A 57,517-nucleotide genomic window follows, 5' to 3' on the forward strand; every position below is an offset into this window, starting at 1 on the left:
TGATCGGACATCTGAAAGCACAACGGGGCCAGAGGCCCCGTTGCTGCGTCGGTTGAACGCGGGTGTCGATGCCGCCGGCGGCGTCAGACGTGCCGGACCTTGACCCGGGCGTGTTCGTTGATGCCCATCGCGCCGAAGAACAGCGCCACCAGACGGTGCGCATCGCTGAACTGCACCGCGCGGTTCTCGCTGCGTCGCGCCAACACCCAGTTGAGCAGGTCGCCAGCGGCCATGAAGTCCAGGCGGATCAGCTTCGGGCAGGCGATCGTCACCAGCGAGGCGCCGCCCAACTGCTCGGTCATCAAGGCCAGCGTCTCGCTGATGTCGCCGCTGAGCTGGCCGGACAGTTCCATCAGCGCCGCGGTGTTGACCGCGTCGGTCATCGTCGACTCGAGGAAGGCGATGCCGGTGTCCATCGCCGCCGGCTGGATGGACGACGGCGAGCTCGTCGACAGCGCGTTGCCGCTGATGCGGACGTGGCACAAGGCCTTTTCCCAGCTCGGCGGGGAGACCTCGTAGGTCACGCAGTAGTCGATGGCGACCTCGTCGAACTGGTCCGGACGGTTGGCCAGGCGCAGCGCTTCGAGGCGCAGCATCCAGAGGATGGGGTCCGCGTCGCGGCTGCCCACCGGCGCCTGCTCGCGCAGCACCTGGAAGAAATGGTCGCCCGACAGCCAGCGCAGGTCCAGCGCCTGTTGCGCCCAGGCGCGGAACAGGTCGCGCAGCTTGGCGCAGGCCTCCATGTCGATCTGGCGCAGCGGCGCCCAGTCGATCACCCACGGCATCGGCAGGTTCTCGCAGCGCGTGCGCATCTGCGTCACGGCCTCGACGTCCAGGTACTCCGGTGTGGTCCAGGAGACGCTGCTCGCGCGGCCGCGCGGGGCGCGCTCCGCCTGCACGGCCTCGGCCACCAGCTTGGGCAGCGAGAACCATTGCGGCGACGACAGTCCGAACTGCTGCGCGTAGTCGTTGGCCAGGTGCTCGAACTTGCCCTGCTGGCCGGTCGCCCGGTACAGGTCGAACAGCACCAGCCAGGTCTCGGCGTGCTCATGGCGCGCGCCGCCCTGGCGGGTGAGGTCGATCAGGCTGCGTTCGCAGTGTTCGTAGTCGGCGTTGGCGAAGGCGATGACCGCCTCGTCCAGCTCGGCGTCGTGGACGACCTCGCTGACCTCGACCTGCGGATCCGCGACGCGGAAGCTCAGCGTCGGGATTTCCTTCTTCAATTCGGGAATCGGTGCCGGGGCGCCCGCCGGCGACGGCGGCGCGATGCCGGCGCCCATCGAGGCCGCGGCCGGCGCGGGCGACAGGTCCAGGCGTTCGATCTGGGCCGGCGGCGCGTAGTCGGAGACACGCGCGCCGATCTGGTCTGCAGGCTGCGTCGCCGCGAAGTTGACCGGACGCGTGCTGGTCTCGAAGAAGCCCGGCGGATGCTGCCCCTGGACCTGCGTCGGCACGAAGCCCTCGCCGACCATCTGCTGTTCGATCTGGTCGATCTTGGCCTTCACGGTGCCGTCGTCGCGCCGCACGCCCTGGATCTCGCTGATGCGGCCCAGTTCGTCGATGCCCGAGGTGGCATGGCCGCCCAGGGCGGCCAGCTGCTCGGGGGTCAGGCCTTCACGGCGGATCTTGCGCAGCATGTCGAGCTCGCGCTTGCGCACGAAGTCGTTGCGGCGCTTGCGCTCCACCATCGCCCGCAGCTCGGCCTTCGCGGCGTCGGCCTCGGGGTCGTCCTGGCGCGAATTGATCTCCGCCCAGTCGGTCGTCGGATTGGCGACGAATCGCGCCACCTTGCGGAAGAAGCTCTCGCCTTCTTTGGTGCCGTCTTTGGGGTCGGACATGCTCTAGCGGACCTTGCTCTTCGCAGTAGTGGCGGTACTTCCTGATTCTCGGCGGACGCGGGGCGACTCAGTCCCCGAACATCTTCTGCTTCAGCTCGCGGCGCTGCTGCGCCTCGAGCGACAGCGTCGCGGTCGGGCGGGCGATCAGCCGGCCCAGGCCGATCGGCTCGCCGGTCTCGTCGCAGTAGCCGTACTCGCCGCTGTCCAGGCGCGTCAGCGACTGCATGATCTTCTTCAGCAGCTTGCGCTCGCGGTCGCGGGTGCGCAGCTCCAGCGCGTGCTCTTCCTCGATCGTGGCGCGGTCGGCCGGATCGGGGACGATGGACGTGTCCTCGCGCAGGTGCTCGGTCGTCTCGCCGGCGTTGGACAGGATGTCTTCCTTGAGCTGCGTCAGCTTCGCGCGGAAGAACTCGACCTGCTTGTCGTTCATGTATTCGGTGTCGGGCATCGCGAGCACTTCGGCATCGGACAGTTCGGCACCGGCCTTGGTTTTCCAGGCAGAGGAGAGTTTGGGGTCGGCTTTCACGGCAGGTCGGCTGTTCTGGTTCGTTGATGTCGGGGTCGAGGGCCGGACGGGGCTGTCCAGCAGTGAGACCGTGCTGTCGGGCGCGTCCGCGTCGGCGGACTTGCCTTCCGCGGCGGCCTTGGTTCCCTTGGCGGGCGCCGCGGGGGTCTTGGTCGCTGCGGTCTTGGAGGCCGGGGTCTTGCTCACGTTCACTCTCCTAGCGGCTCTTTATACCTGCTCGACATGAGAAGCCGGGGCTTCCCGCCGTTGGCGCAGGGGCCTGGTTCGGGCGCGGCGGATTGTAGCCACCTCCGCCGCCGCGCCAGCGATGGCTGTGAACCATCATTCAGTGTGGCACTAAGCCAGACACCCTTCCAGCCCCTGCATGAGGATGTCCTTCGGCAAATCGATACCGATGAACACCATCTTGCTGACCTTCTTTTCATCCGGCATCCACTTCGGACCGAGATCCGAACCCATCAGCTGGTGCACGCCCTGGAAGATGACCTTCTTGTCGGTGCCGTTCATGTTGAGCACGCCCTTGTAGCGCAGCATCTTCGGGCCATACACCTGCACGATCGCGCCAAGGAAGTCCTCCAGCTTGGCCGGATTGAACGGCCGCTCCGAGCGGAAGACGAAGGACTTGACGTCGTCGTCATGGTGATGATGGTGGGGATGGTCGCAGGCCTCGCCGGGGGCGTGGTCGTGGCCCTCATGGCCGTGGTCGTGCGCGTGACCATGGTCATGCCCGTGATCGTGCGCAGGGTCGTGCCCGTGGTCGTGGCCGTGATCGTCCACGGCCAGGAACTCCGGATCGATCTCCAGCTTGGCGTTCAGGTTGAAGCCGCGCAGGTCGAAGACGTCCTTGATCGGCACCTCGCCGAAGTGGACCTTCGACTGCGGCGCGCGCGGGTTCATGTGCTTGAGGCGGTGCGACAGCGCGTCGACGGCGGCGGCGTCGACCAGGTCGGTCTTGCTCAGGAAGATCTGGTCGGCGAAGCCCACCTGGCGGCGCGCCTCCTGGCGCGTGTCGAGCTGGTCGTTGGCGTGCTTGACGTCGACCAGGGTCAGGATCGAGTCGAGCAGGAAGGTCTCCGCGATCTCGTCGTCCATGAAGAAGGTCTGCGCCACCGGGCCGGGGTCGGCCAGGCCGGTGGTCTCGATGACGACGCGCTCGAAGTCCAGCTCGCCCTTGCGCCGTTTCGCGGCCAGGTCGGCCAGCGTGGTGCGCAGGTCCTCGCGGATGGTGCAGCACACGCAGCCGTTGCTCAGCTGGATGATCTGCTCCTGGGTCTCGCTGACGAGGATGTCGTTGTCGATGTTCTCCTCGCCGAACTCGTTCTCGATGACGGCGATCTTCTGGCCGTGCGCCTCGCTCAGCACGCGCTTGAGCAGCGTGGTCTTGCCCGAGCCCAGGAAGCCCGTGAGGATGGTGGCGGGGATCAGCCCGGCGGACGGGCCCGCGGAGGCGGCGGCAGGGGCGGCGGACGCGGCGGTATCAGGGGACGACATGATGGAAGACCAATCTGTAAGGAAGCCTGGGCCCGACATCTGAGGGCGGATGACTGTGTTTCAAGCGAATGTCAATGTCAATCGGTTATTCTGGCGCCTCTTCAACGACGGCACACACCCCAGTGTCTGAACCTCAGCCTAGTCGGCCCGCCAAGCATGGCGGGCGTGGCAATGAACAACGCGGCCTGCTCGAACGCGTCCTCGAATTCCTGCACCCCGGGCCCGATTCGACCAGCGAGCTGATCGAGAACTTCGCCGAAGCGGAGGAACGCGACCTGATCGCGCCCGAATCGCGCCAGATGCTCGAGGGCGTCCTGCGGATGGCCGAACTCAGCGCCGGCGACGTGATGGTCGCCGCGCCCCGGATGGACCTGCTGGACATCCAGTGGACGCCCGACGACCTGCTGGCCAACGTCATCGACACGGGCCACTCGCGTTTCCCGGTCTACGACGGCCAGCGCGACAACATCATCGGCATCTTGCTCGCCAAGGACCTGCTCAAGCTCCAGCGCGCGCCGGAACTGAACCTGCGCGCCCTGCTGCGCCCGGCAGTTTTCGTGCCCGAGAGCAAGGGCCTGAACGAGTTGCTGCGCGATTTCCGCTCCAACCGCAATCACCTGGCCATCGTCATCGACGAATTCGGCAACACGGCGGGCCTGATCACCATCGAGGACGTGCTCGAGGAGATCGTGGGCGAGATCGAGGATGAATTCGACGTCGGCGACGGCGACGCCGGCATCTACACGCTGGCCGACGGCAGCTACCGCGTCGCCGGCGACGCCGACGTGGCGGCGGTCAACGAGTCCTTCGGGCTGTCGCTGTCGGTGGCCGACTTCGACACCATCGGCGGCCTGGTCGCGCACGAGCACGGTCGCGTGCCGCGCCGCGGCGAGACCGTCGAGGTCGCGGGCCTGCGCTTCTCGGTGATGATCAACCGCGGCGGCGCCGTGCGCTGGTTCAAGGTGACCCGCGCGCCGGCCTCCGAGGCCGACGACCACAGCGGCTGATGCGCCGCGGCGTGACGCTCGACGGGTCTGACCGGTCCGGAGGTTCCGGGCGGCCCGTCCGCCAGGGGGGACGGGCCTGGCTGGGGCATCCGGCGCTGGCGCTCGTCGCCGGCCTCCTGCACACGGCCTCGTTCTCGCCCAGTCCCGCCTGGTGGCTGCAGCCGCTGGCGCTCGCCTGGCTGATCCGGGCCTGCGACGGCCAGCGGCCGCGCCGCGCCGCGCTCACCGGCGCGCTGTTCGGCGTCGGCTGGCTGGCTTCCGGGCTGTGGTGGCTCTACATCAGCATGCACGACTTCGGGCACCTGCCCGCGGTCGTGTCCGCGCTGGCGGTGCTGGCGCTGGCGCTGTTCCTGTCGATCTATTACGCCGCCGGCATGGGCCTGGCGGCGCGCTGGTCCGCCGGTGCCGCGCCGTGGCGTCGCGCGTCGGCCTTCGCCGGCCTGTGGCTGGGGGCGGAACTCGTCCGCGCCACCTTCCTGACCGGCTTCCCGTGGATCGCCAGCGGTTATGCGCATGCGCAGGGCCCGCTGGCCGCGTTCGCGCCCTATGTGGGCGTCTACGGCATCACCGCGCTGGCCGCGCTCGTGGCGGCGGCGCTGGCGATGCGGCGCTGGGCGCTGCTGGCGGCGCTCGTCGCCGGCATCGGCGCGGGGCAGTTCCTGCCGCAGGACTTCACGCGCTCCACCGGCCCCCTGGCGGTCTCGCTGGTGCAGCCCAACATCCCGCAGGACCAGAAGTTCGATCGCGAGCGCTTCGACCAGAACCTGGACCAGCTGATCGCGCTGATCCAGTCCGCGCGGGGTCAGGTCGTGATCACGCCGGAGTCGGTGCTGCCGGTGCCGCTGGCCTTCCTCGACGACGAGCACGTCGAGCGCCTGCGCCGCGACGCCGAGACCCGGCCGCTGCTGCTCGGCACCTTCCTGGGCAACTCGACGGACGGCTTCGTCAACTCGCTGGTGGGCATCGGCTTCGCGCAGCGCTACGACTACGGCAAGCGCCACCTGCTGCCTTTCGGCGAATTCATCCCGCCGGGCTTCCACTGGTTCGTCAAGGCGATGGACATCCCGCTCGACGACCAGGCCAGCGGCACGCACGAGCGCGCGCTGCCCTTCGCGGGGCAGCGGCTGCGACCGCTGATCTGCTACGAGGATCTGTTCGGCGAGGACGTCGTCGCCAGCGCGCTCGACAGCGGCGAGCCGGCCGCGACGGTGTTCGTCAATGTCAGCAACCTGGCGTGGTTCGGGCCGCGCATGGTGCAGGACCAGCACCTGCAGTTCTCGCAGATGCGGGCGCTGGAGTTCCAGCGGCCCATCGTGCGCGCCACCAACACCGGCGCCACCGCGCACGTCGACCACCGCGGCCGCGTGCTGGCGCGGCTGCCGGCGGAGCAGGCGGGCGTGCTGGAAGTGAGCGTCGACGGCCGCAGCGGCGCGACGCCGTATGCGCGCTGGCTGGCGATGCTCGGGCTGTGGCCGGTGTGGGCGCTGGCGGCGCTGGGCGTGGTGCCGGTGCTGGGGCGTCGCCGTCCCGACCCGGCGCGCTCCGCCTGACCGGGCGCGACCTCGCGACGCGACGCCGCTGCGCGGCACGAGGCGCACATAGAATCGGTCGGTTTTCTCCAACGCCCGCCGACGGCCCGACGTCCCCATGCTGACTTTCCAGCAACTGATCCTCCGCCTGCAGGAATACTGGTCCCAGCAAGGCTGTGCCCTGCTGCAGCCCTACGACATGGAAGTCGGCGCCGGCACCAGCCACACCGCCACCTTCCTGCGCGCGCTCGGTCCCGAGCCCTGGAAGGCCGCCTACGTCCAGCCCAGCCGCCGCCCCAAGGACGGCCGCTACGGCGAGAACCCGAACCGCCTGCAGCACTATTACCAGTTCCAGGTCGTGCTCAAGCCCGCGCCGGCCAACATCCTCGAGCTCTACCTCGGCTCGCTGGAGGCGCTGGGCTTCGACCTGAAGAAGAACGACGTCCGCTTCGTCGAGGACGACTGGGAGAACCCGACCCTCGGCTGCTGGGGCCTGGGCTGGGAGGTCTGGCTCAACGGCATGGAAGTGACGCAGTTCACCTACTTCCAGCAGGTCGGCGGCATCGACTGCAAGCCGATCACCGGCGAGATCACCTACGGCCTCGAGCGCCTGGCGATGTACCTGCAGGGCAAGGAGTCCGTGTACGACCTGGTCTACACCGACGGACTCACCTACGGCGACGTGTTCCACCAGAACGAGGTCGAGCAGTCGACCTACAACTTCGAGCACAGCGACGTCGACTTCCTGCTGGGTGCCTTCGGCGCCTACGAGCGCAAGTCCAAGGACCTGATGGACGCGCACCTGGCGCTGCCCGCCTACGAGCAACTGCTCAAGGCCGGCCACACCTTCAACCTGCTGGACGCGCGCGGCGCGATCAGCGTGACCGAGCGTGCCGCCTACATCGGCCGCATCCGCAACCTCGCGCGCGCCGTGGCGCAGAGCTATCTGGAGAGCCGCGCGCGGCTCGGCTTCCCGATGGCGCCCAAGGACTGGGCCGACGAGGTGATCGCGCAGATCGAGAAGAAGAGCGCCGAGGCGGCAGCGAAAGCCGACAAGGCCGACAAGTCCGCCGACAAGTCGGACAAGACGTCGGACAAGGCTTCCGACAAGAAGACCGCCGCCTGACGACGAGGAACCCCCCAGCATGACCACGAAGAATCTGCTCGTCGAACTGTTTGTCGAGGAACTGCCGCCCAAGGCGTTGAAGAAGCTGGGCGAGGCGTTCTCGACGGCGCTGGCCGACTCGCTGAAGGCGCAAGGCCTGGCGGAGGCCGGCGCCGCGGTGACGGCCTTTGCCACGCCGCGCCGGCTGGCCGTGCACCTGACCGGTGTCGGCGCCAAGGCCGCCGACCGCGCCGTGCAACAGAAGCTGATGCCGGTCGCGGTGGCGCTGGACGCGTCGGGCAACGCGACGCCCGCGCTGCTGAAGAAGCTGGCCTCGGTCGGCGCGGACGCGTCGGTCGTGCCCAGCCTGAAGCGCGCGCCGGACGGCAAGGCCGAGGCCTTGTTCCTGGACACCGTGGTGCCCGGCGTGACGCTGAAGGACGGCCTGCAGAAGGCGCTGGACGAAGCGCTCGCCAAGCTGCCGATCCCCAAGGTCATGACCTATCAACTGGCCGACGGCTGGAGCGACGTCAAGTTCGTCCGCCCCGCCCACGGCCTGATCGCGCTGCATGGCGACGAGCTCGTCGAGATTGCCGCGCTCGGCCTGAAATCCGGCCGCACGACGCGCGGCCACCGTTTCGAGACCCAGGTCGACGAGATCTCGATCAAGAACGCCGACACCTACGAGCAGCAGCTGCGCGAGGAAGGCCGCGTGATCGCGTCCTTCGAGCAGCGCCGCAACGACATCGTGCGCCAGCTGCAGGCGCAAGCCGAGCCGCTGGGCCTGACACCGATCGACGCGCCCGAGCTGCTGGACGAAGTGACTGCGCTGGTCGAACTGCCCAACGTGCTCTCGTGCCAGTTCGAGCCCGAGTTCCTGGCCGTGCCGCAGGAGTGCCTCATCCTGACGATGAAGGCCAACCAGAAGTACTTCCCGCTGCTGGACAGCCACGGCAAGCTGACGCACCGCTTCCTGGTCGTCAGCAACGTGCATCCGGACGACGCCTCCAAGGTCGTCGAGGGCAACGAGCGCGTCGTGCGCCCGCGCCTGGCGGACGCGAAGTTCTTCTTCGACCAGGACCGCAAGAAGACGCTGGCCTCGCGCGTCGAGGGCCTGGGCAAGGTCGTGTACCACGGCAAGCTGGGCAGCCAGGGCGACCGCGCCGAGCGCGTCCGCGCGATCGCGCACGCCATCGTCAACCAGCTGCGCATGGCCCAGCACCCGTACACGGCGGAAGCCAAGGACGAGTTCGACATGCTCGACAGCAAGGTCAAGGAAGCCGCGCTGCTGGCCAAGACCGACCTGCTGACCGACATGGTCGGCGAGTTCCCCGAGCTGCAGGGCATCATGGGCGGCTACTACGCGCGCCATGAAGGCCTGCGCGACGGCGTCGCCAAGGCCATCGAGGACCACTACAAGCCGCGCTTCGCCGGCGATGCGCTGCCGCGCAACCACACCGGCACCGTCGTCGCGCTGGCCGACAAGCTGGAGACGCTGGTCGGCCTGTTCGGCATCGGCCAGCTGCCCACCGGCGACAAGGACCCGTTCGCGCTGCGTCGCCATGCGCTGGGCGTGATCCGCATCCTGGTCGAGAACCACATGCACCTGTCGCTGCCGGAGCTGATCGAGGGCGCGCTGCCCGCGTTCGGCGAACTGATCCAGGACCCGAGCGGGCCGTTGCTGGGCTTCTTCGCCGACCGCCTGGCGGTCAGCCTGCGCGACCAGGGCTACAGCGCCCAGGAAGTCGACGCCGTGCTGGCGCTGAACCCGGCCCGCCTGGGCGACGTGCCCAAGCGCCTGGGCGCGGTACGCGCCTTCGCGGCGCTGCCGGAGTCGGCCTCGCTGGCCGCGGCCAACAAGCGCGTGGGCAACATCCTCAAGAAGGTCGAGGGCGAGCTGCCGACGGAAGTGAAGCCCGCGCTGCTGACCGAAGCCGCCGAGCAGGCGCTCGCCGACGCGCTGGCCGGGGTGAAGCCGCAGGCCGACGCGCTGTTCGAGCAGCACGACTACGCCGGGTCGCTGAAGGCCCTGGCCGCGCTGAAGGCGCCGGTCGACGCGTTCTTCGACGACGTGATGGTCAACGCCGAGGATCCGGCGTTGCGCGCCAATCGCCAAGCGCTGCTCAAGCAGCTGCACGAGGCGATGAACCGCGTGGCCGACCTGTCGCGCCTGGCCGTCTGACGGCCGGCTGATCGTCCCCGTCGTCGTCCCTCGTCGCCCCGTCGTCGTCCACACGCAGTTCACTGGAGACCCCGATGCCTACCCGGTCCGACCATCCGCACGGCATGAAGCTGGTGATCCTGGGCCGCGACGGCACGATCAACCGCTACCGCGACGACCACGTGAAGTCGCCCGAGGAGCTCGAACCGCTGCCCGGCGCGCTCGAGGCCGTCGCGCGGCTGAACCACGCCGGCTGGCACACCGTCATGGCCACCAACCAGCCTGGCATCGGCCGCGGGCTGATCGACATGGCCTCGCTGAACGCGGTCCACCTGCGGCTCAACCAGCTGCTGGCGGAGAAGGGCGGCCGGCTGGACGCCGCGTTCTTCTGCCCGCATGCGCCGGAAGACAACTGCAATTGCCGCAAGCCGTTGCCGGGCCTGATCGAACAGATCGGCGAACGCTTCGGCGTCGACCTCAAGAACGTCCACATGGTCGGCGCCAGCGTGCGCGACCTGCAGACCGCGCACAACGCCGGCTGCGTGCCGCACCTGGTGCGCGGCGACCGGCTCGCCGGCGTTGACGAGGCGCAGCTGCAGGAGCAGATCGCGCTCGTGCCCGGCTCGCGCGTGCACCAGGACCTGGCGGCCTTCGCCGAAACCCTCATCCACGCGGAACGCCGCGCCCGCGCACAGTCGCGGGGCGAATCCGCCGAACCCGATACCGCTCCTGGAGACCTGGGCTGATGCTCACTGCGCTGCGTTCCCTCCTTTTCGTCCTCTACCTCATCGTCACCGTCATCCCCTGGGGCAGCGCGGTGGTGCTGTGCTCGCTGTTCCTGAACAGCACCCAGCTCTACTGGATGTGCGCCAACTGGCTGCGCGTCGCGATCTGGGGCGCCAGGCTCATCTGCGGCGTGCACTGGCGCGTGCGCGGCATGGAGCACCTGCCCACCGATCCGAAGCAGTCGGTCATCCTGCTGTCCAAGCACCAGTCGACCTGGGAGACCTTCGCCTACCCGATGCTGATGCCGCGGCCGCTGGCCTACGTCTTCAAGCGCGAGCTGATCTACATCCCGTTCTTCGGCTGGTCGATGGCGCGGCTGGACATGATCCACATCGACCGCAGCAAGCGCAGCGAGGCCTGGAACAAGGTGGCCGCGCAGGGCAAGCGGATCGCGGCGATGGGCAACTGGATCATCATGTTCCCGGAAGGCACGCGCGTGGCGCGGGGCAAGGCCGGCGACTACAAGACGGGCGGCTCGCGCCTGGCGGTCGAGACCGGCGTGCCGGTGGTGCCGATCGCGATGAACTCGGCGACCTGCTGGCCGCGCAAGAGCTTCCTGTTGAAACCCGGCACCATCGACGTCTCCATCGGTCCGATGATCTCCAGCACCGGTCGCGCGCCGGCCGAGCTGATGAAGGAAGTGCAGGCCTGGATCGAGGCCGAGATGCGGGTGCTAGATCCCGCGGCCTATCCGGCGGCCGCACCGGTCGCCGATCCGGCCGCCGCCTGATTACACTCGCAGTCCATGCTGCCTTCCAAGCTGCGGGGACTGGGCGCACTGCTGAACAGCTTCACGCAGTTGTCGCTGTTCGACACCGAGCCCCAGCCTCAGCCTGTTCACCCGACGACGTCTCCGCTGCCCCCGCCGGAGCCGCTGGCGCCGACGCCGCGGTCCCGCGGCGATGCCGGCGCCTCCACGCGTCAGGTCTTGCTCCAGGGGCAGTCCATCCCGTTCGAGCTCAAGCGCGCGCGACGCCGCAGCATCGGCTTCACCGTGAGCGAGGACGGCCTGCGCGTGTCCGCGCCCAAGTGGGTGCCGCTGGGCGACATCGACAAGGCGCTGCAGCAGAAGGGCGAGTGGATCCTGCGCAAGCTCGTCGAGCAGCGCGAACGCGCGCGGCGCACCCAGGCGGCGCGAGTCCATTGGGGCGACGGCTGCAGCCTGCCTTACCTGGGTGAACCGCTGATCGTCGTGCTCGATCCGTCGCAGACGGGCGCGCGGCTCGACGAGGGACAGACCGACCCGCAGCCGACGCTGGCCACGGTGCCGCGTCGCATGCTCTACCTCGGTCTGCCGCAGGACGCGACCCCCGACCAGATCCGCGACACGGTGCAGGCCTGGTTGCAGCGTCAGGCGCGACAGCGCTTCGAGCAGCGCTGCCGGCACTTCGCGGGGCCGCTCGGCGTCACGATGACGGGGCTGCGACTGTCCTCCGCGCAGACGCGCTGGGGCAGCGCCAGCGCCGACGGCATGATCCGGCTCAACTGGCGCCTGATCCACTTCTCGCCGGCGCTGATCGACTACGTCGTCGCGCATGAACTCGCGCATCTCAAGGAGATGAACCACAGCCCGCGGTTCTGGGCGGTGGTGCGCTCGGTCTTCCCCGAGTACGAGCTGGCGCGCGATCGCCTCAAGCAGGCCGTGTTGCCGTTGATGGACGAGGCGTAAGAAGCTTCCGTACTGCCACCGCCGCTGGCCCTCACCCCAACCCTCTCCCGCAAGCGGGAGAGGGGGCAAGCGAGAGAGGTGGCGGGAGAGGGCGGTGGGAAAAGGACGTGGTACCCGACGTTTCAGCGGGTTCCCCCTTCAGGGGGGCTTGTAGCCTGTTTGAGTGTCGAGACACACTGAGGCTTGCTGTCATCACTCGCATCTGAGTCAGAACTTCCTCCCGCGTTCCGCTCCCGGCGGCGCTTTGGGTTCCCCAGCCAACAGGCTGGTCCGGACAACCCGCGCTCAGAGCCGACAAGCTGATGCACAAAAAGGCGCAGCGCCGCCGTCCCGTGATCGGGGCGGCGGCGACTGTCTTTCTGGGGATCGCTTTTCTTCGGTGCCGACGCCCTCAGGCGTTCGGCCTCGGCCTCGGCCTCAAGCCGAGAAGCGATGGATGCCGTCCTCGTCCAGCGTGCGCCGCAACTGCCCGCCCAGCCACAGGAGGTTCAGGTGAGCGATCGCCTCGCCCATCGCGAACGTCGTCTGGTGCAGGTCCAGCGGCCGGCGGAACATCATCGGCAGCAGCTCCGCCGCATGGCAGGGCTTGGCGGTGCAGGCTTCCAGCACTTCCGCCAGCCGCTCGCGGTGGTGCTCTTCCAGCTGATCGATGCGCGCATGCAGACCGCGGAAAGGCTTGCCGTGCGCGGGCAGCACCAGGGTGTCGGCCGGCAGCGCGGTCAGTCGAGCGATCGAGTCCAGGTAGAGCTGCAACGGATCCGCTTCCGGCTCCACGTCGAGCACCGAGATGTTGGTCGAGATCCGCGGCAGCATCATGTCGCCGGAGATCATCACGCCCCTCCCTTCCGCTTGCGTCTGGCTGAACAGGCTGATGTGTTCGGGCGCATGCCCGTAGCCCACGACGCACCGCCAGTCGTGATCGCCGATGCGCACCGTCATGCCGTCCATCAGCCGGCGGAACGCCGACGGGATCGCCGGCACCATGCTCGGGTAGTAGCTCGCGCGGCCGCGGATCTTGTCCAGCGCGGCGGGATCGCTCAGCCCATGGCTGCCGAAGAAGGCCGCCGCCGCTTCGCCGCCCATGCCGACCGTCGACGAGGACGCCACCCGCGCCAGTTGGTAGTCGGTGGCGCTGATCCACAGCCGGCACTGCCAACGTTCGGTCAGCCAGTGGCCCAGCCCGAGGTGGTCGGGATGGAAGTGCGTGACGATCACGCGCAGCACCGGCAGGCCGTCCAGGCGCTCGGCGAAGACGCGTTCCCAGTTCGCCTTCGTGGTGTCGTTGTGGATCCCGCAGTCGACGATCGTCCAGCCGTCGCGCCCGTCCAGCGTGTCGCGCAGCAGCCAGAGGTTGATGTGGTCCAGCGCGAAAGGCAGGCCCATCCGCACCCAGCGCACGCCGGGCAGCAGGTCCAGCGCTTCGCCGGGGCCTGGCAGCGTGTCGCCCAGGGGGTAGGAGAGTTCCGATTCGCGAGGATTGGCCATGGCTTTAGACTTACGTTTACGTCAACGTCATTTGCCAGTGTAGCCATGAGCCCCTCTTCCCGCCCGACCCCGGCCGACGACCTGTCCGAGGACGCGCTGCCCGAGGCGGGCGACAACGCGGGCCCGTTGTTCACGATCACCGAGCTGGCGGCCGAGTTCGACATCACCCCGCGCGCGATCCGTTTCTACGAGGACATGGGCCTGCTGACGCCGGCCCGCGCCGGCCGCAACCGTGTCTACACGCAGCGCGACCGCACGCGCCTGAAGCTGACCTTGCGCGGCAAGCGGCTGGGCCTGTCGCTGCAGGAGATCAAGCAACTGGTGGACATGTACGACAGCCAGTCGGACACCGTGCCGCAGGCGCGCGCTTTCCTTGGCGTCCTCGAACAGCACCGCCGCCAATTGCAGCAGCAATTGAACGACATCGAGATCACGCTCGAGGAAATCACGCAGCACGAGGAGCGTTGCCACGCGCTGCTCTCCGAGGCAGGGCACCCGGCCGACTGAATCGGTCCCCAACCGCAGAAGGACGCCAGTGGTTGGGGACGGTGATGCGTGGGGTTTCCGCGCTTGCCGCGGGGGCCCCATGCATCGGCGGCCAACGCCTCGACCTCCGCAGGACTGCCTCTACACTGCCCGCCAATGAACGGCTTGCACCTCACCGCCGACCTGGCCGGCTGCGCCAATGACGCCCTGATGACGGACGGGTCAGGTCTTGCGCTGGCGATCCGCGCGGCCGCGGAGGCCGCCGGCCTGTCCGTCGTCGGCGAACACTGGCACCGCTTCCCCGACGCGCCAGGCGGCCAGCCGGGCGGCATCACCGGCATGCTGCTGCTGGCCGAATCGCATGTCGCGCTGCACACCTGGCCGGAGATCGCCTCGGTGACCCTGGACGTCTACGTCTGCAACTACGAGGGCGACAACTCCGCCAAGGCGCGTGCGCTGATGGCGGCGCTGGTGGCGCTCTTCGTGCCGGCCGACGCCCGGCAGCACGCGCTCATCCGAGGGCGGCTCGGCGCCGAGGCGCTTTAGTAGACTCTCGCGCGGGCCAGGAGGGCCTGGGAGTCGAGGGATTGATCGCGAGCAACACCGAGCTGACGTTGGTGCCTGAGGGGCCGACGTCTGCGAAGCCTGTGGCTGCGCCTGTGCGCGGCTCGGCGTCGGTGCGTCCGGCGACTGCCGCGGCGTCTGCTGGATCCCCTGTGGGATCGACCGCCGGGTCCCCGGCAGCCTCCTCCGCCCGACACGCGCCCGCGACCAGGCGCCATGCGCAGCGGCTCGAGTTCACCGGCACCGGAGGCGACTACTTCCGCGTCTGGATCGTCAACATGCTGCTGACACTGGCGACGCTGGGCGTCTACTCCGCCTGGGCGAAGCGCCGCCAGGCGCGCTGGTTTGCGCGGCACACGCTGCTGGCCGGCGAGCCTTTCGATTTCCACGGCGACCCGCGGCGCATCCTCGTCGGCCGTGCGCTGGCGCTGGTCTTGCTGGTGGCCTGCCTTCACGCGTTCGACGGGTCCGCGGCGGCGGGCTTCGCCACGCTGGCGGTGCTCTACGCGGCCGGTCCGATGCTGTTCGCGAGCGCCCGGCGCTTCCAGCTCGGCCACACCAGCTGGCGCGGTCTGCGCTTCGGTTTCCAGGCCAACGCCGTCTCGGTCTACGCGTCCTGCCTGCCGGTCCTGGTGGCGTGGACGCTGGGATCGGTCATCGCCGGCATGGCGCTGGGCGGCCTCGTGGACGGACTGGCCGGACTCGCCCTCGTGCTGCTGCTGCCCCTCGCGCATGGCCGGCTCAAGCGCTTCCAGCACCGCCATGCCCGCTACGGCGAGCTCGCCTTCGATTTCCAGCTGTCCGTGGACGCGTTCTACAAGTGCTACCTCCGGCTGGCCGTCGCGCTGATGGTCGCCGGCGCGGTGGCCGGCCTGCTCGGCGCGGGACTGTCGATGGGCCTCAAGCTGGCGCTGGGCGCGGAGACGCCGTGGCTCGCGACGGTTATCCCGCTGCTGGCGGCCGGCGTGGTCTGGACCTTCGCCTGGCCGGTCTACGCGGCGGAGTTGCAGCAGCTGACCTGGAAGCACACGCGCCTGGGCGGCGGCATCGAGTTCTCGTATGGCGTCTCCGTGTTCGCGCTCTTCAAGACCGTGCTTGCCCACGGCGCGCTGACGGTGTTGACCGTGGGCCTGTACTGGCCCTTCCTCGCCGTGCGCATCGCCCGGCTGCGCATCGAGGGCATGACCGTGCTGTCCGACGCGCCGATCGACAAGATCGTCGTCCTGGCTCCGCAACGTCGAGGGCCCGGACCCGGCCGCGCGGCGGTCGGCGGCGGCGGCGGCGGCGGCGACGCGTTCGCCCTGGACATCGGCTGGTGAGCGCGCAGGACCCGCCATGAGATCGCAGATCCACACCGCCACGGCCCGATGGTTCGACGGCGTCGAGAACCGGCCCCAGGACGTGCGCGTGCGCCTGAGCCGCAACCACATCGAGTTCATGCCCTGGCCGCCGCGCGGGCAGTCCGCCTCGTCGATGCTGCCGTCGGAGGCCGAGCTGGCCGCTTCGCGGCCGTCGATGCCCGGCCTGCGCCGCTACGCCCGCAAGGCGCTGCAGGTCGGCGAAAGCTGGCGCGGCAGCCCCACGCCGGTCGGGCTGCCGGACGGCGGCACGGTCTGGATCCCGGCGGACAGCGCGATGGGGCGGGAGCTCGGTGGCCAGTCGCTGATGGCGCAGATCGCCGGCAGCTGGAGCCTGGCCCTGTGCGCGCTCGTGGCGTTGGTGGCGCTGGTCGTGTGGTTCGACCGCCAGGGCGTGGGCCTGCTGGCGCGTGCCGCCTTGCCGCTGATTCCGAAGCAGCTCGACGACGCGGTCGGCCGACGGGTCGAGGCGCAGCTCGCGGCCACCTGGTTGAAACCGTCGCAGTTGCCGCTGGCGCGCCAGCACGCGATACGCGCGCGTTTCACCGACATCGCCGGGCGGGTGTTCCCGGGCGCGGCGCTGGACGTCCGCTTCGCGCGCCAGGGCGACCGCCCCGGCCTCGGCGCGATGGCCTTGCCCCATGGGACGATCTTCCTCTTCGACGGCCTCGCGCAGGCGCTGAGCGACGACGAACTGATCGCCGTGCTCGGCCACGAAGCCGGCCACCTGAAGCACCGTCATGCGATGCGCCACCTGGTGCAGGGCGCCGGGCTGCTGTCGGCAGCGGGCGTCGCGATGGGCGACTTCCCGTCGGTCGCGGCGGGCCTGCTGGCCACCGCGCAGACGCTGCGCTACTCGCGCGATGCGGAGCGCGAATCCGACGCCGAGGCGCAGCGCCTGATCCTGCGCGAGCACCTGCCCAACGAGACGCTGGTCGGCGCGTGGCTCAAGGTGCTGGAGCAGATGCGCCGGGACGGCCGCGTGGACAGCGGCACCGCGTGGCGCTCGACACACCCGCCCATCGGCGAGCGCATCGAGAGCGCCCGGCGCGCGGCGCAGAACGCGGAACCGCTGCCCTGAGGCGTGCCGGGAGACCGCCCACCTGCCACCGTCAGGGCGCGGGCCCTCCCAGGGCATGGGGCCTCGCGTCCGCGAACCCCAAGCCCTGTGCGCGCCCCAGTGACAGTCGTTCTTGCGACCGCTTGGGGCTCGTGGTCGGCGACGGCTACTTGGCGCTCGTGGTGGTTGACGATTCCTGGCCCTTGGCCACGGCAGTCTCCGCCGGCGGCGTCGCCGGCTTGAACTGGCCCATCACGTCGCGCTTGCCGCGTTCCAGGTAGGGCACGGGCTGGTCCATCCACGCGGGGCGCGGGCTGCCAAGCAGGTAGTGATCGAAGAACTCGGCCATGTGCACGGTGTAGTGCTTCATGTTGTCGCGCTCGCGCAGGCCGTGCTTCTCGCCGTTGTAGTTGAACCAGTACGCTTCCTTGCCCAGGCGACGCAGGGCGGTGAAGAACTCGATGCCCTGGTACCAGGGCACCGCGTCGTCCTCGTCGTTGTGGATGGTCAGGTAGGGCGTGGTCACCTTGTCGACGCGGAAGATCGGCGAGTTCTCCAGGTACAGGTCCGGACGCTCCCAGGGCGTGGCACCGATGCGGCTCTGGCCGTGCTCGTACTGGAAGGCGCGGCTGATGCCCGCGCCCCAGCGGATGCCGCCGTAGCCGCTGACCATGTTGGCCATCGACGCGCCGGCCTCGGCCGCACGGAACTGGTTGGTGTGCGTGATCAGGTAGTTGATCTGGTACGCGCCCCAGCTGTGACCCTGGATGCCGACGCGCTTCGGATCCACATAGCCCTTGGCGATCTGCTGGCGGATCGCCGGCAGCACCGTGTTCATCGCGCTCTTGCCGGGCTGGCCGGTCGTGTAGACGATGTCCGGACGCAGCACCAGGTAGCCGTTGCTGACGTAACGCGTCACGTTGATGTTCTGCGACGGCGCCGGCGGGATGTAGCGGTACCGGTTGTCGGTCATCTTCTCGTAGATGTAGACCATCATCGGGTACTGCTTCTTCGGGTCGAAGTTGGCCGGCTTGGCCAGCAGCGCGCGCAGCTTCCTGCCGTCCGCGGCGGTGTACTCGACCAGCTCCTGCGTGCCCCATTCATAGCGCGACTGCTGCGGGTTGGCCGCGCTGATCTGCTGCGGCTGCTGGAAGGCCAGCGTGGTCGTCCACAGGTCCGGGAACTGGGTGAAACTCTGCTGCGTGAAGGCGATGCGGTCCGCGTCCTTGGCCTTGATCAGGCCGCCGATCATGCGGTCGTCCTGGATCAGGGTCTTGGGCGCACCGCCGGTCGCATCGACACGGTAGTAGCCGCTGGCACGCGTGATGTCGTGCGTGCCGGCCAGCGTCAGCGCGTCGGCGGGCAGGGGCTTCTTGTCGGCGTCCTCGGGATCGAGCGGCACGACGCGCAGCTGCAACTGCTGCTTGCGGCCCCAGCCCTGCGTGAGGTTGCGGGATTGGCCGGTGGCGGGCTGCACCGCCCAGAGGTCGAACTTGTCGTAGACAACGACGCTGTCGTCGTCCGCGGTCCAGCCGGCGCTGCCGTAGGGCGAGGGCAGGTCGGGGACGTCGCGGTCGTCGTTGTCGAAGCGCGACTTGATCTTGCCGGTCAGGTCGATGGCGGCGGCGGTGTCGGTGCGCCAGGCCATCCAGCGCGCGGCGGGCGCGTCGAAGCCCAGCACGTAGCGGCCGGCGGGCGACAGCGTCGGTGCGTGACGCAGCTTGCGCGCCAGCGGCCTGGCCGCGCCGGTGTTGAGATCGACGGCGTAGGCGTCCATGTAGGCCCCTTCCCACGACATCAACTGGCGGTACGGCAGCTCGCTCAGGCCGAGCGCGACGGCGGCGTTCTCGTTGACCTGGATCGTGGGCAGCTCCTTCGTCGCGAGCTGCACGAAGCGCGCCGCGTCGACGTCGTTGCCCAAGTGAACGACCGCGCGGTAGCTGCGCGCGCGTTCGCGCTCGGCCTTGGCCTTCTGCGCGGACTGCAGCTCCGGATCCTTCCAGTGCCAGAGATCGACCTTCATCGGTTCGGGCGTGTCCTTGGGCTCGGGCGCGGGGAGCTCGGCGGTGCCGAGGAACAGGCGCTGGCCGTCCTTGCTGAAGGCGAGCGCGGCGTGCTCGCTCGGCGTCCAGCCGGTGGGCATGCCGGCGGTTGCCGCGCTCACCAGCACCGTAGCGCGTTCCTGGCCGGCCTTCCACAGGAAGAGCTTGAACGGGGTCGGGTCGGGCTTGTCGGTCTTCTCGTCCTTCTTCTCTTCCTTCCTTGCCTTCTCGGCGGCCTTGGTCTCCGCCACATGGTCGCGGTTGCTGACGAAGGCCAGACGGCGGCCGGCTTCGTCGAAGCGGAGCTGCTTGTAGCTGCCCGCCCCCGAGATCACCGCGCGCGCCTGCGTCGGCGCGGTCGGGTCGATGAGGTAGACGCCTTCGCGGGTGGTCTCGTCGGTGGCAGGCTTTGCCTCGGCGTCGGACGCGCCCGACGCCGGAGGCACCGGCACCGCCGGCGCGCCCGGCTTGGCCGCCTCCTTCTTCGCCGGCTCCTTGACGGAGACGACGTAGGCCAGCAAGGTGCCGGCGTTGTTCCAGGCGAAGTCCGAAGCGTCCTTGAAGGTGTTGCGCTGTGCCGTCTCGGCGTCGATCAGCAGCAGGTCGTTGCCGGGTGTTTTCTTGGCGGAGGGTCCGCCGCCCTCGGCCGGTGCTTCCTGGTCGAGGAGATCGCTGAAATCGCGGGATTCGCCGGAATCGCGGGAATCGCCGTCGATATCGGCCTTCGCCGCCGAGGCCTTGGTGTCCTTGGGACCGTCCTTGGACGCGTCCTTCTTGGCGGGGGCTTCCAGCAACAGCGCCAGATGCTGGCCGCCGTCCTTGCCCCAGCCGAAGCGCTTCACGCGGTCGATGGACTCGACCTTGCCGGTCGACAGGTCCATCCACGCCGCGCCGGCCTTGGGCGCGTCGTCGCCCTTCTTCTTGTCCTTCTTGGCCTTGTCGAGCTCGACCCGCGTCGGCTGCACGGCGAAGGCGACGAAGCGGCCGTCGGCGCTGAACTGCGGCGAGGTGCCGCGCGGCGCGCGGTACTCGCGGCCGTCGGCGACGTGGCGCACGACGAGCTCGCCATCGGCCTCCTGCGCGACGAGCGCGTAGGCGATCCATTGCCCGTCGCGGCTCAACTGCGTGTGCTGGATGCTGCGCCAGGTGGCGTAGACGTCGTGCGTGATCGGCAGCTTGGCGGCGGCGGGCTGACCGACGGCGGCCGCCGCGGCGGCGACCGGCGTGGCGGCCTGCGGCGGCGTGGCCGCGGACAGCGGCGACAGGGGCGCAAACGGCAGCAGGGCCAGCGGCAGAAGGGCGAGCGACGCGGGGAGCGAGGACAGGAAGGACCGGCTCATCGTGCACCTCCCGCGGCGGTCAGCGTCTTCACGAGCCAGGCCTGCAGGGCCTGGATCTCGTCCATGCTGACCTCGTGGGCCATCGGGTATTCATGCCACTCGACGTCGTGACCGAGCCGGCGCAGCTCCGCCAGCGACGCGTGGGCGCGCGCCGGCACGACGACGCCGTCGCGGCTGCCGTGCGCCAGGAAGATGGGCGTGTCCGCATTGGCGGCATGCCGTTCGGCCTCGGTCGTGCCCAGCACGGGCAGGTAGCCGGACAGGCCCACCAGTCCCGCCAGACGCTTCGGATACCGCAGCCCGGTCATCAGCGTCATCGCGCAGCCTTGCGAGAAGCCCATCAGCACCACGCGCTCCGGCGGGATGCCGAACTCGCTCTCCTCGCGGGCGATCAGGTCCTCGATCAGGCGCTGCGACACGCGCAGGCCGTCGGCGTCCTCGCGCTGGCTGAGATCGCCGTGGCGGATGTCGTACCAGGCGCGCATGCGCATGCCGCCGTTGATGGTGACGGGGATCTGCGGGGCGCTCGGCAGCACGACGCGCAGGCCGCCCAGCGCGAGCACGGGCGCCAGATCCAGCGCCTGGACCACGGGGACGAAGTCGTTGCCGTCGGCGCCCAGGCCGTGCAGCACCAGCAGGCTGAAGCGGGGCGCCTCGGGGGTCTGCAGTTCGATGGTTTCGAGGTTCATGGACGGGAATGCTAGTCCGCCGCGCGCCGCCGGTCCTGGGTGGAAACGCCCTGTCGCGCCTCATCCGCTCCGCATCGCGCCCAGATGCAGCCGGTCGCACGCGCATCGCACCGGGCGGGGCGGATGCGTAGTCTTCACTCCATCGCATCTTCCGATGCAAGACGTTCCGGGAAAGGAGCCCACCATGTCCGACAGCGAAGAACTCAACCGCCTGGCCGATCTGCATCAACGCGGCATCCTCAGCGACGAGGAGTTCGCGAAGGCCAAGGAGCGCGTGCTGAACGCGAGTGCGCGGTCGTCGAGCTCGACCTCCTATGCCTACGCCACGCCGCACGGCGGCGGCGCGCCGGTGGTGAACGCCATCAACACCTTCCGCCGCAGCCGCGACGACCGCTGGATCGGCGGCGTGTGCGGCGGGCTCGCCCGGCTGAGCGGGCTGGCGGCCTGGTTCTGGCGGATCGTGTTCGTGGCGCTGACGACCTGCGCAGGGGGTGGGGTGCTGCTCTACCTGCTGCTGTGGATCTTCGTGCCGCTGGAGGATTGAGGGGAACGACGGCAGTCGGCGGCGACTGCCCTTCTCGATGCACTTTTCTGTATTTTCGATTTTTGCACTTTTGTTATGATGGGCGCTCACTGGCATTCCGACGGAGACCACTGATGCCTCGCGCTCATCATCCTGCTGCCAAGGCCGCCGCTGCCGCGAAGTACGTGCCCCTCCTGGCAGACCCGCTGAACCCCATCGCCGAGCAGGTGGGGAAGGCGGTGGCGGCAGAAGTGAAGAGCTTCGTGTGTCCGCCGCCGAAGGGAAGCAGGAATGCCTCCACGGGTGCTTCCGGGCCCAAGTCGGTCGACCTGGAGGCCTACATCACGGTGCTTGTCGCCAAGGCGCTGGACCGGTCGCTCAGCGCCCGGACCGCGGAAGGCAAGGCGCTCCGGATGGCGCTGATTGCCAAGCTGGCAAACGCCGAGGCCGGCGAAGTCGCGGTCTGGGGGACGAAACCGGCGGCGACAGACGGGCTGCTCACGACGGCGCAAGCGGCCGCGAAGCTCGATGTCAGTCGACCGCACGTTTCAATGCTTTGCGACCAGGGCAGGCTGGGCGAGGTCGTCATGACCGAAGGAGGTCATCGCCGTATTCGGGCCTCGGCCGTGCAGGCCTACCTGGAAGTCCGGACCCGACAGCTCGACGGGGCCAGGTCCCCTCGTGAGGCCGGTGTGGAGGCTGGCCTGTACGACGTCCCGGAAGGACACTTCACGAACGTCGTCCGCGAAAGCGCAAGCGCTGCCAAGCCAGCGAAGGTCACCGCCAAAGCCGATCGCAAGACGCGTCCGTGAACCGCAGCGACACGCTCGTCGTCCTGGATACCTGCGTGCTGCTCAGGCTTCGGCTGAGCGACGTCCTCATGGACATGCGCGCGGAGCGTCTGTTTTCGGCTCACTGGACCGAAAGCATCGACGACGAATTTCTGCGCAACATGGTGAAGGTCTACGGCCTTGATCGGGCAAAGGCTGAGGGGCGCCTTCGCGCCATGAAGGCCCGCTGTCCGGAGTGGGAGGTGTTCATGTCGAGCGCCGACTTTGATGCCGTGCCGGAGCAGGTCGACGTGAAGGACCGGCATGTTGCTGCGGCGGCTCTGGCGCTTCGGCAGGCGGTTGACCGGGACACCGAGGAAGATGAGGGCCGAGAGTACGACGTCATCCTGCTCACGGACAACGTCAAGGATTTCGCCGTGACGCAGATGAAGCGTCTAGGCGTCCGGGTGGTGCGTCCTGGGCAGTTCCTGGATGAAGCTTTCGACACACATCCGGAGGCGATGTCTCGGGCTGTCTTGCAAGCCGCCAAGGAACTCAAGCAGCCGCCCTACACGTTGGCGGAGCTGCTCCATGTGCTGCGTGAGGCGGGGGCGAGGCGTTTGGTTGCCGGGATGAGCAAGACGCGTTCGAGGTGAAGCCCGCCACCAAGGAAGCGCAGCGCATGTGACCCGCTAGACCGAGCCGGTCAACAAGTACGCGGAGGCGAGCCAGCGGCGCTCGACCTCCGCGTTTTTCATGCGCGCTTCGAGCAGGCGCCACGGGCGCTCGAGACCGTCCATGCGCACGATCGAGTGCATCGCCGCACCCAGCACGAACAGGTTGCTCATCGGCATCCACGGTGGCGCCCAGACGAGCCCCGCCGCCACGATGCGCGCCCCAGGCTTCAGCGCCGCGAGGGCGCGTCGGATCCCCTCTTCGCTCTGCAGCACGTCGTGCGTGAAGAAGAAGACCGCCGCGTCCGCCCGGCGCTTGCCGAGCACGGACGCGTAATCCGCGTCTTCCGCCGTGGCGCCCAGGAAGTCGATCGGCGCCGTGAGGCGGTCGGTCCGCGCGCGCTGCCTGGCCTGGCGCATCATCGTCTCGCAAGGCTCGACGGCGACGATCCGGCCAGTGCGTCCGACAGCGGCGCTGAGGCCGGGCAGGCTCAGTCCGGTGCCCGCGCCGACGTCGAGCACGGTCTGCCCGGGCTGCAGGTCGAGCCACGCGATCGCCTCGCGCCGCAGCGGCGCCACGGGCATCAACTCGTAGTCGTAGACCGGCGCACGGCGCGCATAGAGCGCGTTCAAGGCCTGCAGGCCCGATGGAGGGTCTGGCGTGTTCATGGACTCCCTTGTGCTGGCGGTCCAGCTTCGCGGCGTGCGACCCGGGGTGTCAAGCAAGAAAAACGGAGCGTCACGGAACCGTCATGCGGGACCGAAAGAATCGCGTCCCTATGTGCGACCCACTCACCACAGGTATGCGGCTTGCCCGCGGTGCCGCCCGCTCGATCGCCGCGCTCTGCGCCGCGGTCGTCCTTCTTCCACTCGCCGAATCCGGGGCACACGCCGCGCCCGCCTCGTCCGAGGCGGCCGCCGATCTGAAGTTCTCCCAGTTCTTCAAGTCGCCGATCGGTCCGGCCGGCCTGGAACTGTCCGATGCGCTGCGTGCCTCCGACGGCCGCCCGGTGCGTCTGGTCGGCTACATGGTCGCGCAGGAGCAGGCCAAAGCCGGCCGCTTCTGGCTCACGCCGCGCCCGGTGCGCATGAGCGAACACGCCGACGGCGAGGCTGATGACCTGCCCGCGGGCACCGTCACCGTTCTGCTCGATCCGGCCCAGCGTGATCGCCTCGTCGCCCATCGCCACGGCCTGGTGACGCTCACCGGCACGCTGTCGATCGGGCGGGTCGAGGACGAGACCGGCCGCGTGTCCTGGATCCGCCTGCAACTGCCCGCCGACGCCCTTTCCGATTCCCCCGACTCGAACGCCCAACGATGAAACATCTGCCTTCCCTGCTCGCCGGCGCCTGCGCGTTGCTGGCCCTGGGCGCCGCCCAGGCCGCCCCCACCGTCACCCGTCTGACGCCGCCGAGCGAGCGTTTCTCCAGCGGCCAGCCGGAGCCGGTCATCGCGCGCTTCCTGCCCGGTCAGCGCTTCGACCTGCAGGCGACGATCAAGCCGGATGCCGGTCAGCGCATCACGGCCGCGCGTTTCGTGATCGACGGCAAGCCGGTCGACGCGACGGTCGCGCTGCGCGATTGCGCCACCGGCTGCGTGAAGGGCCTGAGCGCCGAGACCGCGATCGCCACGATCCGCGCGGTGAGCCTGGAGAAGGCCGGCCGCCACGAGTTCAGCGTCGAGGCCACGCAGTCCGACGGCCAGAAGGTCGCCGCCACCGGCAACTTCGACGTCGTGCCGTTCACCGCGGCGATGGGCCCGAAGGTCAAGAACATCATCATCCTGCTGGGCGACGGCATGGGCGCGGCGCAGCGCACCGCGGCCCGCATCGTCAAGGGCGGCTACGCGCAGGGCAAGGTCATCCACCCGCTGGCGATGGACACCTTCCCGGCGACGGGCATGGTCAAGACGGCGTCGCTGAACTCGGTGGTGACGGACTCGTCGCCGGGCATGACGTCCTATGTCTCGGGCAACAAGAACAACAACAATGAAGAAGGCGTGTTCCCCGACGACACGATCGAGCCCTTCGACAACCCGCGCATCGAATACCTGTCGGAGTACCTGCATCGCACGCAGGGCAAGGCGCTGGGCATCGTGACGACGGCGGACGTGTTCGACGCGACGCCGGCCGGCAACGCGGTCCACACGAGCAACCGCGGCGCGGGCACCGGCATCGTGGACCAGTTCTTCGACGACCGCTCGCGCACCGGCCTGACGGTGCTGCTGGGCGGCGGCCGCAAGTGGTTCCTGCCGGCGGGCACGGCGGGTTCGGAACGCGCCGACGGCAACGACTACGCGTTTTCGGCCACCGATCCGCACACGTCGGAGATCGTCAAGCGCTGGGGCGCCGCGCCGGGCGCGAAGGACAAGGGCCGCGACCTGATCCAGGAGTTCCAGGGCGCCGGCTACCGCTACGCGCCGACGAAGACCGAGCTCGAGGCCGCCACGGCGGGCGCGGGCGCCGACAAGATGCTGGGCCTGTTCGCGTTCTCCAACATGAACGTGGCGCTGGACAAGATCGACGGCCGCCGTGGCGCGAAGAAGGGCCTCGCGGGTGGCAGCGTGGTCGACGACTACGGCTTCCCCGACCAGCCGATGCTCGACGAGATGGCCAAGGCCGCGATCGCGACGCTGAAGAAGCAGTCCAAGGGTTTCGTGCTGATGATCGAGGGCGCCTCGATCGACAAGCAGGCGCACAACATGGACAGCGAGCGCTGGATGCTGGACACGATCGAGTTCGACCGGGCGGTGCAGGTCGCGCAGGACTTCGCGCGCGAGAACGGCGACACGCTGGTCATCGTGACGGCGGACCACGAGTGCTCCGGCGCGGCGCTGATCGGCGGCTCGATGCTGACCGACCAGGCGCTGCTGGACGCGGCGACGAAGAAGGGCGCGGCCAACCTGCGCGACAAGGTCGTCGGTGTGTACGAGAAGGCGGGCTTCCCGCGTTACCGCATCGCCGCGGACGGTTATCCGGAAGCGACCGACATCGACTACCGCCTGCTGGTGGGCTACGGCGCGAATGCGGACCGCTACGAAGACTGGCGCACGAACGCGACGCCGCTGCGCGATTCGCAGCAGCCGATGGCCAAGTCCGAGCCGCTGAAGTGGTACCCGGCCAACGCCGCCGAACGCGACGACGCGACGGGTGAATTCCTGGTCACGGGCCAGGTGCCCGGCGAGCAGGCGGTGCACACGGCGACGGACGTCCCGTTGTCGGCCTTCGGTCCGGGCGCGCTGGCGTTCACCGGCGTCATCGACAACACGGATGTGTTCTTCAAGCTCGCGCAGGCGGCAGTGAAGGGCGCGACGGCCCCGGCCGATGCGACCGGCGCGAAGCGGCCGGCGAAGGTGGCGAAGAAGTAAATCTCATTGCTTCGCAATGACTTCGATCGAGGGGCCTTCGGGTCCCTCGTCGTTTGTGCAACACCCTCCATTCTTTTGGAGAGTCTGTCGGACCTTGCCTGCAGAATGCGTCTTGCCCTTGTGGCCTTTCTGATCTTCCAGCCCTACCGGGACCCATCTGGAAAACTGCCCTCGTGGCCTTCGGAAGCCCAGTCGTACGGACTGGGCTTCTATCGTTTGAGGCACTCGGATCGAGCGGCGATCACGGCGACCGCCAGCCTCCACCCAGCGCCCGCACCAGCGCCAGCCGGTTCTCCAACTCGCTCTGCCGGATGCGGATCAGGTCGTTGTCCTGCGCGAAGAGATTGCGCTGCGCGTCGAGTTCCTCGAGGTACCCGGCGTAGCCCGCCTCGTAGCGGTCATGCGCGTACTGCAACGAGCGCGCCAGCACGTCGCGGCGCTCCTGCGAGAAGCGGCGCTGGCGGTCGAGACGTTCAATGCCGGCCAGCGCGTTCTCGACTTCGGTGATGGCCGCCAATACCCGCCCGCGGTAGGCATACGCCGCCTGGTCGCGCTGCGCGGTGGCGACGTCGAACTGGGCCTGCAATCGGCCCGCGTCGAACAGCGGCGCGAGCACGCTGCCGCCGATGCTCCAGACCCGGATCGGGTCGTAGTCGAGCGCCGACACGTAGAGCCGCCCCGCCGACGCACTGAACTGGATCTGCGGCATGAAGGCCGCCCGGCGCGAGGCCAGCGTCGCGTCGCTGGCGGCCAGCGTCAGCGCGGCCTGCGCGAGGTCGGGACGCCGCTCCAGCAGCGCCGAGGGCAGGACCACGGGCGGCAGCGGCAGATCGAGTTCCTCGAAGCGCCGACCGCGTGGCATGTCGCCCGGCGACTGGCCAGTGAGTTGCGCGAGCGCATTCTCCTGGCGCCGGATCGCGAGCTCCAATTGGGGCACCTGCTGCGCGACCGATGCGTACTCGGCCTGCGCCTGCGTGAGCTGCAACTGGGAGATGTAGCCGATGCGCGCCTGGTCCTGCGCGAGCCGCAAGGCCTCGGCGCGTGAGTCGAGGGTGCGTTTGGACAGCGCCAACTGCGACTCCAACGCGAGCAGCCCGATGTAGGACTGCGTGGTGGTCGCGGCCACGCTGAGCGCGGCACCGTCACGATCAGCCTGGCTCGCGGCGACGCGCAGGCGTGCCGCCCGCGTCAGCGCGCCGAGGCGGTCCCACAGGTCGAGCTCCCATGACGCCGACAGTCCCGGCTGGACGACGTGCGACTCGGAGATCCCCGTGGCCTGCAGCGTCCGCGAGCCCTGGGCGGCAAGCGTCGCATTGAGCTGCGGACCTTCGGCGGCGCGGCTCGCGGACAGCGACGCGCGCGCTTCATCCAGCCGCGAACCGGCCAGCAGCACGTCGTTGTTGTGCGCGAGGGCGCGCTCGACCAGCTCATCGAGCGCTGCGTCGCCGAAGTCGCGCCACCACTGCGCGCGAAGTTCAGCGACAGCCGCCGATGCCGATGCCGATGCCGACGCCGACGTCGCGGACGAGGGCGGCAGCGCCGATGCGGTCGATCCGCTCGACACGGGCTGCTCGCGCCACGCGATCGGCGGTTCGATGCGCGAGGACTCGGGCGGCGCGCGCAGCGCGGGAGCGCAGCCGGCGATGAGCGCCGTGGCCAGCCATGCTCCCGACCGCGCCGCGATGCGTTTCATCGCGAGGCTCCGGCTGCCGGCGCCGACGCGGAGGTCTCCACCGTCACCACGACCGACATCCCCGGCCGCAGCCGGTCCGCGCCGGGCTGGTTGGGATCCAGCGCGATGCGCACCGGCAGCCGCTGCACGACCTTCGTGAAATTGCCGGTCGCGTTGTCGGCCTTGAGCACGGCGAACTCCGAGCCCGTCGCCGGTGCGATCTGCTGCACGCGGCCACTGAAGCGCACGCCCTTGAGCGCATCGGCGCGGAAGCTCGCCGGCTGGCCGATCTGCATGCGGCCCGTCTGCGTCTCCTTGAAGTTGGCGACCAGCCACAGCTGCTGCGGCACGAGGAACAGCAGCTGCGAGCCCGCGCTGACGTACTGCCCTAGCCGCACCGAGACCTCGCTGACCTGCCCGTCGGCCGGCGCGCGGATCACCGTGTTGGAGAGGTTGATGCGCGCGGTCGCGAGTTGCGCCTCCGCCGCCTGCACCTGCGCGTTCAGCCCGCCGCGACCGACGCGGGTCGCCTTGATGCGTTCCTCGCCGATGCGGATGTCGGCGCGCGCCTTGTCGACGTTGGCGCTCGCCAGGCGGTTGCTCGCGCGGACGCGGTCGCGCTCGTTCAGCGACACCGAGCCGCGCCCCGCCAGGTCCTCGACCCGGGCCAGCTCCGCCGTGGAGCGCGCGAGCTCGCCTTCGGCAGACGCCAGGGTCGCGCGCGCCGCCGCCAGCGTCGCCTGGTTCTGCGCCTGCGTCTGATCGACGTTGTCGAACTGGGAACCCGCGTTCGCGCGTTGCGCCTCGGCCTGTGCCACGGCGGCGGCATACAGCCGATCGTCGATGCGCACCAGCGGCTGACCCGCCTTCACCTGCTCGAAATCCTTGACCAGCACCTCCACGACGTAGCCGTTGACCTGCGGCGACAGCACCGTGACCGCGCCGCGCAGGTAGGCGTTGTCGGTGGTCTCGTTGCTGGCATCGAAGGGCCCCAGCTCCCACGCGCGCATCACCAGCGTCACGCCGACCAGCGCGACGATGGCCATCATGACGATCGCCGTCGTGGAGGCCTTCAGGTACTTCGGTGCGGGTGCTGGCGGGGCTGGCGTCGGTGTCGGCGCAGGTGGCGGGACGGGCGGCGGCGAAGGCGGCAAAGGCGGGGATGCCGGCGGCGACCCCGATGGCGACTCCGACGGCGCTGCCGGTGCCGGTGGCATCCGGCCGGCGCCTTCGCCGTCGGCCGGCAACGGCAGGTTCGCGCCCGCCGTGCTCGCGGCGGACGGGGCCAGGTCGGGGGGAGTCGGCGCGTGGCTCATGGTCGTGCGGGCGGCGGCTGGGCCGTCGAGGTCGGCAAGGAGGAAGGGGGCGGGGCGGCGCGGCGTTCGGCCAGCCGCTTCGTCAGCGCGGTGCGGCCCAGCAGCGCGAGCAGCCACAGCAGGAAGGCGACCGCCGTGACCGCGCTGAACATGAACACGTCGTTGTAGGCGCGGACGTTGGACTCGCGCCGCGCGACGGCGGCGAGCTGGGCCGCGCCCTGCGCCGAGCGCAGCACCGGATCGCCGACGACCGCGCCCAGCGCCGCCGACTGCTGCGCCAGGCGGGTCGCGACCATCGGGTCGGTGCGGTCCATCGTCGCGACCAGCGAGGCGGAGAACTCGTGCTCCCGCACCAGCTGGTAGGTGTTCAGCACGGCCGATCCGACGAGACCGCCCATCGTCTGCGTGATCGAGAACATCACCGAGAAGGTGACCATGTACGCCGGTCCGTTCTTCAGCGCCTGGCCGATGCCGATCAGCATCAGCGGCCCCATGAACATGCCCGCGCCGATCGACAGCAGGAACTGGCTGACGTAGAAATCCTGCGGCCGGTCGAGGCTGGTGCGGTGGTGGTCCATCAGGCCGGCGATCGCGAACAGCACGATGGACAGGAGGATCTGCGGCACCAGCGTCTTCGGCGTGAAGCTGATCGAGCAGGCGAGGATGCCGATCACCATCCCCGCCAGGATGACCGCGAACAGCGGCTGGAACTGGTCCGGCCCCATGCCCTGGGCGCGCAGGAAGCCGACGGCGCCCACCGACTGTTCGGCGGTGAGGAAGCGCAGGATGACGCCGCCGATGACGAAACGCAGCGTCGCGCCGTTGGCGAACCAGCGCGTCTGGATCAGCGGGTTGGCGCGGTGGTGCTCGACGGACACCGCCGCGACGATGAGCAGCAGCGCGGCGATCAGCAGCCAGCCGAGCCAGCGGGTGTCGAACCACCAGTGCAGGTAGCCCTGGACCAGCACCGCGCAGACCATGCCGACGGCCGGCGCCATCAGCGCGAAGGTCAGGAAGTCCAGCGGCTCGAAGACCTTGATCTGCACGCCGGGCGGCAGTTTGAGCACGACGACGGCGGCGAAGCTGCACAGCGCGAGCCCGGCCTCGAACAGGTAGAGGTTGTGCCAGGTGCCGCCGCCCTGGTCGAGCAGCGCGGGCGACACCACCCAGGCCAGCGGCGCGGCCAGCTGGCCGATGCCCACGCCGATGACCATCATCTTGCCGGTGTGGGTGCGGGGCATGCTCTGCAGCATGTAGAGCAGGCACAGCGTGGAGCAGGCCGCGCCGGCCAAGCCGCTGGCGGCGCGCACGATCAGCGTCGTGGCGAAGCTGCCGACGAAGAGGTGCAGCAGCGTGAGCACCGCGTAGACGCCCAGGCCGATCTCGGCGAACCAGCGCATGCCGAACTGCTGCCGGCACTTGAAGACCAGCAGGTTGGCGGTGACGTTGACCATCACGTAGGCGGCGGAGATCCACGCGCCCTCGGACGGCGTCAGCCCGAGCTGCCCCTGCAGGACGGGCAGGTTGGCCGAGACCAGGCCGTTGCCCAGCGCCCCGGTGAGGCCGACCAGGATCGCCACCAGCGCGTAGGCGACGCGCCGCCATGGCGGATGCCAGGGCATGGACGGCGAGCCCGGCATGCTGGGCTTCTCGTGCTCCTGCCAGTCGGGGACGGGGGCGAGGTACTGGGGCGTGGCCACGGCGGATCGCTGCTCCTGGTCCACGCAGGATGGGCCCGCGCGGGCATGGCTGGGGTCAGGAGTTGCACCGATGGCCGCCGGGACGGCAGGCGGTCAGCGGGTGCGGGATCCGGCCATTATTCAGCCGCCGTGGGGCGCGGGGACTCCCGGATGGGGGAGGGCGCCGACGCCGCGCCTTGCGGCCGCTCGCCGATCATCCATCGTCCCCAGGACCAGCGGCCGAGCGCGGCGGTCAGCGCGATCGAGCCGATCAGCCCGACGACCAGCCCCGCCATGAAGAGCGCCGGCAAGTCCGCGATGCCGGCCGACTTCAGCACGATCCGCGACGCCGCGGTGAAGACGGGGTGGAACAGGTAGATGCCGAAGGACCAGGCGCCGATGAAGGCGAGCCAGCGGACGGCCGGGCCCACTCGCAGCAGCAGCAGGCACGCGCACAGGCTGACGGTCAGGCGTTCGATGCCGGGCGCGTCCGGATTGGGGGCCTGGCTCGCGGCCCAGCCCAGCATCAGGACGAGGGGCAGGAGCACGATGGCGACGGCCAGCCGGGGGTTGGTCGTCATCGCCGGGAAGCGTCGCGCCGCCACGCCCAGCAGGAAGAAGGGCAACAGGAAGGTCGCCCCGTTCAGGCCGAAGTGCACCGGCAGCGGCGCCCACACGTGCAGCAGCATGGCCGTGAGGAAGACGGCGAGGAAGCCCTCGGCGCTGTCCAGGACCCGGCTCCGCTCCAGGACGGCGGTGAGCATGAAGATGAGGAAGAGCGATTCCAGGAACCAGTAGTGCGCGACGGGGAGGATGTGCAGCAGGTGCCAGTCGGTGATGCCGCCGTTGGTGCCGCCGCTGGTGCCAGACATCGCGGTCTGCAGGAGTGCGAATCCCGTGCCGATCACCAGCATCGGCACCAGCAGCCGCCGCACCTTGCCCGTCGCGAACGGGCCGATGGCGCCGCGCACCGGCCGCATGGCGTAGACCATGCCGGACAGGAACGAGAACAACGGCATCCGGACCAACGCGAGGAAGTCGTTGATCCGGGCGGCGATGTGGTCGTCCGGCAGGCGCAGACCGGTCTCGCGGTCGCCGCCGATGACGTGGTAGCTCACCAGCAGCAGGCACGCCAATCCGCGCAAGGTGTCGAGTCTTTGCCGACTGTGCAACGGTTTCTCCCTGGGTCGTGACGACGCCGTCTTCGCGCGGAGAAGACGGCGTCAAAAAAACATCGTAGGAGCGTGAAGGCGTTGCGGGTGGCCTCAAGAGAAACGAAGTGCTGCGCGTCGCGCACAGGGGCGACACGGGAGGTGCGCCAACGAGCCATGACTGTGCGGCAGCGAACATCCATCAGTCCGCGATGCGGACCGCGGCGCGCACGAGGCACATCGCCGAGGCCCCCGCCGCCATGCCTGCGCGCCATTGACGCTCCTCCAGCACACCGCCGATGCCCACCACCGGCACGCCTGCCATGCGGGTCCACCAGCGCAGTTGCGCGAGCCCTTGCGGCAGCCAGGGCATGTCCTTGGTCGTCGTCGGCCACAGCGGGCCGCAGGCGACGTAGTCCGGCGCCACGCCGCGGGCGCGGGCCAGCTCCCAGAGGCTGTGGCTCGACAGTCCCAGGCGCACGCCGTGCCGGGCGCGGCGCTGCTGGAGCGACTCGCGGTCCTCGCCGGTCATGCCCGCCCAGTCCTCCTGGCCGAGGTGCAGGGCGCGCGCGCCTTCGTCGAGCGCCAACCGCCAGTGGTCGTTGATCCACAGCGTCGCGGAGCGGCCCGCCATGTCACGCACCGCCTCGCGGATCGCGGCGCGCAGCCTGTCCTCGTCGATCGTCGGTCCGCGCTTGATGCGCAACTGCAGGTGGACGAAGCGGCCGCTGAGCGCGAGCGCCGCGACACGCTCCGGCCGGTCCGTGATCGCATACAGACCCGTCGCGAAGGGCGCGGGGCGGCGCGACGCCGGCCACAGCACCTCGCGCCAGCGCGTCAGCATCGCGCGGTCGGGCGCGGTCTCGTCGGCGAAGCCCATCACGGGCATCGCGCGCGGATCGTCGACGAAGCGCCGGTCCGGGCGCAGCGGTCCCGCGCCTGCGCCGGCCGCGTGGCCGTCGCGCAGCGCGCACCACGTGAGCATCTTGGCGAGGATCACCGCATCCGGCACGGCGAAGCCGCGCGCCAGCGCCGCGGCCGCCGCGGTCGCGAACGTGCAGCCGCTGCCGTGGTGATGCGGCGGCGCGCCGTCGCGGCCGGACAGGCGCGGCAAGGCGATCCATCCGGTCGCCAGCGGACTGTCCAGCCAATCCATCGACAGGCCGTCGACCTGGGCCGGGTCGTCGCCGCCGGTGATGCAGACCGCCTGGGCGCCCATGCCCCGCAGCATCGCGGCCAACTCCGCCACCGGGAACTGGCCTGTCGCCACGCCGAGCAGCCGTTCGGCCTCGCGCCGGTTCGGCGTGATCAGCGCGGCGCGCGGGATCAGTTGGTGGCGATACGCGCCGAGCAGCGCGTCGTCGCAGAACGCCGCGCCGCCCGCGCTCGCGCCGAGCACCGGGTCGACGACCAGCGGCGCCTCGCCGATCTGCGCGAGCAGCGCGTCGACGGTCGCGGCACTCGCCAGCAAGCCGGTCTTGACGACGCGCGGCGGCAGGTCGTGGCGCAGCGCGCTCAGCTGCGCGCGGACCTGGCCCGCGGGCAGCGGGAACACGGCGTTCACCCCGAGCGAATGCTGCGCGGTGACCGCGGTCACGACGGGGCACAGGTGGACGCCCATCGCGGCCGCGGCGCGCGTGTCGGCGCTCAGGCCCGCGCCGCCGCCGCTGTCGGTCCCGGCGACGCTCCAGATGATCGGTGGCGTCGGATCGTCGGTCCACGGCTGAAGCGTCAGGAGGTCCGGATCGACCGACGCCGCCCAAGCCGAGGGCAGGCTGGGATGAGGGACCAGCAGGGACGGCGGCGCCGTGGCGGCGGACTCGCGCCGGTCGTTGCCGTCGCTCCGGTTCCCCCGATCCGGGCGATGTCCTCCGTCGCGCTGATCGTCTCGTTCGATGCGGGTGTCGTGTTCCTTCATGCGTCCCCCAGCAGGAAGGCGTGACCGCCGACCGGCGTGCTCGCGACCGCGAACGCCTGCGGCGCCATCAGGCCGGCGTGGAACGCCCGCCGTCCCGCACGCACCGCGTCGCCGAACGCACCGGCCATCGCCACCGGATCGCCGGCCTGCGCCACCGCGCTGTTCAGCAGCACCGCGTCGAAGCCGAGCTCCATCGCGCGTGCCGCCTGCGACGGCGCGCCCAGGCCCGCGTCGATCACCAGCACCGTGTCGGGCAGGCGCTCGCGCAGCGTGCGAAGCCCGTGCAGGTTCAGCAGGCCCTGGCCCGAGCCGATCGGCGCGCCCCACGGCATCAGCAGCGGACACCCGGCATCCAGCAGTCGCCGGCCGAGGATCAGGTCCTCGGTGCAGTAGGGGAAGACGACGAAGCCTTCGCGCGCGAGTTCTGCCGCAGCCGCGACGAGCTCGAACGGATCGGGCTGCAAGGTGTGGTCGTCGCCGATGACCTCGAGCTTGATCCACACAGTGCCGTAGAGCTCGCGCGCCATGTGGGCGAGCTGCACCGCCTCGCGCGCGCTGCGGCAGCCGGCGGTGTTAGGCAGCAAGCGCGCGCCTTGCTCCCGTCCCGCGGCGAGGGCTTGCGCCAGCGCGCCGTTGTCGCCCGCCTGCAGCGTGCGCTTGAGACCGACGGTCAGCAGTTGCGTGCCGGACGCGCGGATCGCGTCACACAGCGTCGCGGGGCTGGGATAACCAGCGGTGCCGAGGAAGAAGCGGCTGTCGAGCGCGACGCCGTCGATCAGCAACGCGTCGGTGGCGTGCGGTCCGGTGGCCTGCGGAGGGATGGGGATAGTCATGTCAGCCTCCGACGATCGGTTGGAAGAAGAGGACGACGTCGCCGTCGTTGAGCGCCGTGTCGGCGCGCGCGTCGCGGGCGACGAAACGGCCGTTCAGTGCGGTGGCCACGGCGGCCGCCTCGCGCCGTTCGAGTTCGAGCAGCTGGGCCAGCGTCGCGCCGGCGGGCATCGTCACGGCGCGGTCGTCGAGCCGGACGGTGATCGGGGGGAGGGCGGTCATGGGGATTTCTCCAGGAAGGGGACGGAGGTCGGCGCGCGGACAACGGTGCCGCTCGCGCTGGCACCGGCCAGCGCCGCGAGGTCGCCGAGCCCGGCGGCGTCGAGCAGCCGCTCGACCAGCGCGGGCGCGAGCAGCCAGCCATGGCGGTACAGGCCGTTGAGCCGCAGCAGGCCGGGCTCGTGATGGGTGAAGGGCAGGTTGTCCGGCAACGCGGGCCGGAGGTGCCGGTCGAGCCGCACGATGCGCGCCTCCGACAGCGCCGGCAGCACGCTCTGGGCCGCCGCCATCAGCTCGACGGCGGAGCGCAGCGAGACGGGGCTGCGGTCCTCGCTCTCGATCTCGCTGGCGCCGACGACGAGCTCGTCATCGGCGCGCGGCACCAGATAGACGCGATGCCGCGGATGCAGCAGCCGGACCGGACGTCGCAGTCCGTGCCCGGGCAGCGACAGCGTGACGATCTCGCCGCGCACGCCGCGCAGCGGCAGCGGCGGCCGCGCGCCGAGTCCGCGTGCATCGATGGCCCAATCGCCGCGCCAGCGTCCGCCGTCGGCGAAGTGCAGCTCGCCGGGCAACACCTGGTCGACGGCCCGCGCCCACTGCCAGCGCACACCTGCCGCGTCCGCGTCGTCGTGCAGCGCGGCCATCGCGAGCTGCGGCGCGATGAGGCCTTCGCCCGGAAGCAGCCAGCCGCGCAGGCCCGGCGCGAGCATCGGCTCATGGGCGCGCAGCGCCTCGGCATCGAGCGGCTCCGCGCCCGGCATGCGCATCAGCGCACGCTGGGCCGCGCCGAGGTCCGCGCGGTGCGACAGCAGCAGGCTGCCGTCGATCCGCAGCAGGCTGCGGTCGATGCGCGGCGGCACCGGCGACGGGGCCGGGATCGACCTCGCCTTCGACGTCACGTCCGATTTGCGTCGGGACAGCGCGGCGACGATGCCCGGCCACAAGGCGAGCGATCGCCAGCCCAGCGCGGCGATTGCCGCGCCGCCCTGTTCCTGCTCGGCGAGCGGACTCAGCATGCCCGCCGCGCTGAACGCCGCCGCGCCTTGTGCGTCGAACGCAGGCGCGGGACCGGGCGACGCGTCGAAGACCTCGACGCGATGCCCGCTCCGCGCGAGCGTCCACGCGAGCAGCCGCCCGGCGAGCCCCGCTCCGGCGATGGCGATCGCGGCCATCGCGCTCAGGCCTGACGGATCGGGATGTAGAGCTCGCCGCCGCCGGCGAGGAACTCGGCGCTCTTCTCCCGCATGCCCGCGGCGTCCGCCTCCATCTGCGCGCTGTACTCCCGCACGTCCTGCGTGATCTTCATCGAGCAGAACTTCGGGCCGCACATCGAGCAGAAGTGCGCCACCTTCGCGCTGTCCTTGGGCAGCGTCTCGTCGTGGAACTCGCGCGCGGTCTCCGGATCGAGCCCGAGGTTGAACTGGTCTTCCCAGCGGAATTCGAAGCGCGCCTTGGACAGCGCGTCGTCGCGCGCCCGCGCCGCCGGATGGCCCTTGGCGATGTCGGCCGCATGCGCCGCGATCTTGTAGGCCATCAGGCCCTGCTTGACGTCGTCCCGGTCGGGCAGGCCCAGATGCTCCTTGGGCGTCACGTAGCACAGCATCGCGCAGCCGAACCAGCCGATCATCGCGGCGCCGATGCCGCTGGTGATGTGGTCGTAGCCCGGCGCGATGTCCGTCGTCAACGGCCCCAGCGTGTAGAACGGCGCCTCGTCGCAGTGCTTGAGCTGCTCGGTCATGTTGGCCTGGATCATGTGCATCGGCACATGCCCCGGTCCTTCGATCATGGTCTGCACGTCGTGCTTCCACGCGATCTTCGTCAGCTCGCCCAGCGTGCGCAGCTCGGCGAACTGGGCCTCGTCGTTGGCGTCCGCCAGCGAACCCGGCCGCAGCCCGTCGCCCAGCGAGAAGCTGACGTCGTAGGCCTTCATGATTTCGCAGATCTCCTCGAAGTGCGTGTACAGGAAGTTCTCGCGGTGATGCGCGATGCACCACTTCGCCAGGATCGAGCCGCCGCGCGACACGATGCCGGTGCGGCGCTTGACCGTCATCGGCACGAAGGGCAGCCGCACGCCGGCGTGGATGGTGAAGTAGTCGACGCCCTGTTCGGCCTGCTCCACCAGCGTGTCGCGGAAGAGCGCCCAGCTCAAATCCTCGGCCACGCCGCCGACCTTCTCCAGCGCCTGGTAGATCGGCACGGTGCCGATGGGCACGGGGCTGTTGCGCAGGATCCAGTCCCGCGTCGTGTGGATGTTGCGGCCGGTGGACAGGTCCATCACCGTGTCCGCGCCCCAGCGCGTCGCCCACACCAGCTTCTCGACCTCCTCCTCGATGCCCGAGCTCACGGCGGAATTGCCGATGTTGGCGTTGACCTTCACCAGGAAGTTGCGGCCGATGGCCATCGGCTCGACTTCCGGATGGTTGATGTTGGCCGGGATGATGGCGCGGCCGCGGGCGATCTCGTCGCGGACGAACTCCGGCGTGATGATCCCGGGGATCTGCGCGCCCAGGCTCTGGCCGCGCAGGCGCTGCTCGCGCTCGGCGTCGGACAGGTACTCGTGCATCCAGGCGCGGCGGCCGTTCTCGCGGATCGCGACGTACTCCATCTCGGCGGTGACGATGCCGCGGCGCGCGTAGTGCATCTGCGTCACGTTGGCGCCGGACTTCGCGCGGCGCGGCGGGCGCGTCAGCGCGGCGCTCTGCGCGCGCAGCGCGTCCTGCTGCGCGGCCTCGCGCAGGCCGTCGTCGAAGAGCTGGATCGGCCGTCCGGTGTAGGACTCGGTGTCGCCGCGCGACTCGACCCACGCGGCACGCGTCGCCGGCAGGCCGCGGCGCACGTCGGTGGCGACCGCGGGGTCGGTGTACGGGCCGGAGGTGTCGTAGACCGCGAGGCGTTCGCCGTTGGTCAGCGCGATCTCTCGCAGCGGCACGCGCAGCTGCGGATGCAGCACGCCGGACTCATGCGTCTTGGTCGACGCGGGAAGCGGCGCGCGGCTGGCGGCGAGGCGCTCATGGAAGGCGGCGGCCGCCGGGGGCAGGTCTTGCCGCGGGGCAGGTGTCGAGGCAGGTGTCGAGGGAGGTGTCGAATCGGGCGTCGAGGCGGGCGTCAAGTCAGGCATCAGGGGTCTCCGGTTGGGCGCCGGAGGCTGGACTGACGAGGACGTTCGGACGTTCGGAACCGACCCCTTCCTGGGCAGGGCGCACGGGCGCGGTGCGGGACCGCTGGGCGTCGGTGCGGGCCTGGGGGGCTCGCGATTCGCCAAGGTGCGCCTGGAAGGGCGGGCTCTTCTTACGCCGGTACGAACCGGATCAAGTTCAGCGGGTCCACGGCTTCATCGCCATGTCTCAGCCCGTGCCGGCGATGCGCGAAATGCGTCGTCGACCCAGGGCTCCCCGGAGCAGGCGCGCAGTATAGGCCGCGCAACAGGCGGGGCGCGCAGGACGTGAATTCCTCGACGCAACCGCGATGTCAAGGACCATCGGCGGTACTGTTACATCCTGATTCCGGGGAAACACCGAGGGGCCGTCACCACGGTGACTTCTTACACTGCGGCGCTCATGCCGGGGCGCGAAGAAACCGATTTCAATAGCAGCAGACAAGACCGGCGTTGTCTCCAAAAGAGAGCAACCAGCGCAACGAGAGGGTGGAGTGATGAGCAGTCGTAGTCTCCTGAGCGTCCCGCGCCGCGGTCTGGCGGTGTGCCAGGTCTTGACCTTGTCCCTGGTCGCGATCGCCGCGCAGGCGCAGACCGCGCCGGCGGCGGCCACGTCCGCCGCGGCGGTCGATCCCAAGGCCGCGCCGATGAGCGATGTCGACCGCGCCAAGCGCGACGCCGACAAGGTGTTCCAGTGGATCAAGTTCCACGCCGAGAAGGGCGAGAAGAAGCCGGCGCACGAGGCCAAGGCCGAGGCGCCCAAGCCCGTCGCCAAGCCGGTGGTCGCGGCCGCGCCGGCGGCGCGTCGGCAGGAGCTCGATCCTGCCGCCGAGCGCGCGCTCGCCGCCCGCAATGCCGCGCAGGACGCGGCGCCCGTCGTCGCCACCGCGTCGCCCGCGCCGGCGTCCATCGGTCAGCCGGCCGCGACGTCGGGCGGACAGACCATCGCCCAGACCGCCAGCCAGACCGCCAGCCAGACCATCGCCCCGCCGACCTCGGTGCCGCAGCCGATGTCGGAGACCCCCTCGCCGCAGGTCGTGGCCATGGCCGCGCCGTCGACCGCCGCGCCCGCCGGCAAGGTTCCCGAACCCGAGCCCGATGACGAGCCCGCGCCGCTGAAGCTGCTGCACAAGGTCGACCCCGAGTACCCGCGCGCCCTGCTGGCACAACAGCGCGCCGGATCGGTGCTGGTGCAGTTCACCGTCCGTCCGGATGGCGGCGTCGATGCGCCGCAGGCGCTGCGCTCGCCGGACCGCAAGCTCAGCGCGGCCGCGATCAACGCGGTCAAGCAGTGGCGCTTCGGACCGATCCCGGCGGCGCGCCAGGTCAGCGTGGAGATCGGCTTCCAGGTCGATTGACAAAGACGGCGTCGAAGACGTGAACCGGGAGGTGGGCTGCCGCGCACACACCCTCCCTGTTCCTGCTACTTCGGGTGTTCGCCATGTATCCCTCCATCGCTTCGTCGTCCCCTTCCTCAGGGGCCGATTGGTCGTGCACGTCGACCGAACCGCCGATGTCCTTGATCGAGCCATCGTCGACGCCTCCACGACCGGTGGTCGATCAAGCCCGCCACCAGACCCGCTTCTTCCAGGAAGCGCTGCAGACGCCGGAGGCGTTCGCGCGCAGCGACGATTACCCCCTGGCGCGCAAGGAGCTGTTTTGCCTGTTCCAGCGGCTGAGGGCGCTGCTGCCCGAGTCCGGCCAGGACAGGGATGTCGCCGAGGGCATCCGGGATCACGCGCAGGCCTGGCTGGGCGATGCGCATCGATTCGACGCGACCCGGGCTCAGATGTTCGGTGTGGGCAAGCACATGATGATCAGTGTGTGCGATCAGCTGGCGCTCGACCGCTCTCCTGAGGCGCAGGCCGTGGCGTGCCAACACCTGCGCCGCGGGTTCTGCGGCAAGACCTTGGATGCCAACGCCGTCACGGCGCTCGCCTTTGCCCATGCCGCGCTGCTCCAGCGGCGCTTCCCGATCATGGCATCGCCGCGCGCCGCAGACGCTGGCGCCGCGGCCGCGGCCGCGGCGGCTGCAGGGGGCGCTCCCCCGATCGCCGCCCCGCCGCGGGCAGCGGCAGCTGCAGCGGCTGTCGCAGGTCCCGCGTCGCAGGCCAAGGAGGTGCCCGCGCTGCCGAAGGCGGGCAACCCGTTGCACGCGGCCATCCTGCAGCACATCGGGCCGGACGGACTGCGGCATCGCTGCGAGCGCCTGGCCGACAGCATTGATCGGCTGATCGACGCGGTCCCCGAGAAACACCAGGTGCTGCGGGACCGGCTGACCGCGTGGCGCGACCGTTGCGCGGCGCCGGGCCCCGATTTCAACGACGCACACGCGCGCATGCTGAACGGCGGTCACCGGGTGTTGACGAAGCTTCATGACGAACTGAATCGGATCGACCTGAAGCAGCGCGATGCCGTCGCCCAGGAGCCGATCTTCAAGCGGCTGGAGGCGGCGATCCCGACGTCCGGTTGGGCGGACGCCATGGGCGTCCGCCGGCTTGCGCGCGCGCTGACCACGGCCGAGTCGGTCCGCTGCGGCAGGGACAATCCCGCATTGGACGAGCGCAAGCAGCGTTTCGGGGCTTGGGCCGCCGGGCTGCAGAAGGCTGGGATCCTGACGGCCGACGAGGTCCATCACGGCCTGGAAAGCCTGGGGCTGTACGAACCCGAGATCACGGGCGGTCTCGGTCTTCCGATGGAGGACTGCCAGTCGAATGCGGCCTTGCGAGCCTGCCTCGGCGCCGTCCCCGGTGAGACCGGGGCGGACCTGCTGGCCGACGTCCGGAACGCGGATCTCGCGAAGACCTTGCACAGGCTGCGCCAGCGCTGCAACGACCTGGTGGTGGACGAGGCGGACCTCGCCGCACTGGGCGCGTTCGAGCAGGCGTGGTTGTGCCGGACGCCGTCAGGGGGGCAGGAAGATCCGGTGGGAAACCTGCGCGAGTTCGGCACGGCCAGGCTGAAGGCCATCCTTGAACGCTGGGATCAGTCGGGCGGCAATCGGTCGGCCATGCGCACGACGCTGAAGCGTCTGTTGACGGACCTGGCGACGACCGACGATCCCGCCGCCCTGATCCTGCGCAATGCCCGCTATGACGTGCCGTTCCGATCGTTGCCGGCGGCGCAGGAGGCCGTGCTCGACGACGCGCGTCGTGCGGTCATCGACGACGCGATCAGGACCTCGGCGAAGAAACTGGACGCTGGCATCACGGAGCCGCTCATCCGGGAGAACTGCCGATACGTGCAAGGCCGGCTGGGTATCCGGCCCGCCGCGGGCGACAGCCACGTGCCGGTCAACCGCGGCCTGATCGACACCAGCGCGGCGGCCCTCGCGGCCTTGAACGAACGGACCCGCGAGGCGTCGGGTCGCTACCTGGAGAAGCTGGGCTGAGCACCCGCGCGCGTCGGGGCCCCCGCAGCGTTGAACGAGTGCCACGTGCAGCGTTGAGGGGGGCCCGGCCTACATCCCGTACATCGCCGCCTGATCGAACGGCGTCAGCGCCGCCGCCATCGCATCGAGGAACAGCCGCGTGCGCAGCGGCATGAGGCGGCGCTGCGGGAAGACCGCCCAGCAGGTCGACGGCTCCGCGCACCAGGCTGGCAGCACGCGCAGCAACTCGCCGCGGTCGACGAAGGCCTGCGCGTACTGGTTGCCGACCCAGGTGATGCCCAGCCCCGCGCGGGCCATCTGCAGCAGCATGTCCGGCGCGTTGACCAGCGTGCGGCTGTCGGGCACGCCGACCCATTCCCCGCGTTCGTCCGCCTTCCCGTCGACGCTGCCGAACAGCCGCCATGGCAGCGGCTCGCCGGCGCGGCTCAGGATCATCAGGCCGTGCATGCTGAGCAGCCCCTCGGGGAGCTGCGGTTCGCCGTGGCGCTCGAGGTACTCCGGCGACGCGTACAGGCCGCTGCTGAACATCGCCAGGCGCCGCGCCGCCAACTGGCTATCGGGCGGCAGCTGTCCCATGCGCACCGCGATGTCGAAGCCTTCGGCGATCAGGTCCACGCGCCGCGGCGACAGATCGAGCTCCAGCTGCACCTCCGGGTAGTCGCCGACGAAGCGGCTCAACATCGGCGTCAGCATCTGGTTGGCGAAGTCCGCCGGCATCGACACCCGCAGTCGCCCCGTCGGCCGCTGCTGCCGGTGCAGCGCCAGCGCCAGCGCGCCGTCGACTTCGCCGGCGAGCACCCGCGCATGCTCCAGCACGCCCTGGCCGAACTCGGTCAGCGTCAGCCTGCGCGTGCTGCGCTGGAGCAGCTTTTCGCCGAGCCGCTCTTCCAACGCCGCGATGCGACGCGACACCGTCGACTTCGGCAGCTGCAGCCGCTCCGCCGCGCGGCTGAAGCTGCCGCTTTCGATCACGCGGGCAAAGACCAGCAGGTCGTCGGCATCGAGGCTCATGGGTGGGGCGCCGCCGGATGGGAAGCGATTGTTCGTTGAATGGAACAATCTTATCCAGTACGACGTCTTCCGGTGCTGAGGGGTGATCAATAGAGTTCGTTCCATCCCATCACACCCGGCTGATCCAGCCGAAACGCCCGGAGAAACGCACCATGAACATCCTTCAGATCAATTCCAGCGCCCGCCGTCTGCATGAAGGTCAAGGCTCGGTCTCGACCCTGCTGGCCAACGAAGTCGTCGCGCAACTGGTGGCCCGCAACGCCGGCGCCACGACGGTCGTGCACGACCTGGCGGTGCGCCCGCTGCCGGCCATGGACGAAGCCACCCTCGGCGCGCTGTTCACGCCGGCCGACAGCCGCACCCAGCAGCAAGCCGAGCGCGTGGCCTTCAACGACCAGTTGATCGCCGAACTGAAGGCGGCCGACGTCATCGTGCTGACCGCGCCGATGATCAACTTCGGCGTCACCTCGCAGCTGAAGAACTGGATCGACGCGGTCGCCCGCGCCGGCGCCACCTTCAAGTACGGCGCCAACGGCCCCGAAGGCCTGGTCACCGGCAAGCAGGTCATCGTCGTCAGCACTCGCGGCGGCGTTTACCGCGGCCAGCCGGCCGACAACATCGTGCCCTACCTGCAGCTGACGCTGGGCTTCCTCGGCATGACCGACGTCAAGTTCGTGCTGGCCGAAGGCCTGAACATGGGCGAGGAAGCGGCGGCCAAGGGCCTGGCCACCGCCCGCGAAGAAATCGCGGCGCTGTTTGGCGAGACGCAGCCGGCCTGATGGCCACCTTCGGCGCGGCCGGCCTGGATCGACCGCGCGCGCCCTCCACGGGGCATGGGGGATCCCTCCTGGACCCCCAAGCCCCATGCCGGGCCGGCAGCATCCGCTGACGGCCGGGACAGACATCCCATCGACCATCGTTCATCGTCATCAAAGGAATCCATCATGACCGCCGCCACCCCTGTCACCTCTCTTCGGACGCCCCGCCAGGTCGAGCGCCTGGTGCAGGGCAGGGCCACCAGCGACGGCGCCGGCGTCAAGCTGACGCGGGTGCTGACGCAGGACCTGCAGCGGCGCCTGGATCCTTTCCTGATGCTGGACGCCTTCGGCACGGACAAGGCCGAGGACTACATCGCCGGCTTCCCCGACCATCCGCATCGCGGCTTCGAGACCGTGACCTACATGCTCGAGGGACAGATGCGCCATCGCGACTCGGCCGGCCATGAGGGCCTACTCGGTCCCGGCGGCGTGCAATGGATGACCGCCGGCCGCGGCGTGATCCATTCCGAGTTGCCCGAGCAGCAGGAAGGCCGCATGGAAGGTTTCCAGCTGTGGCTGAACCTGCCCGGCCGCGACAAGATGCGCGACCCCTGGTACCGCGACATCGCCAGCCCGGAGATCCCCGAGCTGACGCTGCCGGGCGCCACGGTGCGCGTGATCGCGGGCGAGAGCCACGGCGTGACCGGCGCCGTGCAGCGCGACACGACCTTGCCGATCTACCTGGACGTGCATCTGGAGCCCGGCGCCAGCTTCGAGCAGGCGATCCCGGCGACGCACAACGCGTTCCTGTACGTGTACCGGGGCGCGCTGCGCTTCGAGACCGGCTGCCTGGTCCCGAGCGGCCGCATGGCGATCCTCGCCAACACGGCCGGCACCGACGGCGCGCGGCTGACGGCTTCGGACGAAGGCGCGCGGGCCCTGCTGATCGCCGGCCAGCCGCTGGGCGAGCCGATCGCGCAGTACGGCCCCTTCGTGATGAACACCGAAGGCGAACTGCTGCAGGCGGTGCGGGACTTCCAGGCCGGCAGGTTCGCCTGAGGAAGGCGGGTCCCCCGCCGCAGTCAGGCGGGCCCGCGTATCGCGCAGGGCGCGCGCGCGGCGGCACGGACTCTCGGGAAGCGCGGGGCCCGGCCGCGGCACGACAAAGCGGACTTCGTCCTACCGCCTTGCCGCATGCTGACCGTCCCCGCCTTCCCGACCGCGATCGTCGGCCCGCCCGACATCCCCTTCGATCCGCTTTTCGGCTTCGCGACGGGGATCCCGCCGGCGCCGTCGTCCGATGCGCAGGCCGACGCGCCGCCCGACGCGGCGGTCGATGTGCCGGTCGATGCGGGCGCAGGTCGGCGGCCGACGCTGGCCGCAGCCTGCGCCGCGTTGTCGGAGGTCGCGAGGGCGCTGGGCGCGAGGGACGAGGCCGACCTGCTCGACGATCTGCCCACGCGCGTCGCTGACCCGACGGACCCGCGCTACACGGATGAGCTCAAGGAGTTTTTCCGAGGCGAAGGCGCCGTGCGCATGCAGGCGTTCCTGCACGCGCTCGCGAATCCGGTCGCGCAGGCGCGCGTGCCCGCCGAGCTGCGGCGCAAGGCACTGGAAGACTTCGTCGAAGACCTCGAGCTGTGCGAGACCGGACGCGTCAAGGCCTGGCACGACGCCACGCACCGCTTGACCTGCATGGCGGGTGGGGCGACACAGGCGGCCGCCCTGCGCCGCGACGATCTGGTCCAGCAGACGCTGCTGGAGGTCGTGCGCGCCACGATGGGGCGCGATCCGGCCGAAGGTCCGCGCACGCTCGTCAACTTCGAGGCGCACTACGTCGTCGCGCTGGGGCGTCGGCTGGATCTGCCGTTCGCGCGGAGCCAGCCGCGCGACCGGCACTTCGACGCCGCGGCGCTTCCCCGCGACCTCGTGGCACGGGCCCGGCTCGCCCTGCAGCAACGGGTGTCCCCCGCAGCGGTCGCCTACTCCCTCGCCAAGGAGGCCTTGCAGGCCCTGCGCGGACGATTGATCGCGGAGGGCGTCGACCTCGTCCGGATCTGGCCGGCCACCCCCGCGCAGCAGGCGGCCATCGACGAGGAGATCGCCGCGATCGAGCGCACGCTGGTGGGGCTCGTGCATCGCTGGTCTGTGTTCCGCGAAGACGAGGTCGACGGTCACATCGCGCTGGCGACCGATCCCACCTGGCTGGCTGTCCAGACCCTGCGGAACCTCATGACGGCCGGCGCCATTCCGAAGCGCGAGATCGAGACGCGCCTGAGCTGGCGCGCGCCCGACGCGACGCCCCACCGGCTGCGCTGTCTGACGGACGGACTCTGGTGGGTGCAGGCGGGCGAGGACGAGGACTTCGACCCGGGGGCCGCGCGGCCGGTGCAGGGCGGGGTCCTGAGGGAGCTCGATCGGCTGATGGCGACGGGCCGCCTCCCCCTCCTGAACGTGGCGGCGCGCGAGGGACTGGCGCGCCTGCCCATCCTTTTGGACCCCGAGGACGCATTGATCCGGATCGCGCCCCAGTGGCTGGTGAACGACGAGCTGGTGGGGCAGTGGTGGCGCCGGATGGGCGAGGCACGCTGCGGCGCCTGGCTGGACCGGCATCGCATCGCCGCCCTGTATCCGGACCTCTGTCCGCGGCTGATGCTCGCCGCCGACGACGCCGGGCACGGCGCGCTGTTCGCGCGCCTGCTGCCGGGCAAGGCGGCGGGCGCCGCGCTGGCATGGAACGCCTGTGACGGGGCCGGCCGCCTGGCCGACGCGACCCGGTGCGGCGAGGTCGACCGCCTGCGGCGTTGGCTCGAGCTCCTGATGATCGCCTTGCCGGCCTTGACCGCGCGGCAGCGGGGGCTGGCGCTGGTGGCGCGTGACGATGGCGGACAGTCGGCGCTCGCCTGCGCGATGGCGCTGCCGCGCGGCAAGGAACTCGTGCGCGAGCTCGTGGCGACGATCCTGGCGGTGCGCGGACTCCGGCCGGAGGCGGGGCCGAGGCCGGCGATGCTGTCGCTGTCGCCGCCCTTTCGGGAGATCCTCGCCGGCGGGGTGGAGGAGAACCTGGGCGCCATCGGCGTGGCGCTCGCGCACGGCGAGGCCGAGTCGCTGCAGGTCTTCCTGAGCGCTGTCGAAGGCGCCCATGCGCGCGGGGTGCTGACGCGGCCGGAACTCGCGGCCTTGGTCATGGGCATCACGGACAGCTACGGCCCCGGCCATTGGGAGGGCTTCAGGCTCGCGATGACGCGCAACCATGCCGACGCCGTCGGCGTCTGGACGCGGGCGCTGATCCGCATCGCGCGGGAGGGCGTGCTGGACGATGCCGAGCTCTTCGATGCCTTGAAGGTCTTGAACGAGGACGGCTCGGGCGCCTATCACGCGGCCCTGCGCGAGGGATCCCGCGAGGCCGCTGGCCATTACCGGGCGGCATTGCGCGCGGCGCGGGAGGACCGCCTGCTGTCGCGCGACCAGGTGAGCCGCCTGCTGCTCGGCCAGGCCGACGAGCCGCATGCGCTGTCGCTGGCCGCCGCCGCCGGCCACGCGCGCGCCGTGCAGGAGCACCTCGACGACGAGTTGTCGGTGCTGGGCCTCCAGCGGTCCGCCGCGGAGCAGGTGCCCACCTGCGCCCGCTGGTACCGTCGCGGCGGTCATGTCGCGATCGGCGCCGCGATGTGGCACGGCGAACTCGACGTGGTGCGTGTGCTGGTCGCGCATGCGCTCGAGTTGCAGCGCTGCCGGTGGCGGGGCGCGCTGTTCCCGTCCTTCGCGGGGATGCCGGGAACTCCGTCCGCGATCGGCGACGCCGTGATGGCGGGCCGGCTGCAGGCCGCGGCACTGTGGATGGAAGCGCTGGCGGTGGGCGTGGCGAGCGGCTGGATCGGGCGTCGGGACATGCTGGCCCTCCTGGCGGCGCCGGACGAGCGTGGCGTGCCGCTCCTCCAACGCGCCGTGCTGGCGCTGGACCCCGACGCCCTGACCCCGTTGCTGAGGCTGATGGCGAAGACGGCCCGCGACGCGCATCTGAATTCGTCGGAGCTGTCGAGGCTGTGGGGGCCGGGCCGACGACAGCCCTCGCCGCTGGCGACGGCCCTGCTCGCGGACCAGGCCTGGGCGGTGAGGCTGATCGGCCAGTTCCTGCTGCGGCTGTGCGACGAAGGCAGTCTGGCGTCCGCCGATCTGCGGCAACTGCTGGCGCTGCGCGGCCGGTCCAGACGGTTCGGCCGCCAGGGCAGGCGCCTGGCGCCGCCGGCGCACGAGCGGCGTGTCACGACCGCGGTGTGGGCCTACGCCGGGCTCGTCGAAGCCGCCCTGCGCCGCGGCTGGATCAACAACGACCGCGCGCATCGCTGGTTGCGCGCGTGGATTCCCGCGCCCGGGACGCGTCCCTCTCCGCCGACCGGGCCGACCGTGCCGACCGCGACGACCGCGCCTACCGGGGCGTCTTGAGCGGCGGCACGACGGGTGCCAGCAGGCGCGGGCCGTCGAAGCCGCGCACCTCGCCGAAGCGGCCGCCGTCCTCGCGGCTGTTCCATTCCTCGGCGTAGACCTGCATCTCCTCGCGGGTGCGGCCGACGAAGTTCCAGAACAGCAGCACCGGCTCGCCGAAGGGCGGGCCGCCGAGCAGCAGCGCGCGGCGCTTGCCGCCGCCCGACAGCAGCTTCAGCGACTGCGCGCCCGGCGCGATGTACAGCAGCTCGCCGGGCTGGCTCGCGCCGGTGGACTCGCCGTCGAGCGTCACCGACAACTCGCCCTCGAGCACCATCAGCCCGTACTCATGGTCCGGGTGCAGCGGGATCGTCGCCTCGGCGGCGCGCGCGGCGCTCAGGTCCACGCCCAGCAGCGGCGTGTGGCTGGGCACCGGCGAGCGGTGACCGCCGAACTCGCCGACCAGCAGCATCGTGTCGAAGCCGCCGGTCGCGAACGACGGCAGCTCGGGGAAGTGCTCGAAGGCCGGCTCGCGATCCCGGACCGCGTCGGGCAGCGCGATCCACAGCTGGGCCAGCTGCAGGCGGTCGGATTGCGATTCCTCCGTGTGGCTGATGCCCTTGCCCGCGGTCATGAGGTTCACCTGGCCGGGGCGCAGCATCTGCTCGGAGCCCAGGCTGTCGCGGTGCAGCACCTCGCCCTCGATCATCCAGCTGAAGGTCTGCAGGCCGGTGTGCGGATGCGGGCCGACGCGCATCGCGTTGTCCGGCGTCAGGTCGGCGGGGCCGGCGTGGTCGAGGAAACACCAGGCGGCGATCATGCGGCGCTTCGGCGTCGGCACCGCGCGCCGGATCGTCAGGCCGCCGACGTTGCCCAGATGCGCGGCGATGCGCTCCCAGCGGGCGGGCACGGGATCGACATGGGAATCGACGTGGGGCTCGGCATGTGGGGCGGTGTGCCTGGCGGTGTGCGGGCCTGCCGCGGGATCGTGGGGGGCGCTCATGGCGTGGCTCCTTGTGCGAGGTCGTCGAGGATGGGGCAATCGGGGCGGTCGTCGCCGTGGCAGCAGTGCGCGAGCTCGGCCAGCGCGCGTCGCATGGCTTGCATCTCCGCCATGCGGCGGTCCAGGTCGGCGATGTGGGTCTCCGCGATGCGCTTGACCTGGCTGCTGGCACGGCGGCGGTTCTGCCAGAGCTTGACCAGCTCGGCGATCTCCGCCATCGAGAACCCCAGGTCGCGCGCGCGGCGGATGAAGCGCAGCGTGTGCACCTCCTTCTCGCCGTAAAGCCGGTAGCCGGACTCCGTGCGGGCGACCGGCGGCAGCAGGCCCAGCGATTCGTAGTGACGCAGCATCTTCGGCGACACGCCGGAGCGCTCGGCGGCTTGGCCGATGGTCAGCGGCGCACCGCTCGTGGCGGACGCCGCGGGGGCAGCGGGCGCTTTGGCCGAGGAGGATCGGGCGGAGGAGGACCGGGCGGAGGAGCCAGTCATCGCGCGGGTCCTTTCCAACGCTTGAGCAGCAGCGCGTTGCCCAGCACGGAGACGCTGGACAGCGCCATCGCCGCGCCGGCGATCACCGGGCTCAGCAGGCCCAGCGCCGCGAGCGGCACGCCCAGCAGGTTGTAGATGAAGGCCCAGAACAGGTTCTGGCGGATCTTCGCGACCGTCGCGCGCGACAGCGCGATCGCTTCGGCGACCAGGCGCGGATCGCCGCGCATCAGCGTGATGCCGGCCGCTTCCATCGCCACGTCCGTGCCGCCGCCCATCGCCAGGCCCACGTCCGCGGCGGCCAACGCCGGCGCGTCGTTGATGCCGTCGCCCACCATCGCCACGTGCGTACCGTCGGCGCGCAGCTCGGTCACGATGCGGGCCTTGTCCTCGGGCAGCAGCTCGGCGCGGACCTCGTCGAGTCCCAGTGCCTCGCCGACGGCCTTCGCCGCGGCGGCGTTGTCGCCGCTGAGCATCAGCGTGCGCAGGCCCAGCGCCTTCAGATCGGCGATCGCCGCCGCCGACGTGGCCTTGGCGCGGTCGCCGAACGCGAGCATCGCCAGCAGCACCGGCGCACCGGGGCCGTCGGCGGCCGCCAGCCACGACAGCGTGCGGCCCTGCGCGAGCGCCGCCTCGGCCAGCGACGCCAGCAGCGACAGGTCGACGCCGAGTTCCGCCATCCAGCGTCCGCTGCCCAGCATCAGCGCGCGGGCCTGGACGCGGCCCTCGATGCCGCGGCCCGCGATCGCGCGCACCGACGCGGCCGGCGCCGTCGTCAGCGCGCGCTCGAACGCGGCGTCACGCACCGCGCGGGCCAGCGGATGCTCGCTGCCCATCTGCAGCGCCGCCGCGAGGCCCAGCGCGTCGGCCTCGCCCACGCCCGGTGCCGCGACGAAATCCGTCAAGCGCGGCTTGCCTTCCGTCAGCGTCCCGGTCTTGTCGAACACGACCAGCGCCACGCGGCGCGCCTGCTCCAGCGCCTCGGCGTCCTTGATCAGCAGACCGCGGCGCGCGGCGACGCCGGTGCCCACCATGATCGCCGCGGGCGTCGCCAGCCCCAGCGCGCAAGGGCAGGCGATCACCAGCACGGCGACGGCATGGATCAGCGCGCGTTCCCAGTCGCCGGTGGACAGACCCCATGCCAGCAGCGTCGCCGCCGCGATGACGAGCACCGCCGGCACGAACACCGCGCTGACCTGGTCGACCAGCCGCTGGATCGGCGCCTTGTGCGCCTGCGCGGACTCCACCAGACGAACGATCCGCGACAGCGTCGACTCCGCGCCCAGCGCCGTCACCTCGACCAGCAGCAGACCGTCCCCGTTGACCGCGCCGCCGACGACGCGGTCGCCTTCGGCCTTGTCGACCGGCAGGCTCTCGCCGCTGATCAGCGACTCGTCGACGGCGCTGCGGCCCTCGCGGATGCGTCCGTCGGCGGGGATGCGCTCGCCCGGACGCACGACGGTCAGGTCCTTCAGCCGCAGGAGCGCCAGCGGCACCTCGACCTCCACCTCGGCGCCAGCGGGACCGCGGCGCACGCGGGCGTGTTCGGGACGCAGCTGCTTGAGCGCCGCGATCGCGCTGAGCGTCTGGCGCTTCGCGCGGCCTTCCAGCCACTTGCCCAACAGCACCAGGGTGATGACCGCGGCGGCCGATTCGAAGTACAGCGCCGGGCTCATCGGACCTTCGCGCAGCAGCTCATAGACGCTGAGGCCGTAGGCCGCGCTGGTGCCCAGCGCCACCAGCAGGTCCATGTTGCCGCTGTGGTCCTTCAGCGCGGCCCAGCCGGCGCGGTAGAAGCGCGCGCCCAGCCAGAACTGCACGGGCGTCGCCAGCGCGAGCTGCCACCATCCCGACAGCATCCAGTGCGCGCCCCAGGCCATGGCGATCATGGGTGTGATCAGCGGCAGGGTCAGCAGCGCGGCGGTGAGCACGGGCCAGCCGGTTGTGGCCCAGGCCGGTGGCGGAGGCGGGGTGTCGTCCTCCGCGACGATCTCGTGGGCGTCGTAACCGGCCTTGGTGATGGCGGCGACGAGCGCTGCGGTGGTGACGCCGATGGGAGCGCGCACGTTGGCGCTTTCCGTGGCGAGATTGACTTCGGCCGTTTCGACGCCGGGCACCTTGCGCAGGGCGCGTTCGACGCGATTCACGCAGCTGGCGCAGGTCATGCCGGACACGGCGAGCTGGTGCTCGATGGCGGCGGCACCCATCGCGCCGGCTGCACTTGCGGCGACAGCGGAGGTGGGTGAAGGGGGAATGGTGGTATTCATGGCCTCAGTCTCAAGCTTGCCATGATGGGAAGGTCAAGGCCATGCCCCTGATGGGAGAGATGTCCAAGGCCCGAGGGCTACGGTGGTCCCGTCGCAGTGCCTCGGTGGTTCGATCGCAGCAACTCGGTGGTTCGGCCGCAGTAACTCGATGGTTCGATCTGCGGGATCCGGTGCCGGCCGACCGATTTAGCGGAGCCTGCGAGCGTATGAGGGCGGCCGGCACCGGATTCCGCAGATGCGCTTGCCCGACGCAAGCTTGACCTTCCCACGATGGCAGGGTTTAGGCTTCGACCTGTTGATTGAACCGAAGGAGTCTGACATGCATGAATTCAAGCTTCCCGACATGAGTTGCGGCCACTGCCGCGCGGCGGTGACCGAGGCTGTCAAGGAGGTCGACGAACACGCTGCGGTGAACGTCGACCTGGTTCAGAAGACTGTGACGGTGGAGAGCGGTCTGAGCCGCGAGCGGCTGGCGGACGTGCTCAGCGAGGCCGGCTACCCGCCGGCCTCCTGAGCGTGCGGCGGGCGCTCCGGCCTGCCTGATCAAGCCTGCTTGATCAAGTCTGCTTGAGCGCCTCGCTGTCGAACGGCAACTGGCGCAGCCGCTTCCCGGTGGCTGCGAAGATCGCGTTGGCCACGGCTGGCGCGATCGGGGGTGTGCCGGGTTCCCCGATGCCGCCGGGCGCTTCGTTGCTCTGCACGATGTGCACGTCCACCTTGGGCATCTCGTTCAGGCGCAGCACCGGGTAGTCGTGGAAGTTGCTCTGTTCGACCTTCCCGTCCTTGAACGTGATGCGTCCGTACAGCGCCGCCGACAGTCCGTAGACCACCGCGCCCTCGATCTGCCGGGCGATCGTCTGCGGGTTGACGGTCTGCCCGCAGTCGACGGCCGCGGTCACGCGATGGACCTTGATGCCGCCGTCCTTGGCCACCGAGACTTCCGCCACTTCCGCGACCCAGGTGCCGAAGCTTTCCGCCACGGCGATGCCGCGATGCCGGCCCTTGGCCGGCGGCCGGCTCCAGCCGGCCTTCTCGGCAGCCAGCAGCAGCACGCCCCGCGCGCGCGGATGCTTCTCGAGCAGCGCCAGCCGGTACTTCAGCGGATCGGTCTTGGCGGCGTGCGCGAGTTCATCGATGAAGCTCTCGATGAAGAACGCGTTCTGCGAATGTCCCACCGAGCGCCAGAACCACACCTGCGGACCCGGCTCCGCACGGCCGTAGGCGATGCGCTGATGCGGGATCTCGTACGGATGGTCCGCGAGCCCTTCGACAGCCATCGAATCGACGCCGTTCTCGGGAATCTTCATGAAGCCCGACGCGGCCATGATCGACGGGCTGGCGACGTCCGCGCGCAGCATCAGCGGCCGCCCCTTGTCGTCGAGTCCTGCCTCGAAACGCACGCGCGAGGTCGGCCGGTAGTAGCCGGCGGCCATGTCGTCCTCGCGGGCGTAGACCAGCTTGACCGGGCTGCCGCTGAGCTTGGACAGCAGCGTCGCGTCGATGGTGAAGTCCGGCGCGAAGCGTCGGCCGAAGCCCCCGCCCAGCAGCATCGTGTTGACCTTCACCCTCGCCGGCGTGACCTGCGCGACCTGCGACAGGATGCCTTGCGCCGGTCCCTGGCTCTGCGTGCCGGCCCAGATGGTGACCTCGTCGCCCTTGACCCAGGCCAGGCAGTTCAGCGGCTCCATCGCGGCGTGGGCGAGGTAGGGCACGTCGTACTGCGCGGACAGGTTGCGCGCCGCGTTGGCGCTGCCGTCCTTGACGTTGCCTTCCTCGCGCGCGATCGCGGTGGCGTTCTGCAGGCCGTCGTCGAGCGTGCTCGAGACCTTCTCCGACGACAGGTCCGCATGCGCGCCCAGGTCCCACTCGATGCCCAGCGCGTCGCGGCCCTGCTTGGCGGCCCAGTAGCCGTCGGCCAGCACCGCCACCCCCGACGGGATCGCGATGACCTTGCGCACGCCCTTCACCGCCTTGGCCTTGCCTTCGTCGAAGGCCTTGGGCTTGGCGCCGGCGATCGGCGCGCGCGCCATCACCGCGACCAGCAAGCCGTCCACGTGCGCGTCGATGCCGAACTTGGCCGTGCCGTTGATCTTGGCCGCGCTGTCCAGCCGGCGCGTCGGCTTGCCCATGATGCGGAAGTCCTTGCGGTCCTTCAGCGCGGGCTTCTCCGGCACCGGTTGCGTCGCGGCGGCCGCGACCAGCGAGCCGTAGCTGGCCTTGCGGCCGTTGGGTCCGATCACCTGCCCGCGCTCGGTGCGCAGCGACGAGGCGTCCACCTGCCACTGCTTCGCCGCCGCGGCGACCAGCATCTGACGGGCGGCGGCCCCGGCCTGTCGCACCGGCGTCCAGTGCGCGCGCACCGTCGTGCTGCCGCCGGTGGCCTGCATGCCGAACATCGGGTTGTTGTACGCCGCGTCGGCCGGCGCCTGCTCGACGGAGACCAGCGCCCAATCGGCGTCGAGTTCCTCCGCCACCATCATCGGGATGGCGGTCAGCACCCCCTGGCCCATCTCGGCCGAGCCGCACACGACGGTGACCTTGTTGTCCGGCGTGATGCGCAGCCAGGCGTTGGGGGCGAAGGTGTTGGAGGCGGCAGCGCCCGGCGGCGTCTGCGCGAGGGCCGCGCGACCGGCGGCCAGCGGCAGCGCGAAGGACACGGTCAGCGCCGCGCCGCCCTTGAGCAGCGAGCGGCGGCTTGGAGAAGCGGCTGCCAGGGAAGGGTCCGCGGCGGACCGCGAGGGCGCGGACCGTGCTGACAGTGCGGACAGGGCGTCCTTGTCGAAGGCCATGCTCATGTCAGCCTCCCTTCGTCAGCGTGGCCGAGGCGTCGTGGATCGCCGCCCGGATCTGGTTGTAGGTGCCGCAGCGGCAGACGTTGCCGCTCATGGCGCCGTCGATGTCCGCGTCCGACGGCTTCTTCTTGCCTGCCAGCAGCGCGCAGGCGCTCATGATCTGACCGCTCTGGCAATAGCCGCACTGCGGCACGTCGATCTTGAGCCAGGCGTGCTGCACGGCGCGCCCGGCGGGCGTGGCGCCCACGCCCTCGATCGTCGTGATCTTCTTGCCGGCCGCCGCTTCCAGCGGCGTCTGGCACGAGCGGACGGGCTGGCCGTCCAGGTGCACGGTGCAGGCGCCGCACAGCGCCATGCCGCAACCGAACTTGGTGCCGGTCAGCTGCAGGTCTTCGCGCAGCGCCCACAGCAGGGGCATCTGCGGATCGGCATCGAGCGTCACCGCCTTGCCGTTCACGGTCATCGAAATGGACATGGGGTTCCTCCTGGGGTCGGGTCTTGCGCCTTGGGGTGCGCAAGCGTATCCCTTTCGAACTTCCAGCGTGCGGGGCCAGGCCATGACTCACGCGCCCGGCCCACCTAGAAGGGCTAGCTCAAACGAGTGGGCGCTGAGCGCACCTGAATGGTGCCTTCACACGGGCAGAGGGTTTTCCCTTTCTGGCACCGTTGCCATCCCCCGTTTTGGCGCCGACTTCGCCCGCTTTTGCGGCAGTCGGGCGCTGATCGCCCGTGAATGCGAAGGGTGGATCCGACGAGGTGAACGAATGTTGCTGTTTTGCAATGGATGACGACGGACATGGGGTCGCCCCCTCCCCAGAATCCGCCCCCTTGCGCCCACCGGGACACCCCTCGGGCGCTATCCGGCGCCGATCCGGCCGCCGGTCTCCTCGGCCGATGCCATCCATCCGGCCCTTCATCAATTCGCAAGTGGAAGTATGAGAAAAAACACCCAGCTCTCCCTGTCCCTGAGCGCCGCCGCGGCGCTGCTGTGCTGCGCGCAGGCCGCGCAAGCCCAGGCACAGGACACGACCCAGCTTCAGCGCGTCGAGGTGACCGGCTCCAACATCAAGCGTCTGGCGTCCGAAACCGCCTCGCCGGTGCAGGTCTACAACCGTGAAGAGATCCGCCGCACCGGCGCCAACACCGTGCGCCAGGTGCTGGACACGCTGACGTCGACCTCGAGCACCGAGATCCGCGACGACGGCAACAACACCAGTTTCGCGTCGGGCGCTTCGGGCGTGTCGATGCGCGGCCTGGGCAAGGGCGCCACGCTGGTGCTGCTGAACGGCCGCCGCGTCGCCAACTTCGGTCTGGCCGACGGCGCCAAGGACACCTTCGTCAACGTCGACGCGATCCCGGCCGACGCGGTGGAGCGCGTGGAAGTGCTCAAGGACGGCGCTTCCGCCATCTACGGCTCCGACGCGATGGCCGGCGTGATCAACATCATCACGCGCCGCTCGTACAACGGCGTCGGCGCGTCCGCCAGCTACACGTTCAACGAGAACCCCAGCGTCGGCGCGCAGCGCCAGGCCAGCATCGTGGCCGGCTTCGGCGACCTGGAGAAGGACCGCTTCAACGTCTTCGCCAACATCGAGGCCTATCGCCGCGAGGGCTACACCGTGGCCGACGTCAAGGACGACTATCCGGCGTGGCACAAGGGCATCTTCAACCCGGCCTACGGCGATCCGAGCCTGAGCTCCTTCCCCGGCAACCTGCGCGTGGGCACCAACCGCGTGCCGGTGGCGGGCTGCACGACGCTGAACTCGTCGGGCCAGTGCGTGACCGATGTGAACGGCCTGAACCCGGTGTCTGATCCGGCCAAGCGCATCAACTTCTTCAGCGCCGCCCGCGCGAAGGTGACCGAGGACATCCAGGCCTTCGCCGAGGTGTCCTACTCGAAGACGACCACCGAGTACCGCAACCTGCCGATGACCATCGGCGCCGGCGCTACCTCGCGCTGGTACGACGGCTTCAACAAGGTCGCGCAGTCGGTGCCGCATCCGGTGCTGTCCGCCACGAACCCGGCCAACCCGACCGGCGCGCCGGTGGGCATCGACTACCGGTTCATGGATGACCCGAGCATCTTCAACTACGACGGTACCGGCAAGCAGTACCGCGTGCTGACCGGCGTGCAGGGCACGTTCCGCGAGATGGACTGGGAAGTGTCGGTCGGCCGCAATGCCGCCGAGGCCGACAAGCTCAGCCGCTGGGGCTCGCGCGACCTGTTCACCGCCGTCGCTTCCGGCGAATACAAGATCGGCGGCCCGAACAGCAAGGAACTGCTGGACCGCCTGTTCCCGGTCAACGGCTCCGAAGGCAAGAACCACCAGACCTGGGTGGACGCCAAGCTGAGCGGCGAGCTGCTGCAGCTGCCGGGCGGCCCGCTGGCCTTCGCGCTGGGTGCCGAGCACCGTCAGGAAGGCGTGTCGATCAAGTCGACCGACAACGTCCTGAAGGCCCAGATCGTCGGCCGCGGTTCGGTCCTGATCGACGGCTCGCGCAATCTCGAGGCCGCGTTCCTGGAGCTGAACGCGCCGGTGCTGAAGGGTCTGGAACTGAACGGCGCGCTGCGCTTCGACAAGGCCACCGGCTTCGACGGCCGCGTGTCGCCCAAGCTCGGCGTCCGTTATGAAGTGATGCCGCAGCTGCTACTGCGCGGCACGGTCGCCGGCGGCTTCCGCGCGCCCAACATCCCCGAGACGCTGGGCCAGGTCGGCGTGACCGGCTTCTTCAACTCGACGGTGGACCCGCGCCGCTGCGAGACCGCGACCAAGCTGCGCGACATCCTGAAGAACGGCAATGCCGCCGACAAGTCCGACGCCACGGCGGCCTACAACAGCGGTTGCCTGGCCTCGGTGCCGGCGATGATCTCGGCCAACCCGAACCTGAAGCCGGAGACCTCCAAGAGCATCACGCTGGGCTTCGTCTTCGAGCCGACCAAGAACGCGTCGATCGCCGTCGACTACTTCAAG

The 57,517-nt window shown here is 70.3% G+C and carries 45 protein-coding genes and 1 riboswitch (1 of these 46 running past the window's edge); of the genes, 23 read left to right on the forward strand and 22 right to left on the reverse strand.

Annotated elements, in window-relative coordinates:
* Positions 1-83: 83 nt before the first annotated feature.
* The 3 genes from AC07O8_RS08820 to AC07O8_RS08830 all read right to left on the reverse strand — a co-directional run bounded on the left by AC07O8_RS08820 (position 84) and on the right by AC07O8_RS08830 (position 3,855).
* Positions 84-1,838 carry a hypothetical protein gene (locus tag AC07O8_RS08820; protein ID WP_495047666.1) on the reverse strand — a complete coding sequence of 585 codons (1,755 nt, stop codon included), beginning with the start codon at positions 1,836-1,838 and terminating at the stop codon, positions 84-86.
* A gap of 67 nt (positions 1,839-1,905) precedes the next feature.
* The gene (gene dksA, locus AC07O8_RS08825; protein WP_495047667.1) at positions 1,906-2,550 is read right to left on the reverse strand and encodes an RNA polymerase-binding protein DksA; all 645 of its coding nucleotides are present in this window, start codon (positions 2,548-2,550) and stop codon (positions 1,906-1,908) included.
* 150 nt (positions 2,551-2,700) lie between these two features.
* Positions 2,701-3,855, reverse strand: a complete 1,155-nt coding sequence (locus AC07O8_RS08830) for a CobW family GTP-binding protein (protein ID WP_495047668.1) — start codon at positions 3,853-3,855, stop codon at positions 2,701-2,703.
* 122 nt (positions 3,856-3,977) lie between these two features.
* On the opposite strand from AC07O8_RS08830, the gene AC07O8_RS08835 reads away from it, so the two are divergent.
* The 7 genes from AC07O8_RS08835 to AC07O8_RS08865 all read left to right on the forward strand — a co-directional run bounded on the left by AC07O8_RS08835 (position 3,978) and on the right by AC07O8_RS08865 (position 12,112).
* Positions 3,978-4,862 (forward strand): CorC family transporter, encoded by an 885-nt coding sequence (locus tag AC07O8_RS08835; protein WP_331614676.1) that lies wholly within the window; start codon positions 3,978-3,980, stop codon positions 4,860-4,862.
* A complete protein-coding gene (gene lnt, locus AC07O8_RS08840) occupies positions 4,862-6,412 on the forward strand; it encodes an apolipoprotein N-acyltransferase (RefSeq protein WP_495047669.1) in 1,551 nt (516 codons plus the stop codon). The genes AC07O8_RS08835 and lnt overlap by 1 nt, the downstream gene beginning before the upstream one ends.
* Positions 6,413-6,509: 97 nt before the next feature.
* Positions 6,510-7,517: a glycine--tRNA ligase subunit alpha gene (gene glyQ, locus AC07O8_RS08845; protein WP_495047670.1), complete on the forward strand. Its 1,008-nt coding sequence runs from the start codon at positions 6,510-6,512 to the stop codon at positions 7,515-7,517.
* A 19-nt stretch (positions 7,518-7,536) separates the two neighbouring features.
* The gene (gene glyS, locus AC07O8_RS08850) at positions 7,537-9,678 is read left to right on the forward strand and encodes a glycine--tRNA ligase subunit beta (RefSeq protein ID WP_495047671.1); all 2,142 of its coding nucleotides are present in this window, start codon (positions 7,537-7,539) and stop codon (positions 9,676-9,678) included.
* Positions 9,679-9,752: 74 nt separating this feature from the next.
* Positions 9,753-10,403, forward strand: coding sequence for a D-glycero-beta-D-manno-heptose 1,7-bisphosphate 7-phosphatase (gmhB, locus tag AC07O8_RS08855; RefSeq protein WP_495047672.1), 651 nt, complete (start codon positions 9,753-9,755; stop codon positions 10,401-10,403).
* Positions 10,403-11,173: a lysophospholipid acyltransferase family protein gene (locus tag AC07O8_RS08860; RefSeq protein WP_495047673.1), complete on the forward strand. Its 771-nt coding sequence runs from the start codon at positions 10,403-10,405 to the stop codon at positions 11,171-11,173. The genes gmhB and AC07O8_RS08860 overlap by 1 nt, the downstream gene beginning before the upstream one ends.
* A 15-nt stretch (positions 11,174-11,188) precedes the next feature.
* Positions 11,189-12,112 carry a M48 family metallopeptidase gene (locus tag AC07O8_RS08865; protein WP_495047674.1) on the forward strand — a complete coding sequence of 308 codons (924 nt, stop codon included), beginning with the start codon at positions 11,189-11,191 and terminating at the stop codon, positions 12,110-12,112.
* A 417-nt stretch (positions 12,113-12,529) separates the two neighbouring features.
* On the opposite strand, the gene AC07O8_RS08870 is transcribed toward AC07O8_RS08865, so the two are convergent.
* On the reverse strand, positions 12,530-13,597 hold the full coding sequence (locus tag AC07O8_RS08870; RefSeq protein WP_495047675.1) for an MBL fold metallo-hydrolase: 1,068 nt from the start codon (positions 13,595-13,597) through the stop codon (positions 12,530-12,532).
* 45 nt (positions 13,598-13,642) lie between these two features.
* Here AC07O8_RS08870 and AC07O8_RS08875 point away from each other — a divergent pair, with 45 nt between their 5' ends.
* The 4 genes from AC07O8_RS08875 to AC07O8_RS08890 all read left to right on the forward strand — a co-directional run bounded on the left by AC07O8_RS08875 (position 13,643) and on the right by AC07O8_RS08890 (position 17,086).
* On the forward strand, positions 13,643-14,104 hold the full coding sequence (locus AC07O8_RS08875; protein ID WP_495047676.1) for a MerR family transcriptional regulator: 462 nt from the start codon (positions 13,643-13,645) through the stop codon (positions 14,102-14,104).
* Positions 14,105-14,239: 135 nt separating this feature from the next.
* Positions 14,240-14,629, forward strand: coding sequence for an S-adenosylmethionine decarboxylase family protein (locus tag AC07O8_RS08880; protein WP_495047677.1), 390 nt, complete (start codon positions 14,240-14,242; stop codon positions 14,627-14,629).
* A gap of 170 nt (positions 14,630-14,799) precedes the next feature.
* On the forward strand, positions 14,800-15,966 hold the full coding sequence (locus AC07O8_RS08885) for a YjgN family protein (RefSeq protein ID WP_495047678.1): 1,167 nt from the start codon (positions 14,800-14,802) through the stop codon (positions 15,964-15,966).
* A gap of 16 nt (positions 15,967-15,982) precedes the next feature.
* A complete protein-coding gene (locus AC07O8_RS08890; protein WP_495047679.1) occupies positions 15,983-17,086 on the forward strand; it encodes a M48 family metallopeptidase in 1,104 nt (367 codons plus the stop codon).
* 145 nt (positions 17,087-17,231) lie between these two features.
* Here the strand turns inward: AC07O8_RS08890 and AC07O8_RS08895 are convergent, their stop codons facing one another.
* Together AC07O8_RS08895 and AC07O8_RS08900 are read right to left on the reverse strand one after the other, a co-directional pair.
* Complete coding sequence (locus tag AC07O8_RS08895; protein ID WP_495047680.1) at positions 17,232-20,447, reverse strand: S9 family peptidase; 3,216 nt, start codon at positions 20,445-20,447, stop codon at positions 17,232-17,234.
* Entirely contained in the window at positions 20,444-21,136 is a 693-nt protein-coding gene (locus AC07O8_RS08900; protein ID WP_495047681.1) for an alpha/beta hydrolase, read from the reverse strand. The genes AC07O8_RS08895 and AC07O8_RS08900 overlap by 4 nt, the downstream gene beginning before the upstream one ends.
* A 184-nt stretch (positions 21,137-21,320) precedes the next feature.
* Between AC07O8_RS08900 and AC07O8_RS08905 the strand changes: the two genes are divergently transcribed.
* From AC07O8_RS08905 to AC07O8_RS08915, 3 genes are all read left to right on the forward strand, one after another.
* Positions 21,321-21,680, forward strand: coding sequence for a PspC domain-containing protein (locus AC07O8_RS08905; RefSeq protein WP_495047682.1), 360 nt, complete (start codon positions 21,321-21,323; stop codon positions 21,678-21,680).
* 113 nt (positions 21,681-21,793) lie between these two features.
* Positions 21,794-22,471, forward strand: coding sequence for a helix-turn-helix domain-containing protein (locus AC07O8_RS08910; protein WP_495047683.1), 678 nt, complete (start codon positions 21,794-21,796; stop codon positions 22,469-22,471).
* Positions 22,468-23,085: a VapC50 family PIN domain-containing toxin gene (locus tag AC07O8_RS08915; protein ID WP_495047684.1), complete on the forward strand. Its 618-nt coding sequence runs from the start codon at positions 22,468-22,470 to the stop codon at positions 23,083-23,085. Before AC07O8_RS08910 ends, AC07O8_RS08915 begins: the two co-directional genes overlap by 4 nt.
* 36 nt (positions 23,086-23,121) lie before the next feature.
* Here the strand turns inward: AC07O8_RS08915 and AC07O8_RS08920 are convergent, their stop codons facing one another.
* A complete protein-coding gene (locus tag AC07O8_RS08920; protein ID WP_495047685.1) occupies positions 23,122-23,772 on the reverse strand; it encodes a class I SAM-dependent methyltransferase in 651 nt (216 codons plus the stop codon).
* 110 nt (positions 23,773-23,882) lie between these two features.
* On the opposite strand from AC07O8_RS08920, the gene AC07O8_RS08925 reads away from it, so the two are divergent.
* On the forward strand, positions 23,883-24,425 hold the full coding sequence (locus AC07O8_RS08925) for a hypothetical protein (protein WP_495047686.1): 543 nt from the start codon (positions 23,883-23,885) through the stop codon (positions 24,423-24,425).
* On the forward strand, positions 24,422-26,470 hold the full coding sequence (locus AC07O8_RS08930) for an alkaline phosphatase (protein WP_495047687.1): 2,049 nt from the start codon (positions 24,422-24,424) through the stop codon (positions 26,468-26,470). Before AC07O8_RS08925 ends, AC07O8_RS08930 begins: the two co-directional genes overlap by 4 nt.
* Positions 26,471-26,711: 241 nt before the next feature.
* Here AC07O8_RS08930 and AC07O8_RS08935 read toward each other — a convergent pair whose 3' ends face one another.
* From AC07O8_RS08935 to thiC, 9 genes are all read right to left on the reverse strand, one after another.
* Positions 26,712-28,163, reverse strand: coding sequence for an efflux transporter outer membrane subunit (locus tag AC07O8_RS08935; RefSeq protein WP_495047688.1), 1,452 nt, complete (start codon positions 28,161-28,163; stop codon positions 26,712-26,714).
* Positions 28,160-29,296 carry an HlyD family secretion protein gene (locus tag AC07O8_RS08940; RefSeq protein WP_495048120.1) on the reverse strand — a complete coding sequence of 379 codons (1,137 nt, stop codon included), beginning with the start codon at positions 29,294-29,296 and terminating at the stop codon, positions 28,160-28,162. Before AC07O8_RS08940 ends, AC07O8_RS08935 begins: the two co-directional genes overlap by 4 nt.
* Before the next feature lie 158 nt (positions 29,297-29,454).
* Positions 29,455-31,158: an MFS transporter gene (locus tag AC07O8_RS08945; RefSeq protein WP_495047689.1), complete on the reverse strand. Its 1,704-nt coding sequence runs from the start codon at positions 31,156-31,158 to the stop codon at positions 29,455-29,457.
* Between the two features lie 116 nt (positions 31,159-31,274).
* A complete protein-coding gene (locus tag AC07O8_RS08950; protein ID WP_495047690.1) occupies positions 31,275-32,282 on the reverse strand; it encodes an acyltransferase family protein in 1,008 nt (335 codons plus the stop codon).
* Positions 32,283-32,490: 208 nt separating this feature from the next.
* Positions 32,491-34,206, reverse strand: coding sequence for a bifunctional hydroxymethylpyrimidine kinase/phosphomethylpyrimidine kinase (locus AC07O8_RS08955; protein WP_495047691.1), 1,716 nt, complete (start codon positions 34,204-34,206; stop codon positions 32,491-32,493).
* Positions 34,203-35,039: a thiazole synthase gene (locus AC07O8_RS08960; protein ID WP_495047692.1), complete on the reverse strand. Its 837-nt coding sequence runs from the start codon at positions 35,037-35,039 to the stop codon at positions 34,203-34,205. Before AC07O8_RS08960 ends, AC07O8_RS08955 begins: the two co-directional genes overlap by 4 nt.
* 1 nt (position 35,040) lies before the next feature.
* Positions 35,041-35,259 carry a sulfur carrier protein ThiS gene (gene thiS, locus AC07O8_RS08965; RefSeq protein WP_495047693.1) on the reverse strand — a complete coding sequence of 73 codons (219 nt, stop codon included), beginning with the start codon at positions 35,257-35,259 and terminating at the stop codon, positions 35,041-35,043.
* Positions 35,256-36,431 (reverse strand): FAD-dependent oxidoreductase, encoded by a 1,176-nt coding sequence (locus AC07O8_RS08970; protein WP_495047694.1) that lies wholly within the window; start codon positions 36,429-36,431, stop codon positions 35,256-35,258. Before AC07O8_RS08970 ends, thiS begins: the two co-directional genes overlap by 4 nt.
* A 5-nt stretch (positions 36,432-36,436) precedes the next feature.
* Complete coding sequence (thiC, locus tag AC07O8_RS08975; RefSeq protein ID WP_495047695.1) at positions 36,437-38,377, reverse strand: phosphomethylpyrimidine synthase ThiC; 1,941 nt, start codon at positions 38,375-38,377, stop codon at positions 36,437-36,439.
* 150 nt (positions 38,378-38,527) lie between these two features.
* Positions 38,528-38,664: riboswitch (TPP riboswitch) on the reverse strand.
* Positions 38,665-38,910: 246 nt separating this feature from the next.
* Between thiC and AC07O8_RS08980 the strand changes: the two genes are divergently transcribed.
* Both AC07O8_RS08980 and AC07O8_RS08985 read left to right on the forward strand, forming a co-directional pair.
* The gene (locus AC07O8_RS08980; protein ID WP_495047696.1) at positions 38,911-39,771 is read left to right on the forward strand and encodes an energy transducer TonB; all 861 of its coding nucleotides are present in this window, start codon (positions 38,911-38,913) and stop codon (positions 39,769-39,771) included.
* 155 nt (positions 39,772-39,926) lie between these two features.
* A complete protein-coding gene (locus AC07O8_RS08985; RefSeq protein WP_495047697.1) occupies positions 39,927-41,804 on the forward strand; it encodes a hypothetical protein in 1,878 nt (625 codons plus the stop codon).
* Positions 41,805-41,873: 69 nt separating this feature from the next.
* Here the strand turns inward: AC07O8_RS08985 and AC07O8_RS08990 are convergent, their stop codons facing one another.
* Complete coding sequence (locus AC07O8_RS08990) at positions 41,874-42,815, reverse strand: LysR family transcriptional regulator (RefSeq protein ID WP_297525372.1); 942 nt, start codon at positions 42,813-42,815, stop codon at positions 41,874-41,876.
* A gap of 152 nt (positions 42,816-42,967) precedes the next feature.
* Between AC07O8_RS08990 and AC07O8_RS08995 the strand changes: the two genes are divergently transcribed.
* The 3 genes from AC07O8_RS08995 to AC07O8_RS09005 all read left to right on the forward strand — a co-directional run bounded on the left by AC07O8_RS08995 (position 42,968) and on the right by AC07O8_RS09005 (position 48,019).
* Positions 42,968-43,594 (forward strand): FMN-dependent NADH-azoreductase, encoded by a 627-nt coding sequence (locus AC07O8_RS08995; RefSeq protein ID WP_495047698.1) that lies wholly within the window; start codon positions 42,968-42,970, stop codon positions 43,592-43,594.
* Positions 43,595-43,759: 165 nt separating this feature from the next.
* Entirely contained in the window at positions 43,760-44,632 is an 873-nt protein-coding gene (locus AC07O8_RS09000) for a pirin family protein (protein WP_495047699.1), read from the forward strand.
* 135 nt (positions 44,633-44,767) lie between these two features.
* Positions 44,768-48,019 (forward strand): hypothetical protein, encoded by a 3,252-nt coding sequence (locus AC07O8_RS09005; protein WP_495047700.1) that lies wholly within the window; start codon positions 44,768-44,770, stop codon positions 48,017-48,019.
* Here AC07O8_RS09005 and AC07O8_RS09010 read toward each other — a convergent pair.
* The 3 genes from AC07O8_RS09010 to AC07O8_RS09020 are packed head-to-tail and all read right to left on the reverse strand — an operon-like array spanning position 48,003 to position 51,693.
* Positions 48,003-49,001 (reverse strand): pirin family protein, encoded by a 999-nt coding sequence (locus AC07O8_RS09010; protein ID WP_495047701.1) that lies wholly within the window; start codon positions 48,999-49,001, stop codon positions 48,003-48,005. The genes AC07O8_RS09005 and AC07O8_RS09010 overlap by 17 nt on opposite strands.
* Complete coding sequence (cueR, locus tag AC07O8_RS09015) at positions 48,998-49,489, reverse strand: Cu(I)-responsive transcriptional regulator (RefSeq protein ID WP_495047702.1); 492 nt, start codon at positions 49,487-49,489, stop codon at positions 48,998-49,000. Before cueR ends, AC07O8_RS09010 begins: the two co-directional genes overlap by 4 nt.
* Positions 49,486-51,693: a heavy metal translocating P-type ATPase gene (locus AC07O8_RS09020; RefSeq protein WP_495048121.1), complete on the reverse strand. Its 2,208-nt coding sequence runs from the start codon at positions 51,691-51,693 to the stop codon at positions 49,486-49,488. Before AC07O8_RS09020 ends, cueR begins: the two co-directional genes overlap by 4 nt.
* Before the next feature lie 379 nt (positions 51,694-52,072).
* On the opposite strand from AC07O8_RS09020, the gene AC07O8_RS09025 reads away from it, so the two are divergent.
* The gene (locus AC07O8_RS09025) at positions 52,073-52,267 is read left to right on the forward strand and encodes a heavy-metal-associated domain-containing protein (protein ID WP_495047703.1); all 195 of its coding nucleotides are present in this window, start codon (positions 52,073-52,075) and stop codon (positions 52,265-52,267) included.
* A gap of 43 nt (positions 52,268-52,310) precedes the next feature.
* On the opposite strand, the gene AC07O8_RS09030 is transcribed toward AC07O8_RS09025, so the two are convergent.
* Positions 52,311-54,548, reverse strand: coding sequence for a xanthine dehydrogenase family protein molybdopterin-binding subunit (locus AC07O8_RS09030; RefSeq protein ID WP_495047704.1), 2,238 nt, complete (start codon positions 54,546-54,548; stop codon positions 52,311-52,313).
* A gap of 1 nt (position 54,549) precedes the next feature.
* Positions 54,550-55,020, reverse strand: a complete 471-nt coding sequence (locus AC07O8_RS09035) for a (2Fe-2S)-binding protein (RefSeq protein WP_495047705.1) — start codon at positions 55,018-55,020, stop codon at positions 54,550-54,552.
* A gap of 460 nt (positions 55,021-55,480) precedes the next feature.
* On the opposite strand from AC07O8_RS09035, the gene AC07O8_RS09040 reads away from it, so the two are divergent.
* On the forward strand, positions 55,481-57,517 hold the 5' portion of the coding sequence (locus tag AC07O8_RS09040) for a TonB-dependent receptor plug domain-containing protein (RefSeq protein ID WP_495047706.1). The gene runs 720 nt beyond the window's last position; 2,037 of the gene's 2,757 nt are visible here — the first part of the coding sequence; the start codon lies at positions 55,481-55,483; its stop codon lies beyond the right edge, outside the window.

Source organism: Roseateles sp. GW821-FHT09G09 (assembly GCF_059415965.1).

Excerpts from the sequence above, each read along its gene's own strand:
- AC07O8_RS08820 (WP_495047666.1), bottom strand. The coding sequence starts at position 1,838 with ATGTCCGACCCCAAAGACGGCACCAAAGAAGGCGAGAGCTTCTTCCGC.
- AC07O8_RS08935 (WP_495047688.1), bottom strand. The coding sequence starts at position 28,163 with ATGAAACGCATCGCGGCGCGGTCGGGAGCATGGCTGGCCACGGCGCTC.
- AC07O8_RS08980 (WP_495047696.1), top strand. The coding sequence starts at position 38,911 with ATGAGCAGTCGTAGTCTCCTGAGCGTCCCGCGCCGCGGTCTGGCGGTG.
- AC07O8_RS08990 (WP_297525372.1), bottom strand. The coding sequence starts at position 42,815 with ATGAGCCTCGATGCCGACGACCTGCTGGTCTTTGCCCGCGTGATCGAA.
- AC07O8_RS08960 (WP_495047692.1), bottom strand. The coding sequence starts at position 35,039 with ATGACTATCCCCATCCCTCCGCAGGCCACCGGACCGCACGCCACCGAC.
- AC07O8_RS09005 (WP_495047700.1), top strand. The coding sequence starts at position 44,768 with ATGCTGACCGTCCCCGCCTTCCCGACCGCGATCGTCGGCCCGCCCGAC.
- AC07O8_RS08955 (WP_495047691.1), bottom strand. The coding sequence starts at position 34,206 with ATGAAGGAACACGACACCCGCATCGAACGAGACGATCAGCGCGACGGA.
- AC07O8_RS08920 (WP_495047685.1), bottom strand. The coding sequence starts at position 23,772 with ATGAACACGCCAGACCCTCCATCGGGCCTGCAGGCCTTGAACGCGCTC.
- gmhB (WP_495047672.1), top strand. The coding sequence starts at position 9,753 with ATGCCTACCCGGTCCGACCATCCGCACGGCATGAAGCTGGTGATCCTG.
- AC07O8_RS08995 (WP_495047698.1), top strand. The coding sequence starts at position 42,968 with ATGAACATCCTTCAGATCAATTCCAGCGCCCGCCGTCTGCATGAAGGT.
- glyS (WP_495047671.1), top strand. The coding sequence starts at position 7,537 with ATGACCACGAAGAATCTGCTCGTCGAACTGTTTGTCGAGGAACTGCCG.
- AC07O8_RS08830 (WP_495047668.1), bottom strand. The coding sequence starts at position 3,855 with ATGTCGTCCCCTGATACCGCCGCGTCCGCCGCCCCTGCCGCCGCCTCC.
- AC07O8_RS08865 (WP_495047674.1), top strand. The coding sequence starts at position 11,189 with ATGCTGCCTTCCAAGCTGCGGGGACTGGGCGCACTGCTGAACAGCTTC.
- AC07O8_RS08985 (WP_495047697.1), top strand. The coding sequence starts at position 39,927 with ATGTCCTTGATCGAGCCATCGTCGACGCCTCCACGACCGGTGGTCGAT.
- AC07O8_RS08905 (WP_495047682.1), top strand. The coding sequence starts at position 21,321 with ATGTCCGACAGCGAAGAACTCAACCGCCTGGCCGATCTGCATCAACGC.
- AC07O8_RS09025 (WP_495047703.1), top strand. The coding sequence starts at position 52,073 with ATGCATGAATTCAAGCTTCCCGACATGAGTTGCGGCCACTGCCGCGCG.
- AC07O8_RS08875 (WP_495047676.1), top strand. The coding sequence starts at position 13,643 with ATGAGCCCCTCTTCCCGCCCGACCCCGGCCGACGACCTGTCCGAGGAC.
- AC07O8_RS09030 (WP_495047704.1), bottom strand. The coding sequence starts at position 54,548 with ATGAGCATGGCCTTCGACAAGGACGCCCTGTCCGCACTGTCAGCACGG.
- AC07O8_RS09000 (WP_495047699.1), top strand. The coding sequence starts at position 43,760 with ATGACCGCCGCCACCCCTGTCACCTCTCTTCGGACGCCCCGCCAGGTC.
- AC07O8_RS08925 (WP_495047686.1), top strand. The coding sequence starts at position 23,883 with ATGTGCGACCCACTCACCACAGGTATGCGGCTTGCCCGCGGTGCCGCC.
- lnt (WP_495047669.1), top strand. The coding sequence starts at position 4,862 with ATGCGCCGCGGCGTGACGCTCGACGGGTCTGACCGGTCCGGAGGTTCC.
- AC07O8_RS09020 (WP_495048121.1), bottom strand. The coding sequence starts at position 51,693 with ATGGGTGCCGCCGCCATCGAGCACCAGCTCGCCGTGTCCGGCATGACC.
- thiC (WP_495047695.1), bottom strand. The coding sequence starts at position 38,377 with ATGCCTGACTTGACGCCCGCCTCGACGCCCGATTCGACACCTCCCTCG.
- AC07O8_RS08890 (WP_495047679.1), top strand. The coding sequence starts at position 15,983 with ATGAGATCGCAGATCCACACCGCCACGGCCCGATGGTTCGACGGCGTC.
- thiS (WP_495047693.1), bottom strand. The coding sequence starts at position 35,259 with ATGACCGCCCTCCCCCCGATCACCGTCCGGCTCGACGACCGCGCCGTG.
- glyQ (WP_495047670.1), top strand. The coding sequence starts at position 6,510 with ATGCTGACTTTCCAGCAACTGATCCTCCGCCTGCAGGAATACTGGTCC.
- AC07O8_RS08970 (WP_495047694.1), bottom strand. The coding sequence starts at position 36,431 with ATGGCCGCGATCGCCATCGCCGGAGCGGGGCTCGCCGGGCGGCTGCTC.
- cueR (WP_495047702.1), bottom strand. The coding sequence starts at position 49,489 with ATGACTGGCTCCTCCGCCCGGTCCTCCTCCGCCCGATCCTCCTCGGCC.
- AC07O8_RS08880 (WP_495047677.1), top strand. The coding sequence starts at position 14,240 with ATGAACGGCTTGCACCTCACCGCCGACCTGGCCGGCTGCGCCAATGAC.
- AC07O8_RS08930 (WP_495047687.1), top strand. The coding sequence starts at position 24,422 with ATGAAACATCTGCCTTCCCTGCTCGCCGGCGCCTGCGCGTTGCTGGCC.
- AC07O8_RS09010 (WP_495047701.1), bottom strand. The coding sequence starts at position 49,001 with ATGAGCGCCCCCCACGATCCCGCGGCAGGCCCGCACACCGCCAGGCAC.
- AC07O8_RS08870 (WP_495047675.1), bottom strand. The coding sequence starts at position 13,597 with ATGGCCAATCCTCGCGAATCGGAACTCTCCTACCCCCTGGGCGACACG.
- AC07O8_RS08860 (WP_495047673.1), top strand. The coding sequence starts at position 10,403 with ATGCTCACTGCGCTGCGTTCCCTCCTTTTCGTCCTCTACCTCATCGTC.
- AC07O8_RS09035 (WP_495047705.1), bottom strand. The coding sequence starts at position 55,020 with ATGTCCATTTCGATGACCGTGAACGGCAAGGCGGTGACGCTCGATGCC.
- AC07O8_RS08900 (WP_495047681.1), bottom strand. The coding sequence starts at position 21,136 with ATGAACCTCGAAACCATCGAACTGCAGACCCCCGAGGCGCCCCGCTTC.
- AC07O8_RS08910 (WP_495047683.1), top strand. The coding sequence starts at position 21,794 with ATGCCTCGCGCTCATCATCCTGCTGCCAAGGCCGCCGCTGCCGCGAAG.
- AC07O8_RS08895 (WP_495047680.1), bottom strand. The coding sequence starts at position 20,447 with ATGAGCCGGTCCTTCCTGTCCTCGCTCCCCGCGTCGCTCGCCCTTCTG.